The sequence below is a fragment of the Nocardia vinacea NBRC 16497 genome (genome assembly GCF_000308835.1).
GTDB lineage: Bacteria > Actinomycetota > Actinomycetes > Mycobacteriales > Mycobacteriaceae > Nocardia > Nocardia vinacea.
In genome coordinates this window covers 1-57144 of the sequence record NZ_BAGN01000411.1, presented here as the reverse complement: position 1 = coordinate 57144, position 57144 = coordinate 1, and the positions used below count along the sequence as shown (strand labels likewise).

Genomic DNA, 57144 nt, shown 5'->3' with positions numbered 1-57144 from the left:
ACCGCGTCCCATCACGACCGCGGCCAGCACGAGCACGATCCCCACCTCGCCGATCAGCAACAGCCCCAACACCTTCGAGCTGAGCTCGATATGCCGGTAACCGAGCACACCGACCGCGGCGACGACCAGCAATGCATATACGTACCAAGGCAGGTCGGGGCCGCCGATATCGACCACCGATCGTTCGAGCGCGGCGCCGAGATATCCGTAGACCGCCACCTGAATCATCGTGTAGGTCAACAGCGCCAGATACGCCGCGCCCAATCCCATCGGACGTCCGAGCCCGTAGCCGACATAGGTGAAGAAGGCCCCGGCCTTGGGCACATACCGGCTCATCGCCCCGAGCCCGACCGAAAAGAACAGCAGCACTATGGCGGACACCACGAACATGGTCGGATACCCGGCCCCGTCGCCGATCAGCATGCCGATCGGCGCCGCACCACCGATCACGGTGAGCGGCGCGGCCGCCGCCACGACCATGAAGACGATCGCCCCCGGGCCGAGCGAGCCGCGCAGACTGCCGGCCGGTGGGGATGCGGCCGTCGCGTCGAGTGGGGAATTGGCGACCATGGTGAACCTCCGAAACAGGCGAACGCTTTCGATGCACACACTGTTCGCGGGACGCTTTGCCGAAGAGTCACCCGGCGGTAAAGGTCAGCGGTGCGCCGAATGAGACCGCGAATCCGCTCGTCGCCTCGTTTGCCGATCACCCATACATGACGCGACAGCAACGCGTCCGAAACATCCGGTTCCTACATTCCGTCCGTATGAACCCTCACGTCAGCGCCCTGGACCGGGCCATTGCCGATCCCGAGCCGGTGACCGGTGTGGGTACGACATCGCCGATGTCCGGTCTGCACCGGCGCACCCTCGGCTTCGGCGATGTGCTGGCGCAGTCGGTGTCGGCTATCGCGCCGTGCGCCGCGGCCGCCACCGTCCCCGGGCTGTTGGCACTGTACAGCGGCAATGCCGGACTGTGGGCGGCGCTGATCGGGGTCCTGCTCACCCTGCTCGCGGCGGCGACGATCAATCAGTTCACCAAGCGCATCGCGACCGCGGGATCGCTGTACACCTTCACCGCCAAGGGGCTCGGCGCGACGGCGGGGTTCGCGAGCGGGGTGAGTCTGATCCTCGGCTACGGCTTCATTTCGATGTACGCCTTCGCCAATGTCGGCTTCCACGTATCGAATCTGCTCGGCTACTTCGGGGGCGGGCCGACACATGGCTCGAGCGTTCCGTTGCTGTGCGTCATCACGTGCGGAGTGCTGTGCACGGTCGTCATGGTGCGCGGCATCCGGCTGTCAGCGCGGGTCAGCCTACTGGTCGAGTCGGTCGCCGTGGCCGTGCTCATCGCACTGGTCGTGGTGCTGTTCATCGGACAGGGCAGTCAACCGATCTCCTGGGAGCTGATCGCGCCACGCCAGTTGAGCCTCGGTCAATTGGTCACCGGAGTAGTCATCGCGATCACGGCCTTCGTCGGGTTCGAGAGTGCCGCATCGCTTTCGGTCGAGGCCCGCCGCCCGTTCGCGACCGTACCGCGCGTACTGACCTGGTCGCCGATTGCCGCGGGCCTGCTCGTGGTGGCCGCGACCTCGGTGCAGACCACCGGATTTCGGGCGGCGAACGTCGCGCTCGGCGAGGATGTCACGCCGGTGTCCGCGCTCTCGGCCTATTACGGCGTCGGCTGGATCACTCCGATCCTCGACATCGGGGTCGCCGCCTCATTTTTCGCGTGCGCACTCGCGTCCTCGACGGCGCTCGTGCGCGTGCTGCTCGCACTTGCCATCGACGGCGTGATCCCGGCGACCGTCGGCCATACACATTCCCGGTTCAAGACACCACATATCGCGATCTACACCGCAATGCCGGTGCTCACCATCGGGCCCATCATCCTGTTACTCGCGGGCGCGACCTCGAAACAGGCCGTCGGTATTCTCCTGGCCGTCTCCGCGGGTGGATACGTCCTGGCCTACACCCTTGTGTGCTCGGCCGCCGTATTCTTCCTACGCCGGATCGGCGAGCTGACGATATGGCCCGCCATCGGAGCGGCGAGCGCCGCCTGCTGTCTCGGTGCCTGCCTTGCCGTATATCTGATCAGAGAGTCGAATAGTCCCCGTGCCGTGGGTGTTTGGCTCTTCGTGTGCAGTGTCGCGCTCGCCCTCGCGTGGTTCGCCCGCGCGCGACGGATGGTCGCTCGGATGGGCACCCATGACACCCCGATCCGAGACGAGGTGCTCGGAGGTGCACCAACCGGCTCCGACCGGCGGCCGCGGTGACCGCCTCCGGTGCGCTCGGCGGGCGACAACCCAAGGCCGTACTCAGCGCGCTGGTTGTGCTCGAGGAGGTCGCCGCCTGCGGACCGGGCGTCACCGCACGAGAGATCAGCCGTAACCTCGCCATGCCCAAGGCGACCATCTACCGATTGCTCAATCTCCTTGTCCAACAGGAATATCTGGTCCGCACCCCTGATCTCAGCGGCTTCGCGCTCGGCAGCAAGGTCACCGAACTCGCCGGAATGGCGGCTCCCCCAAGGATTCCAGCGGCTGCGGTGGATATTCTCGAGAGCCTGCGCGGGCGCATCCGAGGCGGCATCCACCTCGCGGGATACCACCGCACCGGCACTACGCGCCCACTTGTACGCATCCTCGACGCCGACCCCGAATACCCTATCGAGCACGAACAATTGGTCATCCGCGACCTGACCGCCTCCGCCATCGGCCGACTCGCCCTCGCCGAATCCGACCCGGGCACCGATATCCATCGCCATGGTTTCGCGATGCAACTCGATGAACTCCGCGCAGGCTCCGGCTGCCTCGCCGTCCCCATCCGCGACCGCACGGGCACCCTCGTCGCGGGACTCACTCTCTCGACCACCTCGGCCCGCCTACACCACCTCGAGTCCGTCCTCCCGCTACTGCTGCCGCAACGCCGAGAACTCGAAATCGCGTTGACCGAGCGGTGATCAGTCAACGGGGGTGCCGATGTGACGGCACCCCCGTCGCGCCGCTACGCGTCCAGGAAAACCGGCAACGTGCGGTGTCCGTTCGAAATGAAACTGCCGACCGGCGCCAATTCCGCCGGATCCACGGCCAAGCGCATATTCGGGAAGCGCTCGAAGATTGCCGGGAGAGCGATCGTCGCCTCCAGCCGAGCGAGCGGGGCGCCGATGCAGTGGTGCGCACCGTGCCCGAAGGACAGGTGTTCCTTGTTGACCCGGTGCAGGTCGAACGTCGCGGCGGTGGCACCGTGCAGATTCGGATCGCGTCCCGCGGCGGCATAGGACGCCAGAATCGCCTCGCCCTTGGGAATTCGGATCTCACCGAGCTCGATATCCTCGACCGCGTAGCGCAGCGGCAGGTGCGCGACCGGCGCCTCGTAGCGCAGTGTCTCCTCCACCAGATCCGACCACGGCACCCGGCCCTCGACCAGATCGGCGCGCTGCTCCGGATGGGTGAGCAGGATGTAGATCGCCTGATCGAGCAAATTCACCGTGGTCTCGTGACCGGCATTGATGACCAGCATCAGCGTATCGACGAGTTCCTTCTCGCTCAGCTGCGAGCCGTCGTCCTCGTCGCGGGTGGCGATGAGGACACTGGTGACATCGTCGCCAGGCGTCTCGCGCCGGTAGGCCACGAGTTCGCTGACGAGGCGGTACATCTCGAGGTAGTTGGCCTGCGCTTCCTCGGGGCCGAACGAGGTATCGAAGAAACCGTCGACACATTTGCGCAGACCGGGACCGAGATGTTCGGGCACACCCATCATTTCGGTGATGATCTCGATCGGCACCGGATAGGCGTAACCCTCCCGCAGATCGGCCACCTCGCCCTTCGGGGTGGCCGCGAGCGCGTTCAGCAGACCCTCGGTGATCGCCTCGATCCGCGGACGCAGCGCCGTGGTGCGACGGTGCGTGAACGCGGGCGAGACCAGTTTGCGCAGGCGGCGATGGTCCGTGCCGTACGCGGTGAACATATTGTCCACCGCGATCCACGGAAGCAGCGGCCACTCCTCGGTGATCTCGCCATTGATGAACGAAGACCAGTGCTGCCGTGCGTCTTTCGACACCCGCGGATCGGCGAGCAAACTCTTGAGCACGGCGGCATCGGTCACCGACCACGCGGGCACGCCGCCGGGCAGGGCGACCAGCGCGACCGGCCCGCGCTCCCGGATCCGCTCGTTCTCGCCTTGGATATCAGCGCCGGTCAGATCCAGGACCAGCGGTTCATGCTCCATCGTTATCTCCTTTTAGAAAACGGGCAGCGGAGGGGACTTGGGGAAGACGACCGGCAGCGCCGCCAATGCGCGGTGGAACGGTCCGGGCCGCCAAGCCAATTCGTCCGCGGGTATGGCCAGTTCCATCTCGGGCAGCGCGTCGAGCAGCTGATCGATGGCGTCCTGAACGACCAGGTAGGCGACGGATTTCGCGGGGCAGGCGTGTGGCCCGGCGCCCCACGCCAGATGCGAGCGGTTGCCGGTGCGGTCGCCGCCGCGGATCGCCGGATCGTTATTGCAGCCCGAAAGGCTGACCACGACCGGCTGATGGGCGGGTAGCCAGGTGTTGTCGATGAGGATCGGCTGGCGCGGGTAGGTGATGCTGAAGTTGGCCATCGGCGGGTCGTTGAACAACACCTCGTCGAGTGCGTCGCGGGTCGAGAGGCTACCGCCGAGCATCTCACCGCCGAACCGGTCGTCGGTGAGCATCAGCAGCAGGGTGTTCGTGATCAGATTCTGCATCGGTTCGATGCCCGCACCGTAGAAACTGATCAGCTGGCATAGCATTTCGGTATCGTCGAGCTTGGACGGGTGGTGGGCCATTCGCGAGGTGACGTCGTCACCGGGCTCGGCCCGGCGTAGCTGCACCAGCTCCAGCAGTGCCTCGCTGAGCATCGCCATACCAGCGGCCGCCTCGACGGTGTCGAAGAGCATCGCCATACCGGTCGCGACCCGCTGCCCCAGTTCCGGTGAGCAGCCGACCATCTGGTTGATGACCTCGAAGACGACCGGCAGCGCGTACTGGGTGACCAGGTCGACCTCGCCGGTCTCACAAAAGGTGTTGATCACCGGGATGGCGATCTTCTCGACCGTCGAATGCAGTTCGTGCAGATCGATTCCGTCGATGCTGCCGGTGTAAGCCTGCCGGTAGCGGGCATGCGCCGCCCCGGCGTTGCGTAGCGCGTTCGGGTACCACATCATCATCGGCTTGACGGGTGAGTCGTCGGGAACCGTCTGTTCCCAATGCCGCGGATCCGCCGGAAAGTGTTCCGGATCATTGAGGATTCGCACCGCGGTCTGATAACCGACCACCAGGGTGGCGGGCACACCCGGCGCCAACTCCATCGGCACCAGCGACCCGTACTGGCTGCGCGCCTCCCGATAGGCCCGATGCGGATCGGCGGCGAACTCCGGAGTATGCAACAGAACTCGAGGTTCGCCGGGATCGAGCGGTGAGCCGTGCAGCGCGGGGCAGACTCCGGTGGCGGTGGTGTGGGTTGCCGGTGGCGTGGTCAAAGGCGTGACTCCAGACGTTGGATCAGCAAGGAGGCCAGGATCAATGGAAGCACCGCGGCGATAACACAGCCTGCGGCCACAGCTCTCAGTTCAGCCCTCCTCGCGACGCCGACCGTATGTGACCCCGGCCATGAGGTCCGCGTCGAGAACTCGAACCCTGGCGAGGCAACCACAGTCGACTGCGGTCACCTCACAGCCCCTGCAGGACAGGCGATTTCGACGCACAATCACCGGACGCCCTACCAGCCGCCCAGAACTCGACGACCCGCCCACGTTATCAGCATCCGGAAGAAGTCTCTCCAGATCCGCCCGCAACGCCTGCGCACCCCACGCGAACGGCAAATATGTTGAGCTGCTATTGATCGCGTCACTCATCGAAGGTCGACCAGCAGTAGTTCCGCACCCACACTCTGTGCACGGCCGGTACTGGATGGGCATCCGAAGCGAGCTGCTCGACGGCGTGCTACTCAGTTGGCGCTGGGAAGTTCGGCTTCGCCTGCGGGCCGGCGGACTGCGGTTTCGATGAGTTCGGTGAGTTGGGGTATGGAGACGGAGATGCCGGGGGTTCGGTGGGTCCACTGGAGGAAGGCGTCGACGTCCATGGCTGGGATTTCGCCGAGGTAGGGGCGGATGTATGCCGGGGTGTTCGGTTCGGTGCGCCAACTGGCGGAGAGGGGGCCGATATCTACGGCGTCGTAGCCGAGGAGGTCGAGTAGGCGGCTGACCTCGGCTTTGGCTGCCGTGTTGTCGCCTGCGATGGGGAGGGCGCTCCGGTCCGGGGCATCAGTGGGGCGGGCGAGGGAGAGCAGCTGGTGTGGGGTGATCGTGTTGAATGCCTTGACCACGTGGGAATCCGCGAGGTGGCGCTGGATCAGAGCGCTGGAAGTCAGTGCGCCTGTGTCCAGTTCGGCCAGGTGACCGTCTCGTTCCGGGTAATAGTTCGCCGTGTCCAGGACCGTCTTTCCGGCCAGCGCTGCCGCGGGGAGCTTTTGATAGGCCAGCAACGGTATCGCTGCCACCACCAGGTCTGCGGCGCGCGCCGCTTCCGCTGGAGTCCCAGCTCGGGCCTGCCCGCCGAGTTCGGCGACGAGATCAGCGAGGGTCGCGGGGCCTCGCGAATTACTGGCGACGACATCGAGACCTGCCGAAATGGCTAGGCGGGCAATGGAAGTACCGATCATTCCGCTGCCGATCAGTCCGAGTGTTCCGTGCACGGCTTCTCCGTTCGTTGGCGTGGGTGCCGCCTGACAGCGTGGAGCTACCACGGCCGCGCAACCAGGCCCATGTGCTGCGTACTCACGGCGTGATCACCCGATTCGCCACGGCGGCAACGACATGGCGGCCGTGTGCCGCGCACTCACGGACGACCACCCAACGCGCCACCGCGGCTATGGAATGGTCGCCGCGACCCCTGCGTTGGCTTGTCGTGTGGACGACCGGACCGAGCTGAGCGGGTTCCTCAAATCGCGCCGAGCTCGGCTGCGCCCGCAGGATGTCGGGCTGCGCGACCACGGCGGAGTGCGCCGAGTCGCCGGCCTGCGGCGCGAGGAGTTGGCCCGGGTGGCGGGGGTGAGCATCGCCCACTACACGCGCCTGGAGCAGGGCAAGAGCGACGGCGTCTCGGACGAGGTCCTACAAGCCATCAGCGCGGCGCTGCGCCTGGACACGGACGAATCGACATATCTGCACCGGATCGCACGGCGTCCGCAACCGTGCGCACAGGAGACACCGTCGGCGGATATACCTGTGGGCCTGCGTTATCTGCTGGATTCGTTCGTGATGACACCGGCACTGGTAGTCGGTCGCCACACCCAGATCATCGGGTGGAACCGACTCGCTGTCGCGGTATTCGGTGACTTCCCCGCACTCCCCCACGACCGCCGTACCCTCTCACACCTCCTGTTCACCGAGCCTCACCTGCACGAACTACTCGGACCGGGTTGGGATCAGGCGGCACTCGCGCACGTGGCGCATCTGCGTGTTCTGCTCGGACGCTATCGCGGACACACCGAACTCACGGCGCACATCGAGAACATGAAAGAGCTGAGCCGGGACTTCGCACGAATGTGGGCCGAGCACCCGGTCGCACAGGTCCGGAACCGGACGTACGCGCTGCACCATCCGCTCGTCGGCGCACTGACCCTGCACGGCGAACTCATCGCACTCCCCGACGCACCGTCGTGCTGCGGCCTGGATCTGTTCGCCGCCGAGCCGGGTTCGGCATCCGAACAGGCGCTGCGGGAACTCGGGAATCACTAGCCCGCCTCGGTCCTTCGGTGGGTTCGTCGCGCATGAGATCGCGGCTCGGCTGCGCCCGACCAGCGAGCCCGCTGCCGACACGTGATCGCCTCGGTACACCGAACGCCCGAAGCGCGCGGCGCGGCGAGCCCGGCTCCCAGAACTGAACGCTGATCGATTGCTATGCCGGAAACTATGTGTTAGCTGTGAATCTGGGACCCGCGCTGGCCACGAGCGTCCGACCTGGCTATTGTCAGCGCCTGGCGGAAATGCCAGTGTAAATTTCCGCAGATCGTGAGGTTCCACCCGATGTTCATTGGTTTACTGCCGCTGCGCTCGACGGGCAGCTGGTCGCCGCCGACCGATAGCGGGTCCTCCCCACCGACCGGCATTCGGCCGCCACGGCACAACTGGTGAACGCGGAGTACACATGCTAGAACTCGATCATTTCAGTCACGGCTGGTTGACCCCGGTCATGGCCTACCTCGTCTCCATCATCGGATCCGGCCTCGCGCTCCGGTGTGTGACACACGCTCGGTCCTCCGATTGGCCGGCCGGGTGGCTGGCCACCGCCGCCGTCTCCCTCGGTGGGGCGGGCATTTGGGTCATGCATTTCACCGCCATGCTCGGCTTCTCCATCCACGGCGCCACCATTCGCTACGACGTTCCGATGACATTGCTCAGTGCGGTCATCGCGATCGTGGTCGTGTGGGTCGGGCTGTCGATCGTCGTACGCGGTCGAAACGAATTCGTGGCGCTGCCGATCGGCGGCACGATCACCGGACTCGGCGTGGCCGCCATGCACTACCTGGGCATGTACGCGATGAAGACCACCGCACACGTCGAATACGACCGCAACACGGTAGTGGTGTCGATCGTGATCGCGGTAGTCGCGGCCACCGCGGCACTGTGGTTCATGCTGCATGTCCGCGGCCTGTTCGCCACCATCGGCGCCGCGCTGATCATGGGTGTCGCAGTGTGCGGAATGCACTACGTCGGGATGACGTCCATGCACGCCAGCCATGCCGACCACCAGGTCGACAGCGGCGGCATCGATCCCCTCCAGCTGGTGTCACCACTGATCGTGACCGTCACGCTGGTCATCATGATGCTGATGGTCGTCGTCGGACTCGCCGAGATCGACGAACGCAGCACCCGCGAAGCGCTGCCGGAGCGGCGGCGCGAAGCGGTGCCGGTCCGGCGCGAACCGTCAGCCACGACGACCGGATCCTGGCCGGTGATCACCGACGTGCGTGCCGACTCACCCAGCTGGGCGCTGCGTACCAGCTCGCGCACCGAACACCGAAAACGCCATCGCCTCGACTCCGATCGGTAATCGGACCTATCCGCGGCAGTACCGCGCGATGAATCGACTCAGAATCGCACTGGGCACCGTGATCGATTCCCGATGACCGAGTTCGATCAGGTCCTCGGCCTCATGCGGTTCGAAGTAGCCCGCATGCCGGTAAACTTCGATGCGCAAAGCCAGTCCGTCGCTATCCAATTCCGGATGGAATTGGGTCGCGTACACGTGCTGCCCGACGCGAATCATCTGAACCGGGCAATCGGCCGAGCCGGCCAGCAGCACCGCACCGGGCGGCACCTCCTGACAGGCTTCCTTGTGTCCGACGAACGCTCGGAATGTCCGCGGAATGCCTGCCAGCAGCGGGTCCGTCCAGCCATGCTCGGTCAGATCGATGGTCTGCGCGCCGACCGGTTCACTGTATTGCCGGACGCTCACCTCGCCGCCGAGCACGTCGGCGAGGATGCCCAATCCGTAGCAGGCGCCCAGATACGGGAAATCCCGGCCGACGATCTCGGTCATCAGCTTCTTCAGCTTGGGTTCGAATGTCCGCTGGTACCCGTATTTCTCGACGTCCGGACTGCTGACATTGCTCGGCCCGCCACCGACGATCACCGCCGAGTAATCGTCGAGATCGATATCCGGGAATTCCTGATCCATCTGCACCCGGACCGTGTCACCCTCGGCGAGGTCGGCCATGCGCAGGACGGCGCGGTATTCGTCATCCGCGGCGGGTCGCTCCGGCCGCAACTGCAGGACTAGACACGGCTTGGTCATGCATCAGATTGTGGAAGATCGGCGGTCAGTTTTCATCCAAGACCGCCTTTAAGAATTCGCGAGTCCGATCCTGCCGGGGATCGGTGAAGATCCGTTCCGGATCACCGTCCTCGAGCACGCGCCCCGCGTCGAACATCATTACGCGATCGGAAACCTTGCGGGCGAACTGCATTTCGTGCGTCACGCAGAGAAACGTGATCTCGGTATCGGCCGCGATATCCGCCAGCAGATGCAGCACTCCGGTCACCAGCTCCGGATCGAGCGCCGAGGTCACCTCGTCGAGCAGCAGCACCTCCGGCTCCATGGCCAGCGCCCTGGCAATGGCGACTCGCTGCTGCTGGCCGCCGGACAGGTGCGCGGGACGGGCGTCGATTTTGTCGGTGAGCCCGACCAGTTCGAGCAATTTTCGCGCCCGCTCCTCGGCGGCGTCCTTGGACTGGCCGAGACCGCGGACCGGGCCCTCGGTGACATTGCGCAGCACGGTCATATTCGGGAACAGATTGAACTGCTGGAACACCATGCCGATCTTGCGGCGCATCCGACGTAGGTGAGCCGGACCGGCGGGCACCAGTTTGTCACCGCGGCGCTGATGGCTGAGCAATTCTCCGCCGACCTCGATGGTGCCCGCGTCTATCTGTTCGAGTCCCATGAGCAGGCGCAGAATTGTGGTCTTGCCCGAGCCGGACGGCCCGATCAAGGTGACGAATTCGCCTGGCGCAATGGCGAAATCGAGTTCGTCCAGGCACACCGTGGCGCCGTAGCGCTTTTCCACACCGGTGAACCGGATCATCGGTTCAGACACGTCGTTCCAACTTTCGTACCAGGATCGAGCACGGATAGCTCAGCGCGAGAAAGGTCAGACCGGCCGCGAACCAGGCCTCGGGTCCCGCGCCGCCGGTATCGGCCGCGTACTCGGTTTTGACCTGATACACCATGTCGAGGATGACGATCGAGGACAGCAGCGGCACCTCTTTGAACATGGCGATCGTGTAATTGCCCAGCGCGGGCAGCACCCGCGGCACCGCCTGCGGCAGAATCACATCGACCCAGGTGCGTGTGCGCGGCAGATTCAGCGCCGTGGCCGCCTCCCATTGCGCAGCGGGCACCGCGTCGATACCCGCGCGGAATACCTCCGAGGTATAGCAGGCGTAGTGCACACCGAGTGCCGTCACGCCGACCACCAGACGTTGGGTGTCGATGGACAGCCCACCGAGCAGATCCGGACGCACCACCCAATACAGGAAAAAGATCTGCACCAAAAGCGGTGTGCTGCGGATGAATTCGATGAATGCCCACAGCAGCTGATCGACCACCGGAATCCGCAGCCGCCGGATCACCGCGAAGATCAGACCGAGCACATACGCGACCAGCGATCCGAGCACGGTGTACTGGATCGTGACGAGCAGCCCGTCCCATATGAAGGGAAAGGCATCGAAGAAGCGGTCCCACCGCCATTTCTCCATCAGACCCCCACATGTGCCGAGAGTCGAATGCTCGAACGCTTCGGCCGCCGCCCGACCCGCCGGGCCGCCAACAGCTCGAGCACCCGCATGATCACCGTGACCACCACCGCGATCAGCAGGTACACGACCAGCTGGATCGCGTAGATCAGACCGAGTTCGCGAGAGAACGCAGGTACGGCACGCAGTTCATCGGCCTTCTTGAACACCTCGGGCACCGCGATAAAGCTCAGCAGCGCAGTGGCTTTCACGAGTTGGATGAACAGATTGTTGAACGACGGCAGCATCTCCACTACGGCCTGCGGCAGGATTACCCGCCACATGCGTTGCGCCGGTGACAGATTCAGCGCGATCGCCGCCTCGACCTGCGCCTGCGGCACGGATCCGATCGCACCCCTGACTATTTCGGCACCGTAGGCGCCGTGGTTGAGACCGAGCACGATAATGCCGATCACCAGCAGACCCTTCGCCGTCGCACCGAGCGATACTCCGAAAAAGATCGGTATCGCCACCGCGAAGAAGAACAGCTGCACCACCTCCGAGCTGCCCCGGAACCCCTCCACATAGATGCGGGTGACGAACCGCACCGGCAGATACGGCGACAGCATGGCGATTCCGGCGCCGAAGGACAGCACGACGGTCAGCGCGATGCCGCCGACCGCCGCCCACAGCGTGAAAGGAAGACCCTGGAGTACCCGCTCGAGGTAGGTCGAGAAATGTGACGACACGAGGTCAAGCCGTGCAGTACTGCTCGGCCGTGGCCGCCGGATCCGCCTCGTTCGCCTTGGTCAGGCCGAACGGCTCCACCAGCTTCAACCATTCACCGCTTTCGTGCAGTGCGCGCAGCTCGCGGTTGAAGTCCTCGCGGAACTTGTCGTCGCCGATGCGGAAGTTGAAGGTGCCGACATCCGGCTTATTGCCGAAACGGAAGGACGGGCCGACCGCCAGGTTGGCGTCCGGATTGTTCTTCACCAGCCATGCGGCCGTGACGTCGAGCATTGCCGCGCCGTAGACGTCCTTGTTGCGCACCGCGCGCAGGATGTCGTCCTGTTTGGCCATCGGCTCGACGAGTTGCGATGGCACGCCCGAGGATTGTGCGTAACCGTTCTCGACTGCGCCACCCAGCGTGGCTATCCGGACGTTCTCCCGGGTGATGTCCTCGAACTTGTTGATATTGCGTGGATTGCCTTCCGGCACCAGGAATGCCGAGCCGACTTGGTAGTCGGGAGTGGCGAATGCCGAACTCTCACATCGCTTCGGGTTGATGAACATGCCCGCCGCGACGAATGCGTAGTTCTTGGCCCGAACACCGTCGATCAGTCCGTCGAAATCGGTAACGACGCCTTCGATTTCGTTGATGCCGAGTCGTTTCAATACCGCGCGGGCGACGGTCGGCGCATATCCGGTCAGCTGGCCGTCGGCACCGAGGAAAGCCCACGGCGCCTCGTTGGCGAAGCCGACCTTGATCTTGCCCGAGGATTTCGCATCCTCGTAGGTCACCGCCGCCGCATCGTCGCCACCCAATCCGCAGCCCGCTACCACTACGAGGCTGGCCGCGGCCACCGCGGCGGCCATGGCGCGACGCAATCGCCTGCGCGCACCTTCGAATTCGAACTTCATGACCTCGTCCTTCCGCAGACACACGAGTCGACCCATGGTCGCGGATGAACTTTGCGATCAGCCTGCCGAATTCTTTGCGGTCACATGACGATGCTGATCTACGGTTGCGCGAATACCGAATCGGTCTCGATCAATTCGACCGCACGGTGCGCAATGGCACTGCCGAGTTCACCGGTCGTCGCGGTGCCGCCGAGATCCGGTGTGCGAATTCGACCTTCGCGCAGGACATCACAGACCGCGCGATCCACCGCGGTGGCGGCGGCATATTCGCCCAAGTGCTCCAGCAGCATTGCTCCGGCGAGAATCTGCGCGACCGGATTCGCAATGCCCTGGCCGGCGATATCGGGCGCGCTACCGTGTACCGCCTCGAACATCGACGGCGCCGTGCGCTCGGGATTGATATTGCCCGATGGGGCGAGGCCGAGGCCACCCGTTACCGCGGCGGCCAGGTCGGACAGGATATCGCCGAAGAGATTCGATCCGACGATGACATCGAGGCGATCCGGATGCAGCACGATTTCGGCTGCCAGCGCGTCGACATGCAGCTGTCGGGTCTCCACCTGCGGATATTCCGAGGCTATACGCTCGAAGATGCTGTCCCAGTACGGCATCGAGTGCAGCAGCCCATTCGATTTGGTGGCCGAGCACAGGCGTCCGTCGCGTTCGAGGGCCCGCTCGAAGGCGTAGCGGATGATCCGTTCGCAGCCCACCCGCGTGAAGATCGACTCCTGCCGGACGAATTCGTCGGTGCGGCCGGGATGGTGCATGCCGCCGATCGCGGAGTATTCGCCCTCGGAATTCTCCCGCACGATCAGGATGTCCAGGTCTTCGGCGGTACGGTCGCGCAAGGCCGATTCGGTGCCGGGCAGCAGCCGGACCGGACGCAGATTCACGTACTGGCCGAAGGCGCGACGCAGCGGAATCAGCAAACCCCACAGCGAAATATGATCGGGTACACCGGGAAAGCCGACCGCACCGAGCAGGATCGCGTCGAATCCGGCCAGTTGACCGGGCGCGTCGGCGGGCATCATCGCTCCGGTGCGCAGGTAATTCTCACAGGACCAGTCGAATTCGGTCCATTCGATACCGGGCAGCACCGCGTCTAGTACCGCTACCGCCTCGGCCGTGACATCGACACCGATGCCGTCGCCGGGAATGGTAGCTATCCGATACGTCCCCCGACCGCCACCCCTCGTGGAATCGCTTCGCGCTGCTGTACTCATAGTCGCACTCCGATGTATTTGGTCTCCAGGAATTCGTCTATGCCGGTGAGTCCGCCCTCACGGCCGAGCCCGGATTCTTTCACGCCGCCGAACGGTGCGGCGGGATTGGAGACTACTCCCTGATTCAGACCGACCATGCCGGTTTCCAGCGCCTCACACACCCGCAGGCCGCGCCGCAGATTCTCGGTGAAAACATAGCCCACCAATCCGTATGGCGTGTTATTTGCGCGCGCGACGACCTCGGCTTCGGTATCGAAGGCGGCAATCGCTGCGACCGGTCCGAAAATCTCGGTGTGGCACATCTCGGCGTCATCGGGCACATCGGTCAATACCGTTGCGGGATAGAAGTTTCCGAGTCCCTCCAACGCAGCGCCGCCGGTGCGCACGATGGCCCCGCGGCGGACCGCGTCGGCGACCAGACCGGTCACCTTCACCACGGCATCGGCGTCGATCAGCGGACCGACCACGACTCCCGGCTCGGTCCCGCGCCCCATCGGCAGCGCCTTCAGCCGGTCCGCAAGCCGAGTCGCGAATTCGTCAACGACACCGCGCTGCACGAAGATTCGGTTCGCGGCAGTACACGCCTGCCCGATATTGCGCATCTTCGCCGCGAGCGCGCCCTCGACGGCCTCATCCAGGTCAGCATCGTCGAATACGATGAACGGCGCATTGCCGCCGAGCTCCATCGAGGTGCGCATCACGGTCCGCGCGCACTGTTCGAGCAGTAGCTTCCCGACGGCGGTCGAACCGGTGAACGACAGCTTGCGCGAGCGACTGTCCAGAATCAGCGGCGTCATCACCGCCGCCGGATCGGATGTGGTGATCACATTGACGACACCCGCCGGGACACCGGCCCGATCCAGGATGTCGGCCAGTGCCAGCATCGAAAGTGGCGTCTGCTCAGCGGGTTTCACGACGCAGGTGCATCCCGCGGCCAGTGCCGGACCGATCTTGCGGGTCCCCATGGCCATCGGGAAGTTCCACGGCGTGATGAGCAGGCTCGGACCGACCGGCTGTCTGGTCACCAAGAAGCGCGAACCACCTGCCGGTGCGGGCATGTACCCGCCGTCCAGGCGGACGGCCTCCTCGGCGAACCATCGGAAAAACTCTGCCGCATAAGCGATTTCACCGCGCGCCTCGGCCAGTGGCTTACCCATTTCCAGCGTCGTGATCAGCGCGAGTCGTTCGGCATCGGCAAGCATTGCCCGGTGCGCGTCCATGAGGATGTCGCTGCGCTGTCTCGGCGTCGTTCGCGCCCACTCCGCCTGTGCCCGATCGGCCGCGACCAAGGCGTCGAGCCCATCGGTCGCATCGGCATCGGCCACCTCGCAGAGCAACCGGCCGGTTGCCGGGTCGGTGACCGGGAGCGTAGCGGCTGTTCCGCGCCACCCGCCGTCGATGAACAGTCCCGTCGGAACCGTGTCGATCGCGGCGCGTTCGGCTGCGGTCAGGGCGGTTTCGGTGAGCATGTGGGCTCCTTTTCATTCCCGACGCGGCCTTCGGCCATTGCTGTCAACCCCGCGCCCATGTTATGCATATTGTCAACAATCCGACAATAGACAATCAGCGGCGCCCGGGAGGCGGATCATGACCGAGTTATCCCCCGTTCTCAAGCAGGCCACCCCGGTAACCGTCGACCACGGATCGGGCTGCTACCTCTACGGCACCGACGGTCGCCGCTATCTCGACTTCACCGCGGGCATCGGCGTAACCAGCACCGGTCACTGCCACCCGCATGTGGTCGCGGCGGCCCAGGCCCAGGTCGCCAGCCTGATCCACGGCCAATACACCACCGTCATGCACCGGCCGCTACTCGAACTCATCGAGCGCCTCGGCACGGTGCTGCCCGAAGGTCTGGACACGCTGTTCTTCGCCAACTCCGGCAGCGAGGCGGTAGAGGCCGCGCTGCGCCTGGCACGCCAGGCGACCGGACGGCCGAATATCGTTGTCTTCCAAGGCGGATTCCACGGTCGCACCGTCGCGGCGGCGACCATGACGACCTCGGGCACCCGCTTCTCCGCGGGGTTCAGCCCGCTGATGTCCGGTGTGCACGTGGCGCCGTTCCCCACCGCCTACCGCTACGGCTGGACCGAGGCCGAGGCCACCGACTTCGCGCTGCGCGAACTCGATTACCTCTTCGCCACCGTCACCTCGCCCGCCGAAACCGCCGCATTCGTGGTCGAGCCGATGCTCGGTGAGGGCGGCTACATCCCCGGAAATGCCACGTTCTTCCGTGGGCTGCGCGAACGCGCGGACCGGCACGGCATTCTGCTCATCTTCGACGAGATCCAGACCGGCTTCGGCCGGACCGGAAAGTTCTTCGGACATCAGCACTTCGGCGTCCGCCCCGATGTCATCACCATCGCGAAGGGCCTGGCCAGCGGATTCCCGCTGTCCGGAATCGCCGCCCCGCGCGAGCTGATGGCCAAGGCCTGGCCCGGCTCGCAGGGCGGCACCTACGGCGGCAATGCGGTGGCCTGTGCGGCGGCAATCGCCACACTCGAGGTGATCGAATCGGAGGGCTTGGTGCATAATGCCGCCGCGCGCGGCACGCAACTGCTGACCGGACTGCGCGAGGGCGCCACCAAGGCGATCGGCGATGTGCGCGGCCTCGGACTGCTCTGTGGAACCGAATTCACCACCGCCACAGGCGAACCCGATACCGCGACCGCCGTCGCCGCCCAGCGGCTGGCGGTCGAGAAGGGGCTACTGTTGCTCACCTGCGGTGCGTATATGAATGTGGTGCGGATGATCCCGCCGCTGATCGTGACCGATACCCAGATCGACGATGCGCTCGCGATCTGGTCGTCCGTGCTCGCCGAACTCCCCGCGTGACCAGGAGGCAGAACCTATGGCCCGCTACATCTCGATCACACTGACCAAGGCGGGCGTGACCTGCCGAGCCCGACTGCTCGACGCGGAGGCACCGCGGACCTGCGCGGCGGTGTGGGATGCGCTGCCGCAAGAAGGAGACGCCTTCCACGCCAAATACGCCCGCAACGAGGTGTACACCCTGCTGCCCCGGATCGTTGCGGCACCGCATCGGGAGAACCCGACCGTCACCCCCATTCCCGGCGACGTATGCCTGTTCGATTTCGAAGCATGGGAGATCGGCAACCCGGCCTACGGCTACGAGCCCGGTACGGCGGCGCACCATGAGCAGGGCGCCACCGACCTCGCTTTGTTCTACGGCCGCAACAACTTACTCATCAATGGCGATCTGGGCTGGGTGCCCGGCAATGTCTTCGCCACCATCGAAGAGGGCCTCACCGATATCGCGACAGCCTGCAACTCGCTCTGGCTGCACGGTGTCCAAGGCGAAACCCTGGCATTCGCTCGCGGCTGATAATTCGTGACCGGCTGCTCAATCGGCGCGAGTCCCGACGGCGAGAAACATCGGGACGGCGACGAACAGCCGATCATTGCGTGCCCTGGCGACTTGGCCGTCGAGCCAAGCGCCTGCTCCCGCGATGTTGGCGAGCATCGGCAGGCACGCGGCGTCTGTCCACACGATCGTGTGGACCTCGACGGTAACGTCGACGAACCCGTTGTCCAGCAGGAGGTTCCGGTATCGGCGGGCGACCCGCGGGCTGGGCATACCGTCCGCGCGAGCGTGGACGAGCGTGCGGGTGAGTTCGGGATCGTCGGAGTCGATCACGAACGTGTCCCAGTCTTGGCCGATGAGCACCGCGCGGCCGTTTCCGGCCAGGACCCGGCGGGCCTCGGCGACGGCTCGCTCGGGCTCGGCGAGGGTGTGCAGGACTTTGTCGGCGCGGTAGCCGGTGACCGAGCCGTCGTCGAGTGGCAACGCGGTGAGGTCGGCGACATGGAACGTGCCGGTGGGCCAGCGCTCGATGGCGACCTCGATCATGGCGGGGTCCAGGTCGATGCCGATGGCCCGCGCCCCGCGGGCGGCCAATTCGCCGACGGCGCGCCCGCTTCCGCAGCCGACGTCGACAACGGTGTCGCCCAACCCTGCATACGTGTGTTCTCGCAGGTTGCGGACCTGGGGTAGATCGTCGAAGGCGTCGAGCATGGTGAGCAACGTGGACATGGCCGCAATTGTGCGACTTAATGTCGACATGAAGTCAATCGGCGAGGTGGCGGCTCGGTTCGGGTTGCCGACACACGTGCTGCGATATTGGGAGGCCGAAGGACTGCTGACACCGGCCCGCGTCGGTGACCGTCGCCGCTACACCGACGCCGACCTGCACCGGGTGGCGGCGATCCTGATCTCGAAGGAGGCGGGCTTCGGACTCGCCGACATCCGGACGATGCTGGCCGCCCGGTCCGCACCGGCCCGCCATGAGGTGACGGTCCGCCACCGCGAGCGGCTGTTGGCCCGGATCGCCCGGGCGCAGGCCGCACTCGACATGCTCGAGGGCGAATGCCCGTACGACGACATCATGACGTGCCCGCGTTTCCAGGGACTCCTGGCTGATCGACTGCAGCCCTCTTCCCTGACGGGTCCTGGCCCCGAGGACGCGCTTTAGCCCAGGACGTATTCGGCGTAGCGGGCGACCGCGAGGACCAGATCATCGGAGTGGCGCGGCCCGATGATCTGCAGTCCGACCGGCAGCCCCGCGGCGGTCTTGCCCGCGGGGATACTGATCGCGGGTTGCTGGGTCATATTGAACGGATAGGTGAACGGCGTCCACTGCGGCCAACCGTCGAGCCCGCTGCCGGGCGGGACATCGTGCCCCGCCTCGAATGCCGTGATCGGCATCGTCGGGGTGATCAGCAGGTCGTAGGTGTTATGGAAGGCACCCATGGTGATGCCCAGTTGGGCGGCAACCGCGCGGGCGTCGAGATAGTCGACGGCACTGACGGTTTCGCCGCGCTCCCAGACCGCGCGCAGTCCCCTGTCCACCTTCTCGCGCGCGCCATCCGGGAATTTCGCCAACATGGTGGCCGCACCGGCGGCCCACAGCACTTCGAATGCGTCGCGCGGGTCTTCGAAACCCGGATCTGTCGCGATGACCCGTAGCTCGGCATCGGCCAGCCGCCGCACCGCCGCATCCACGATCGCGGCGACCTCCGGATCGACCTTCGCATAACCGAGCGTCGGCGAGTAGGCGACGGTGAGTCCGCGCACCTCACGCGACATCTGGCCGCGGAAGGTCGTCACCGTGGGCGGCAGCGCGGTCGGATCGCGCGGGTCGGGCAGCGCCAGAATGTCCATGAGCAGCGCGGCATCCTCGACCGTCCTGGTCATCGGACCGGCGTGTGCCAGCGGACCGAACGGGCTCGCCGGATACAGCGGGACCCGGCCGTGCGTCGGCTTGAAGCCGACGATGCCGCAGAACGCGGCCGGAATGCGAATGCTCCCACCGCCGTCCGTGCCGACCGATACCGGACCCATACCCCCAGCCACCGCAGCCGCGCTGCCGCCGGAGGAGCCGCCCGAGGTTGTCGTGGGATCGACCGGGTTGCGGGTGATGCCGGTCAGCGGGCTGTCGGTGACCCCCTTCCAAGCGATTTCGGGCGTTGTCGTCTTCCCGAGGAACACCATGCCGTCCTCGCGCAGCCGCGCCGCGACCGGGCTGTCCACCTGCCAGGGACCACTCGGATCGACCGAGGTGCTGCCGCGCCGAGTCGGCCAGCCCTCGGTCAGGAAAATGTCCTTGATCGAAATCGGCACACCGTCGAGCAGCCCGCGGGCGTAACCCGAATTCCAGCGCGCCTCCGAATCTTTGGCCTGCACCAGTGCGCGATCCGGATCGACCAGACAGTAGGCATTCACCTCGCCGTCGCGTGCCGCGATGGCTTCCAGAATCGCCTCGGTCGCCTCGACCGGGGACAGGGTGCCGGCCGCGTAGGCCGAGACCAATTCGACGGCGGTCATCGCGGCCGGTTGCGTATTACTCTCCGGGTAGCTCATGCCTTCGCCTCGCTGACGCTCGGCTCCGGCATGCGCACAGCGCGCTGGCACATGATTCGCTCACTTCGTTCGCTCATGGCAGGGCTCCTTCAGCCGGGCACGTACCCCAGCTCTTTATCGACCACGTTGTCCAAAGGCCGGCCGGCGATCCAATTATCGAAATTGCGGGTGAACGCCGTGACGACCTCGGTTCGCCAGCCGCTGAAATCACCCGAATTGTGCGGAGTGATAAGCACATTCGGCAGATCCCACAGCGGATGCCGCGCCGGTAGCGGTTCCGGATCCACCACATCGAGTGCCGCCCCGGCTATCGATCCGGTGCTGAGTGCGGCGAGAAGGTCGTCGGTCACAACGAGTTCCCCACGGCCGACATTGACAAACCTCGCATGTGGTTTCATCGCGGCGAATGCCTTGGCATCGAACATTTCCCGGGTCTGCGGCGTCAGCGGCGCGACCGCGACGACGTAATCGGCAATGGGAAGTTCGGCGAGCAGGTCGGTGCTCACGGTGCCGAAATCCGGGTCGGTGGCCCGCGCGCGGCGGCCCACCGCCCGCACGGTCATCCCGGCCGCGCGCAATAACCGCGCGATGGCACGACCGATCGAGCCGGTTCCGACTATCAGTACGGAGGCCCCCGAAATACGTTCTGATTCGCGATGCCGCCATTCGTGCCGTTGCTGCAAACGCAGCGATCCGGACAGATCCTTGGCGAAACCGAGAATCTGCCCCAAGACGTATTCCGCGATGGCCGTATCGAATACGCCACGTGTATTGGTGACCACGACCTCGCTTTCCCGAAGTTCGGGGAACATCACCGGATCCACCCCGGTCGAACCCATATGCAGCCAGCGCAAACGATCGGCCGCGTGCCAGGCTCCGGGGATCGCGCGAGTCAGGAAGTCGTAGACGAACAACGCGTCGGCGCCGCGTAGTGCGTCGGCGAGTCCGGGCGCTTCCGTGTACCGCACTTCGGCTCGATCGGCCACCGGGGCCATGAGGTCCGCCTCGGGCACACTGTCACTGTGCAGGACGGTGACAATCGGGCCCTGTTCCACATTGACACACTAAAATCGCATCGTATGATTGTCAACAATCCGATCGTTCTCGGAGGTCTAACGGCTGAGCGCGAGAGGGGCCGCATTGGAACTCGGCTTTCCCGATATCGAAGGGCCCGTAGCACAACGGGGGATCGGGATCATCGCACCGTTCGACCTCGCACTCGAACGCGAACTCTGGCGCTGGGCGCCGCTCGACGTCAGCCTGCACCTGGCCCGCACGCCGTATGAACCGGTGCCGGTTTCGATGGCGATGGCCGAGCTGGTCTCCAACCCGGTACATCTGACGGCGGCGACGCGCGATGTGATGCATGTCGAGCCGGAAGTTGTTGCCTACCTGTGCACTTCGGGCAGTTTCATCAGGGGGCTGGACTATGAGAAGGCACTGCGCGACACCATCTGCCGGGCCGGTGCGCAGGACGCCGTCACCACCTCCGGCGCGCTCGTTGAGGCGATCCGGCATCTGGACATCAGCAGAGTCTCGGTGATCACCCCCTACGACGAAATCCTCACGCACAAACTGCACGACTTCCTCGCCGAGGCCGGCTGCTCCGTAATCCGTTCGGATCACCTGGGATTGGGCGGCGGCATCTGGAAGGTCAACTACCGCACCATCGCCGAACGCATTGTCCGCGCGGATGACCCGCAGGCCCAGGCGATCTTCGTCAGCTGTACCAACCTGCCCACCTACGACGTCATCGAGCCGCTCGAACAGGCGCTCGGCAAACCCGTACTCACCGCGAATCAGCTCACCATGTGGGCCTGCCTGGGCCGGATGAAGCTGCCGATGACGGGTCCGGGAAAGTGGCTACTCAACGTTTTCTGATTGGAAGAACATGCAGGCACCCACCGTCGGTTTCATCTACCCGGACCACGCGGCCGAGGACGACTACCCACTCGCCGCATCGCTGCTCGGCATGCGGTTGCCGGTGGCCCACATCTACGGCACCGATCTGCACGCCATCCCGGAACTGCTCGATCTGGGTAGTCCGGACAAGCTGCGCCACGGCGCCGAACTCCTCGCACCGGACAAGCCCGACGCGGTCGTCTGGGCATGCACCTCAGGAAGTTTCGTATACGGGCCGCAGGGTGCGCGGGAGCAGGTGCGCGAGCTGGCCGCGGCCGCCGGGGTACCCGCCTCGAGCACCAGCCTCGCCTTCGTCGCGGCAGCGCATGCGCTCGACGTGCGCCGCGTCGCGATCGCCGCGAGCTATCCGGACGAGGTCGCGCGGCTGTTCGTGGAGTTCCTGGCCGATGCCGGCATCGAAGTGGTCGCCTTCTCCAGCGCCGGTATCGACACCGCCGCGGAAGTCGGCACCTTGACCGCCGAGCAGGTGCGCGAGCTGGCGGCCGCCAACGATCATCCCGACGCGCAGGCGCTGCTGATTCCGGATACCGCCATGCACACCCTCGGGGTATTGCCTGAACTCGAGGCCCGCTTGGGCAAGATCGTGTTGACGGCCAATCAGGTGACCATCTGGGAAGGCCTGCGGCTGACCGGCAGCACGGTGGCATCCGCGGTGCTCGGCTCCCTCTTCTCGGAAAGGCATATCCATGTCGGTCGTTGATTTCGAGCCGGTGAACCGGCAGTCGACGGCGGAAATGATCGCCGACCGGCTCCGCGAGGCGATCATGCGCGGCAATCTCGCCCCCGGCGCCCAACTCGGCGAAGCCGACCTCGCAACCCGATTCGGCGTATCGCGCGGCCCGGTCCGCGAAGCATTGCAGCGCCTGCTCACCGAGGGCCTGCTGTACAGTATCCGCAACCGCGGCATCTTCGTCATCGAACTGGCCATCGACGATGTCGTCGACATCTACCGCGCCCGCACTGCCATCGAAGGCGGCGCCCTAGCCCTCATCCTCGACGGGCGCCGCGCCATTGCCCATGCGGCTTTGGAGCCCAGCGTCACCGCCATGTGCGCCCACGCCGAAAATGGCGACGCCGCAGGCGTTTCCGACGCCGACCAAGCCTTCCACGAGGCCTTGGTCGACAGCGCAGGCAGCCCCCGCCTCGTCCGCGCCGCCCGCACCCTTTTGATCGAAACCCGAATGTGCTTGGGGGCGTTGCAGACAACGTATCCGGACCTGCGTGAGCAAGCACGAGAGCACGTCGAACTGCGCGACGCAATCGGCTCTGGTCCGGCGCACCGAGCGCGCACGTTACTCATCGAGCACATGGACGACGCGGTCCATCGCCTACATCACCAATACAGCCTCGGTGAGCAGGCGACATGACGCAACGCACGCCGCCTCGAGCAAACAAGGCGACGCTGCGGGTCACTTATGGGCCAACCACTCCGACAGGGTCGTCTGCCCGAGCCGCGCACCTTCGCCGGGCAGCAGGCTCCCATGCTCCAGCACGGCCCCGAAATACCGTGCCTGCGGATCGGTGACGACCTCACGCGGATCCGAACGCGCCGTCAGCACCGTGCTGATCCACTGGTCGAGGCCGAATACCTCAGGACCCGCGACCTCGACGATGCCGTTCACCGGTGTGCCCGTCGCGGTGTTGCCGACGGCGGTCGCGACATCGTCGGCGGCCATCGGTTGCACACCGGCACCCGGCAGCCGCACCGTGCCATCCTCGGTCGCCGAGTCGGCGATGCCACTCGCGAACTCGAAGAATTGCGTCGCGTGCACGAGCGAATACGCCAGGCCCGACCCCTTGATCAGTTCCTCCTGTACCACCTTCGCCCGGAAATACCCGGCCTCCGGCAGCCGCTCCGTGCCCACCACCGACAAGGCGACGTAGTGGCCGACACCTGCCTCGTCGGCAGCAGCGAGCAGGTTCTCGGTGGAGGTTCGGAAAAACTTCATGACATCGTCGTCGACGAACGACGGCGAATTGGAAACATCGACCAGAACGTCGGCCCCCTGCAGCACCTCCTTCACTCCTGCCCCGGTGAGCGTGTTCACCCCCGTGCTCGGCGCGGCAGGCACCGCTTGGTGGCCGTGCTCACCCAGCCGAGCGACAAGCTTGGAGCCGATCAGCCCGGTTCCGCCGATGACGACGATCTTCATGCTGATTCCTTCCGTTGCAGTTGCGTTACGGGGCCTGCGCGATTCCCCTGTATCGAGGACAGCATGGACGGCGATTGCAGGTGGCGGCGAAGATCGTCCAACGTTTCGATGGCATGAGCGCCACAGCTGGCGAGGGTGGTGCGATGTCCCTGGCCCTCGTCAGCTGTTTCGATCAGCGCCGAACCGGCCGATGATGCTCGGCGATAATCCGGTCCCCTGGCGCATCGCGGGGATCAAGAAAACTGGAGATCAGGACCGCCTGCTGCGCGGTCCGCGACGACATTCAGGCGTTCTCGACCGTGATGTCCTCGTAGACGATCGTCACCGCTTCGGTCGCCGGACTGTTCGCTCCGGCATCCAGCGACGGCGCCTGCCAGTCCGACGCCCGAGCGCGCGACAAATGCACCCGCTTGACCGGCTTCTTATTCGGGTCCAGCACAGTCAACGTGATGTCTTGGCGAGCATCATCCACATCTCGCATGGTCATGGTCGTATGGATCCATTCGGTGAACACTTTGCTCTGGTCCAACCCGCGAGTAATCGTGATCTCACCACTGCGAGCGGAGCCCGGCTGTTTCCTGATGAGCACCTCGCCATCAGGAGTCACCTGTTTGATTTCGACCGTGTCCTCCCCGAGCGATAGCCCACTGATCTGCTCAACCGTTTCCACCTGAAACTTTCCCAGATCGATAACGAAGGTGGAGCCGCTGATTGTGTCGCCGATAGCCATGAAAATCTCCTTGCCTGTCGGGGCGCGGCACAGCCCTCGCTATACGCGAGATCTGCACATACTGTCGCGCCATCGTCTACGTCATGGAGAGCACAACGAACTCGGCTGGAACCCGTGGGGCTATACCCCACATGACCCATCATGCGGCGATCTGTGGCGGATCCGCAGCAGATCGGACCTATCCGCCCCGATAAAGCAGGGTGCCATTGCGACGGTGCCGCTACCTCGAGAAACCCCTGACCGGCGCACGATCGCAACCCGGAGATACAACACCCAGATCGGGCGATACACGGGTGATTTTGGACGATCATACAAAGACAACCGGACAAACCGGATCAGACTTTGGATTTCTTGTTACTGGCCACCCAGTCGGCCAACCGATGTACTTACCACCTGTCGGAGGTTTCCTCCGTCGGACCAGCAGGTCCGAACAAACCAGTCAGCGCGATATGCAGCTGGCACGGGTAAATCCCACCGAATACCCGCAACCGGACCACGAGTCCGACCCGATGCGACGCCCAAGCGAACATTCCTATGCGACTACAGACCTCGGACCGCGCACCGCACGTCCACCACATATCCGAGTAACGCAATGCAATGCCATGTGACAGTTAAGTTTCCGGGTTGGCCATCCCTGCACTACTGGGCAGACTCCATAGCAGCCCACACTTTCGCCAAGGCAGTGCATGCCATGCAACTGGCAACAATTCTGATCGACCAAGATATGCGAGAAGCCCTGCAGCCCCTGCCTTGTCAGCGACTCTGGCAATAACCGGAAGTCGCCTCATCCACAAGACTTGCACCCGACCCCGGTGACCACGTTGCTCGCCGGGATGGGTGCGTGGATGGCTTCAGACATGCAAGGTAGGCCGGTAGATGAGTTCTTGGATGTTGTCGTCGAGTGTCCGGCTCCCGAGCAGTTCGAGGTCGAAGTCGGCCGCACCTTGGAAGATCGGGTGATCACCGGTCTGACCGGTGATGACAGGGAAGAGGGTCACCTGGACGCGGTCGACCAGGCCGGCGGCCATCAGTGCCCGGTTCAGCGACATGCTGCCGTGCGAACGCAACGGCACCTCGGACTCCTGCTTGAGCCGGGTGACGACGTCGACGGCGTCACCGCTGACGACGGTCGCGTCCGGCCAGTCGAGAGGTCCATCCAGGGTGGTCGACACCACCGTCGCGGGCAGGTTCCTCATGCGGGTGACCCATGGGTCATGCTCGATGCCGGCCGGTATCTGCGCGAACATCCGATAGGTGTTGGCCCCGAAGACCATCCGCTGCTCGGCCTCGTACAGGGAGAGGCGGTAGTCGAGCAGTTCGGGGCCTTGCTTGCCCCAGTAGCCGCCCCAGTCGCGGCTGCTGGGGCGGCCGTAGCCGTCGAGGGTGGAAAAGACGTCGAAAGTGTAAGTGGCAGTCATGATGCTCTCTCTTCTGTGCGTGCGGACCCTAGGAATGCCGAGGCCGGACCAGCCCGACGTCGTAGGCGAGCACCACCGCCTGCACTCGATCCCGCAGGCCGAGTTTGCGCAGAATCGCCGAGACATGGCTCTTTACAGTGCCTTCGGTGACAACCAGTTTCGCCGCTATCTCGGCGTTGGAGGCCGCTTGTGCGATGAGCGTGAGGACCTCCACCTCTCGATTCGTGAGATCCGCGAGATCCGGCATTGCCGCCGTCTCGGGGCGTAGATCGGCGACGAACCGATCCAACAGCCGGCGCGTCACCCGCGGCGCGAGCAGTGCCTCACCGCCGGCCACCACCCGTATCGCCTCGACCAGTTCGGCCGGCCGGGTGTCCTTCAGCAGAAACCCGCCCGCACCGGCACGCAGGGCCGCGTAGAGCAATTCGTCCTCGTCGAAGGTGGTGAGGATGATGACCGAGGGCCTGCGCTGGAATGTGGAAAGTCGTTGCGTCGCCTGCACACCGTCGACACCAGGCATCCGCAGATCCATCAACACGATATCCGGCAGCGTCCGAGCGGCAAGACGCACCGCTTCCTCCCCGTCCCCGGCCTCACCGACGACCCGGATATCCGCACGGGCCTCCAGGATCATCCGAAGCCCTGTGCGGACCAACGCCTGATCATCGGCGACCAGCACGCTGACAGTCATCCCCGCCTCCGTGTGATATGCCGGGTGCACGCACGTCGCGGCGGCCGGTCCATGGCGAGCATCCAACAATCCGAGTGCGAAGATCCGGACCTGCGGGCATATCAGTCCTGCACCGGATCGGCTCCCACGTGCTTGGTCACCGAATCACCGGCTTCCACCGTATTCCACAGTTCCCGGTTCACCCGGACCTTCACCGTACTGCCATCCGCTAGCCGGACGATCAAGCGCCGGTACAGATTTGCCCCATCGAACAACCCACGCGACTTCTTGACAACCGTCCCCCGCCATTCCTGCTGTACCACCGATCGACTCCTTACTCACCGAGTGTTCACACCGCCCAACGGCGTAACTTCAGTGTTTCTTGTCGCCGAGCCGGGAACATCAACCTGCAGGCGTGTATTCGCCTCTGTCGAAAGTTGGAGACAGCCATCGGAAGGCTGCCGACTACCGGACCGGAAGCCATGCCGCGACGCGGAAGCCACCAGCAGTGGAAGGGCCCGCCTCGAATCGCCCGCCTAGTTCTGTGGCGCGTCGTCGCATGCCGTCCAGGCCTCGACCACTACCGTGACCGAGTCGGCTACCGCCGCCGTTATCGGTGATCGCCACCATGAGTTGCCCCGCGGCAATCCGAACCTCGACCTCGGCTCGATCGGCTCTCGCGTGGCGCAAGACGTTGGTCAGGGACTCCTGCACGATCCGATAAGCAGATTCCGCAACCCTCGGCGCGACCACGGCGCCGTCTGTCCCGTGCCGATTCACGACCACCTCGACCCCGGCCTGCGACATCGACTCCACCAGCCGGTCCAGATCCTCCATTCCAGGGGAAACGCTCGGGTCACGGTCGATCACCTCGAGCAGTCGGCGTACTTCGCCGAGGGCTTGTCGACCGACGGACTCCAGTGTGGCGACGGCCTCCCTGGCCTTGTCCGGGTGAGTGTCGAAAACATCGTTGGCCGCTGCGGCTTGCAGCACCATCAGCGACACCGTGTGCGCGAGCACATCGTGTAGTTCGCGCGTGATACGGGCACGTTCTTGCTGGACCATACGCCGGGCTTCGGAGTCACGCTGTGCGGATCTCGCGCGTCCCAATGCGCCCCAGCTCCAGGCCAGCAGGGCGGCACCAGACCACAGCAAGGCTTGCAACCCTCGCCCGGTCGTTCCCAGCGCGAGCACGAAGAACAACACCGCCGCGGCAAGACCCAACAACGACGTGCGCGCGGGACGCATCCAGGAAAAGGTCGTCAACACGATCAACGCGACGCCCGACCCCACCGGAACGCGCAGCAGTTCCAACGTTGCACCCACGAACAGGGAGACAATCGTGACGAAAACAGTCCGACGGTCCATCCACCAAACAGCGACCGCCTGGCACACCACCAGCCCGATCACGACGACGCGGCCCGCGGCCGTGGGCATCGCCTGAGGAACGAACAGCACTGCCGGCAACAACGTCGCAATGGTGCAGGCGACCAGCAGTACCCTCCAACGCCGCGACAGCCCCATCTCGAACTGATCCTGCACGTTACCGACGCTACCGGCTCCGGCACCGAGACCGCCGCATCTCCAACCGGATCGTCGGCTACTCCATCGACTCGAGCATGACGTCGGGAAAGCGGAAACGCCTTGCGGCAGTTGACACCCCACACAGCGGCGAGAAGCCGGTGGTGGGTGGCGCCCAATTGGTGGTGCAGGTTTGGCAGATGCAGCGTCCACTGTGACCCGAAGCGCGATGGCGAACGAGTTCACCGCCGAGGTTCCATCCGGCGGTCGGCCTGAAGCGCAGTGACTTCTGCCCGAGTGAGCTGCCGCTGTCCTGACCAGGCGAAATCCTGGCCAGGACAGAGCATTCGAACGAAATACATTGGGGTCGAGCCGCTCATCCAGCGATCTCGACGAGCCTCGAGATTACCTAGCTATAGACCCATCAGCTCAGCAACCCAGGCCTGGCAGTGGTCAGGCGCAGACGCGATTGAGCTCGTCGGTGTAGGGGTCGAGGTTGGCGACGTTCTCATCTACCAGCGCGTAGGCGTAGGCGGTGATGACATCCTTCTCCGCACCCTGGGCCATATCGGCCAGGCCGCTCAGCCTGTCGGACAGCGCTGTCGCCGTCGCATCGTCCAGGGTGCCGCCGCTCGTGTCGATCGCGATATTGATCAGCTCAATGGCCTTGGCGCAGTGGGGGGACTGGGCGTGCGCGGGTGCGGCGGGCAGGAAGAGTAGAGCGGCAGCGGCCGCAGAGAGCACAGCGGCGAAGGCCGTCGACTTGGTCATGATTTCCTCTCAGAACGTTGGCGCGATCGTAGCGCCGCAGCGCGAGACCCTGATCGCCTGCCTACCCAAACGGCCCTCTTCAGCCAGGGCGTCGATGGTGTCTTGCTGCGCCAGAACGGTTCTCCCTATTTCTTCGAGGTGGTCACCCTGGTTGGTGATCGTGTTGTGCCATAGGGACATGGCGATCCCTTCTGTAGGGAGTACTGGGTGGGCAACCGGGATCTCGTTGTGTCCGAGCCGATTCCAGAGATCCGCCCCTCGGCACAGCTTTGCTACGAGACTTCGTCGCCTAGCAGGTAGGCATTTAAGATGCATCGATGACTGATCGGGAGCCGAGCCGAGTCGACGTCCCTGGGGGCTCTCCGGCGGGACAACCGGACGACCTGCCCGTCACCTTCTCGTGGCCACGCGATGTCGCATACGTCAGTCCAGGCGCGAATATGGTGGTGCGGGCTGTCGGGTCGGACGTGGGGCATGCGCTGCTGATAGAAGTCGACTTCGGCGAGTTTCCCGACCTGCGAGAAGTGTCCGAGACACAGAGGGTCGTGCGGGCGCTACTGCTCGCTCTCGTCGACTACGAGGTATCCAAACTTCCTGAGCGACGGCCAGATCCGGACTCGGAGACCGCGGAAAAGCTGACGCAGATCATCAACGAGGCTGCCGAGGATCACACCGAAGTCGGCGACTTGGTCCGGGAAATCCTGAAAACTCGAGACGCCGATGCACTGGCCACGGTCGTCTCCGCTCTAGCGGGGCGACTTCCCGCGCGGATCGAAGCGTCGTTATCGATCTCCAGCAGTGTGACGGTCAACCCGTGGCAGGAGGTTGTTCAAGTTACCGTCCCTGCCGTCACAACGGGTGGATTGATGGCCGCCGCTGCACGCGCGGGGTGGGTCGCACTGCGCAACGTACCGGCGATTCTCGATGTCATCGTGCGGGCAACCACAATCAAGGCGGAGCGAGCGGCCCGGATCGCAGCCTTGGAAGCGGAAGCGTCCATCCACCAGAACGAGGCGCTGCTGGAGATAATCCGAACCTCGACAGAGGCCGCAGCCGCTCGCCGCTCGCTCGAGGCGATCTTGGACGTATCACCTGATACCGCCAGACGTATTCACGTTCAATCGATTTCCGATGAAGAGGCGAACGAACGACGGCACCGCCTGCTACGAGCTGTCAGACCAGAGGCGGAGCCCTCTGATAGTCCCTCTTGAACACCATGGCTGGTGCAATCGGAAAGGGTGATCTCTAGGGCATCAGCGTTGTCGGGCACGGTCGACTCGGCCGACGAGGTCGTCGGTGCTGGCCTAGACGAGCATCACGCCGCCGCTGTGGGGGTGCTCCGATTCTTGCAGCGCAGCTCGGCTGCGAAGTCCTCCACAATGTCGTCCAGATCCAGCCCCATGACCGAACTCCACCCGCAAAATCTACTGCTGACGCAGCACTGTTCTGGCCGAACTCGGCTGCCTGTCTCAGCATTTCTGCTGGTAGAGCGGCATTTGTGGGGCGGGCGGGGCTCGAACCCGCGACCAATGGATTATGAGTCCACGGCTCTAACCGACTGAGCTACCGCCCCGTGTGCGGTGGATATCGACAGCGTTGGGGATGGTACCGGGTGGGGTGGGGCTGGCACCACTCGGATGGGGCGGCGTGGTGACGGACGGTGGGGGTGTGGGGTGGATAGGGTGGGGGCGTAATCGGAGAACAGGCTGGAGGGTGGGCTGTGGCTGGTTTGTTTGCGAATGTGCTGAAGGTGCATCAGTGGGTTTATGAGAAGAGTGGCGGGGTGGTGGGGCATCGGGTGCTGTTCGGGAATCCGACGTTGTTGTTGCGGACGGTGGGGCGCAAGACGGGGCAGGCGCGGACGTCGGCGCTGACGTATGGGCGGGATGGGGCGGATTATTTGGTGACCGCGTCGAATGGCGGGTCGCCGCGGCCACCGGGGTGGTTGGCGAATGTGAAGGCGAGGCCGGAGTGTGAGATTCGGGTCGGGCGTCGCAAGGTAGCGGTGACCGCGCGGGCGACGCTGCCCGACGATCCGGAGTATGCGCGGCACTGGGCGATCGTCGACAAGGTCAATAAGGGGCGCTACAGCGAGTACCAGAAGATGACCAAGCGGCCGATCGCGGTGGTGGTGCTGACTCCGGTCGGCTGAGTTCAGTCGGTCTCCCAGGCCTCGTAGTCGTCGTCGACATCACCACGGTCCCAATGGGACTCGCTCCGCGGCGGGCGGCTGGCCCACTGCACGATGAGAGCGACGAGACCGAGCACGGCGAGGACGACGACAACGACAATCAGCGTTTCCACGCGGGGCACCCTAGCGCCCCGGAGAGGTACCCGCACGTACGTGAGACAAGTTGTCCCGGAAGGCCGTTCAGACCGTAAGAAGTGTGCGTCCGACGGCGGTTCGCGATTCTATTGCCACATGCGCACGATCGGCTTGTTCGAGCGGAAAGGACTGGCCGATAACGACTTCCAGCCGTCCGGCCGCCGCCTCGGCAAGCGAGCGTGCCGCCAAGGCGGGCCAATCGATATCGCCATTTCCGGTCACGTCGAACAGTCCCAGAACCTCGATTCCGCGCGCTGCCACCGCTTCTCGATCGAACTCGGCGAATTGTCCTGCGGCAGCGCCATATCCGATGACGCGCCCGCCGTCGGCTGCGGCTTCGATAGCGCCCGCACCCAATGCACCACCCGCACCGTCCAATACAACGTTCGGACCGGCTCCACCGGTCGCGGCGCGCGCCTTCGCAGACCAGTCGGACTCGGAGTAGTCGATGACCGCATTCGCGCCGAGTCGTGCCGCAAGCTCCAGTTTGACGCTGCCACGTGCCGCGGCAACGACATTCGCTCCGGCCGCGCGGGCCAGCTGAATCAGCAAGGTGCCCAATCCCCCACCCGCGGCGGTGATGAGCACCCACTCACCGGGCTGGATCGCGGCTCGATCGAAAACGGCGAGCGCGGTCCTGCCGTCGTGCGCGAGCGCCACCGCCGCCGACAGGCTCAGCCCCTCGGGCACAGCGACAAGGGTTTCCGCCTTGGCGAGTGCCCGCTCCGCATAGCCACCGATCGGCTGACCGCCCCCGATGCCGCTCGCGGCGGTATCGGTGACAACGCGCTTACCGACCCAGCTCGGGTCGACATCGGCACCGACCGAAGTGACCACTCCGGCGACCGCACCGCCTGGCACATACGGCGGTTCGAGCTGGAAAAACTCGGTGCCCCAACCACTTCGGAGCTGGACATCGAGGAACATGACATCGGCGGCCGCGACATCGACGACCACCTGTCCCTGTCCGGCAACCGGCTCCGGCACTTCACGCACCGAAAGAACTTCGGGCCCACCGAATTCCGCAGCGTGTACAGCGCGCATGACAACCTCCATCAATTCCTGACTTGATCCGACATGGACCAGCCTGGAACCTCGAGCAGGGTTGAGGTCAAGTCGAGCGCCCAGATTACGCTGAGCGCGGAACTCGGAATCGAATCCACCCGCAATGCCAACCGCCCGCCGGGCCCGAGGTCCGCACCGGTTCTGTTGCGCGGACGCAGTGACGCGCGCCCGCCTCACCTTCCGCGAAATGCAGGGCGCTGCCATCGAAGCGCGCCGCTACTCCGAATCCGCACCGCTTCGCCGGCCCACCAGGGATGAATCCGACACAGCATGCGGCGAACCTGTCGAGTCAGGAACTGCCCCCGCCGCCGCCACATCCGCCACTGCCGCCCCCGCCGCAACCGCTACTGCCTCCCCCGCAACCGCTCGAACCCCCGGAGTCACCGCCGCCGGAATCTCCCGCATCCCACGACGACGAACCGGGCCCCCCGATCCACCCGAACCCGCGCCGCGCCGGCCGCCTCGGCAGGTTGGTCACCAACAGCACGAACCCGGCGATCCCACCCATGATGAGGACCGTAATCAGCAAGACCAGCAGCAGAGCCAACATTCAGGACCCGCCACCGCCACAGCTGCTCCCACCGCCACCACAACTGCTACCGCCCCCGCCGCAACTACTACTGCTCCCACCGCCACCACAGCTACTTCCCCCGCCACAACTACTGCCGCCATGGTCGTGCCCATGACCATGACCATGACCGTGCCCGCCACCACTGCCCGGATCGAAACCCATCCCCGAATCGAACCCGGCGGCCCCGTAAACCCACGGCGAGTCTCCAGAGCCCCCATATCCCATCTGCCCACGCCGCACTGCCGTGTTGGTCGCCCGCGTGATCAGAAATACGACCAGTGCCGTGATGCCACCACCGACCAGGAGGATGACCAGCAGCAGTACAACGAAGAAAACCGCCATTCCGAAATGGTATAGGCACACTCCCCCACACTGAACCCACGAAAAGCGACGGCTGGCCGAACAATCCCCCTTTCGCCGTAGAGTGAATCGTGGCCTTCTTACGAAACCGTCCCCGGCGCCGAATCGACCTGGGCGATGTCGACCGGGCGGTAGCCGCACTCGAATTTCCCGACGCGGTTTTCAAAACCAGCCCTTGGCAACCGCGCGAACTGGTGGAAACCGGACTGCGCCAGTGGCTGCGCTGTTGTGGCGCGGCCATGCGCGACGGTCAGGTCATCGGTATGCCGTCCCATGCCGTGGACGAGGCCTGGCACGGATTCATTCTGTGCACGGAGATGTACGCCGCATTCTGCACCGCGGCATACGGACGTTTCCTCCATCACTTTCCGGAAGGCGTTGCAACGAAGGGCATTTCGCACGGGTCCATGGGCGAGCAACTCGGCCGCACGGTCGTCGCGTGGTCGATGGTCGCAAAGCACGGCGAGACGTGCGTGCTCTGGGACCTCGACAGCAGGGTGGGCGTCGAGCACCCGTGGGGCATCGGCGCCGAGCGAGTTGCGGCCATCGAGGCCGAACTCGCAGCCACACCCTAGAAGCTCACGTGAGCTTCACCCGTGCGGCGAAGAACCGCACCACCGCCGGGGCGAACTTGTTGAACTGGTACTGCAGCCGCGCCTCCGGGGTGACCGGCACGATGCTGCGATCCCGTTCGACCGCGCGCACGATCTGCGCGGCCACCTTCTCCGGACCGTAGCGCCGCGCCTGGTACAGCTTGTCGTACCGCTCCTGCTTGCGCTGCTCCTCCTCCGCGCTGACACCCGAAAACCTGGTGGTGGCAACGATATTGGTGTGCACGATGCCGGGGCAGATGGTGTGCACGGAGATGCCGCGCCCCGCCAGTTCCGCACGCAGGCAGTCGGAGAACATGAATACCGCCGACTTACTGGTGGAGTATGCGCTGAACCCCTGCTGCGGACTGTAGGCCGCCATGCTGGACAGGTTGACGATGTGTCCGCCGAGTCCGCGCTCGGCCATCACCGAACCGAAGGCACGGCATCCATTGACCACCCCGCCGAGATTGATCCGCATGACCCGATCGAACTCCGCCGACGGCGTATCGAAGAACCCACCTGCCTGCCCGATTCCGGCATTGTTGATCAGAATGTCGGGCACGCCGTGCGCGGCGAGCACCTCGACCGCGTGCAGGTGCACCGCTTCCTCATCGGAAACATCGAGCTGATAGGCATGCGCCACAGCGCCTTCGGCGGCAATCAGCTCCCGCGTTTCCTTGGCCGCGTCCAGATTGATATCCGACAGCACGATTTCCGCACCGAGCCGCGCGAATGCCAGGCCCGTCTCGCGACCGATACCGCTGCCGCCGCCGGTGATCACCACGAGCTGATCCTCGAATGGTTTTCGGCTGCGTCCGATTTCGGCACGGCGCAGGCCGCGCGGCGCCACACCACTATTGACCGCGTCGATGAGCTCGGTGGTCGCGGTGGCAAGCAATTCGGGATGGGAGAACGGCATCCAATGTCCGGCGGGCACATCGCGGCGCCACAGCCGCGAAACCCATTTGTGCCCGTCGTCATAGCCCGCGGGCCGGACCGCGATATCGCGACCGGCGACGATCAACTGCACCGGTACCTCGGTGCGGCGCTCTCGCGGCGCGAGCATTCGCGGCAGGATATTGGCACGGTAGATGAGCAGACCTTCTACGGCGTCGCGACGGAACGTCGGGCCGAGAACGATATTCGACGGCGCGGTGTCGTTCATGATCGAAACGATGCGCTGCCAACGCTTTTCGTGCGCGACAACCCGGAAGACCTGATTGAGCCCCGGTGTCATGGAGAACACCGTGTATCCCGATGACAGCGCCTGGGTGAGTGGCTGCCACAGATTGCGCAGCGTCGGCCGGGACAGCCTGGCGCGCACCCACTTCGCGAGATGGTCCAGGTTCGGCCCGGAGACCGAGGTGAACGAGGCGACCCGGGCCGCGGCCTGCGGTTCGCACACCGCCTCCCACACCTGCACCGAACCCCAGTCGTGCGCCAGGACGTGCACCGGCCGATCCGGGCTGACCGCGTCGGCGACGGCGAAGAAATCACCGGCCAGCGCATCCAGGCGGAAGTCTTGGGCGCGCCGAGTGCGGGTGGACTCCCCGTGGCCGCGGGTGTCGTAGGTGACGACGTGGAAGCGGTCGGTCAGCAGTGGCACCACCGCATGCCAGAGAGGGTGGGTGTCCGGCCAACCATGCACCAGCACAATGGTTTCCGCGCTCGGATCGCCGTATTCGAAGACGGCGATATCGAATTCGCCGCTGCGCACGGTCCGCCGCGTCGCGGCCGAGTCCAGGTCGGTCGTCGTCATTGACGTATCTCCTCGAGGTTCCTACTCACAGGTCCAAAACCAATCGCCCACCCCGCGAACGCGAGACGCAGACGAGCATCTCCCCCGCTTCGTGATCGGCGGCGGTGAGCACGCTCTCGCGATGCTCCGGTTCACCGGAGAGCACCCGCACTTTGCAGGTCCGGCAGAAGCCCTGGCGACACGAATACGGCCGATCCGGGCGACTCCGGAGAATCGTCTCCAGCGCCGACTCATCCGCAGGCACCTCCACGACCTCACCGGTGGAGGCGAATTCGATCTCGAATGCGACACCGTCGACGATCGGCGGTGGCGAAAATCGCTCGGAATGCAGTTCGACGCCGGGCATTTCGCGCACCGCATCCGCGACGGCGGTCGTCATCGGGACCGGGCCGCAGCAGTACACCGCGGTATCAGAGGTGACCCCAGCGAGTAGCGTTGCGGCGTCGGGTAATCCGTGTTCGTCATCGGTGCGCACGGTGACCCGATCCCCGAATCCGGCGATCTCGTCGAGAAACGGAATCGTGTCGCGATTGCGCCCGGTGTACACCATCGACCAGTCGATCCCGAGCCGCATCGCCAACCGCGCCATCGGCAGAATCGGCGTGATCCCGATCCCGCCCGCGATGAAATGCAAACGGGTGGCCGGCGATCCGCGACCGGGTACCGCGAACGGGAACGCATTGCGCGGACCACGAACCACAATGCGCGATCCGACCGGCAGCTCGTCGTGCACCTCCACCGAACCGCCGCCGCCATCGGGAATGCGGCGCACCGCAATCCGATACGCCCGGGTATCGGCCGGATCACCGCACAGCGAGTACTGCCGCAACCGACCCGAAGGCAACTCCAGATCGAGATGCGCGCCCGGTCGCCACGGCGGAAGTTCACGCGCGTCCGGCGATTCCAGCCGCAGGCTCACCACATCCTGATCGTGCGCCTCGATGCGTCGACCGGTCACCACCAGCGAAAGCCGGTGATCATCGGCGCGCGGTGACAGATCCCGGCGGTTGATGATCGTGGTCCACCGCAGCCGCGCCGAGGCGACCGCGTCGAGCACCCGCACCGCCCGATCCTGCTCCCGCTTACCGAACAGATCGGCCGGCCGCTGCTGCGGCATCGGTCGCCAGTTCAAGAAGCAACCGCCTGGGCCGCGGGCGATTTGGCCAGATACGCCACCGCCTGCGCGGTCGAACCGACGGATTCCGGGTTGTAGCCGGGCTTGAACGTCGTCAGCGCACTCCACAGCAGCGAGGGCACACCGGGCAGCGCGCCGCGCCACATCGAGCCGAAGACCCGTGTGATCAGCCGTCGATAGCCGAGGTCGGGCAGCGCGGGATCCTGGTGCACCATGAATTTGGTGCCACGTACCACCAGCGTGATGAAGATCGGGAAGACGATCATCATGATCGCCGCCCGGCGCACGTAGCCGGCGCCGAAGTAGACGGCCACATCATGGGCGACGTGCCGGTGTTCGACCTCCTCGGCTCCGTGCCAGCGGAACAGGTCGGCCACTCGCGGGTCGGCGCCGAACTTTTCCAGATCGGCATTGAGCACCCAATCGCCGAGGTAGGCGAAGAAATGCTCCAGGCAGGCGATGAATGCCAGTCGCTCCACCATGACCTGCCGCTGCGCCACGCCGTCGACATCCTTGGGCCCGAGCGACTTGCGGAACAGGTATTCCGCCTGCCGCACATAGGGTTCCGGATCGATGCCGTTCGCTGCGAGCACCTCGTGCAGCACCTTGTCATGTGTCTCGGCGTGCATGGATTCCTGACCGATGAAGCCGAGCATGGCCTCGCGCAGTTTCTCGTCCTTGACGTAGGGCAGCGCCTCGGAATACGCGGCGCAGAACATCCGCTCCCCCTCGGGCAGCAACAGGTTCAGCGCATTGATGAGATGCGAGGCGATGGGTTCCGCGGGCATCCAGTGCAAGGGAGTATCCGCCCAGTCGAACCGCACATTGCGCGCGTTGAGGGCGACCTCACCGGGATCGACGTCCACCCGCCGCTGCACCCTACGAAGTAGCTTCATCGATACTCCTCGATCTCATCCGCCGCGCCTCAGCCCGAAAGACCGCGGCAGTGCGTACCTTCCTTCATGGCCGTAGCAATGATCATACACATATATGAAACCCTCGGTTACATACATGTCTGGCCAGCGCGAATACAGCAGGAAAAGCCCGCTTGACAATAGAGTGGTCCACTGTGACCGAGATCCCCGCGATCCAGCAGTAAACTAGAACACGTTCTAGTAGGCTTTGGCTATGGAGCGCTTAACCGGATTGGATGCCAGCTTCCTGTACCTCGAGACCGGGACCCAGCACCTGCATGTGTGTGCACTGCTGATCCTGGATCCCACCGCAGGGGGCACGCACTACACCTTCGAAAAATTCAAAGCAGAACTCGGCCGCAGACTGCCGCTGATCCCGCAGATGCGGCGGCGGATCCACGAGGTGCCGTTCAATCTCGACCATCCGGTCTGGGTGGAAGACCCGGATTTCGATCTGGACCACCACATCCGACGCATCGAAACGCCGCGCCCGCTGGAACGCCGGGAACTCGCGGACCTGGTCGGCGAGATCGCCAGCGTGCCGATGGATCGCAGCCGTCCACTGTGGGAGATGAGTGTGGTGGAGCACCTGGCGGACGGCAAATTGGCGGTGATCTGCAAGTACCACCACGCCGCCGTCGACGGCATCACCGGCGCCAACATGATGATGCATCTGTGCGACCTGGAACCCGGGCTCAGCGAGCCCGAACCGGCCGAGGAGTGGAAGCCCGAAGCCCAGCCGAGCGATTTGAAGCTGGCGGCCGAGGCCGTGCTCAACCTGCCGAACAAGCTCGGCTTGGTCGGCATGGTGCCGAAAACTCTTGGCATGGTTGCCGGTTTTGCGCAGCGGCGCCGAAACAACGAGGGGGGCATGGCTTTACCGTTGACCGCACCACGAACCCCGTTCAACGGCGCGATCAGCCCGGACCGTGTGGTGGCCTGCGCCGAGACCGAGCTCGGCGCGATCAGGGAGATCAAGACCGCCTTCGATGTGAAGGTCAACGATGTCGTCCTGACCATCGTGGCGGGCGTGCTGCGCACCTACCTGGAGAAGCACGACGAGCTGCCCGACAAATCCCTGATCGCCTCGGTGCCGGTGTCGGTGCACGACGCTTCCCGGCACACGGCGGGCATCAATAAGGTCTCCTCGCTGTTCTCCCAGCTCGGCACCGATATCGCCGATCCGGTGGAGCGACTGCGGCAGGTGGCCGAGGCCAACCGTGAGGCCAAGCAGGAACATGAATTCGTCGGCGCGGATTTCTTGATGGACTGGTCGAAGTACGCTCCGCCGAACACCTTTCAGTTGACCGCGCGCGTCTACTCGTCGCTGAAGCTGGCCGAGCTGCATCCGGTGGTGCACAACCTGGTGGTATCGAATGTGCCGGGCCCGCCGATGCCGTTGTATTTCCTCGGCCTTCAGGTCGAGGCCATGTATCCGTTCGGGCCGGTGTTCCACGGCGCGGGACTGACTGTGACCGTGCTGTCCAACAACGGTGATCTGGACTTCGGATTCATCGCCTGCCGGGAACTGGTGCCCGACCTACAGGCGATCGCCGATGCGGTCCCCGGCGTTGTCGATGAATTGCTGACCGCGGCACGCGATCTGGGCTAATGTCCACCGCTGCCCTGTTCGCCATCGCCGCCGGACAGGGCCGGATTCGAAGTCTCTTACTGCTTTGCGGCAACGGCGGCGCAGGCCTCCAGCAGTACCGGCACGAAGCGGTCGGCCTCGAGCACGCAGGATGCGTGACCGGCCTTGACCAGATGAATGCTCGCACCGGGAATCATGGTCGCCATCTCCAATTGCCGATAGACCGGAATCGCACGGTCCCGCGTCGTGATCACCACAGCGGTCGGCATCCTCAGCGTGGAAAGCCAAGCGGTCGCATCGAATCGGCCGACCTCGGCGATGACCTGCGCCATGGCCCAACCACTGTTGCTGCGGAATTCGGTGAGCGCCCAGCGATTCAGCTTTCCCGGGGCCCAGGTGTGCTCCGGTAGTTCGGGTAACCGATCCACGTACTCTGCGGCACGGCGGTACGAATAGGGGCCGATGGCTCCGGCCAATGCGCCGAAGGTCAGATGAAATGCGCGCTCGCGCAACTTCTCCTGGAACCGATACGGCGTCGCGCACAGCACCAGACCACTCACCCGATCCGAATGCCGGTGTGCGGCAAGCAATGCCACGACACCGCCGAGGGAGTATCCGGCCAGGATCGCCCGCTCGATGCCGAGCGCGTCCGCCACGGCGACCACGTCGTCGGCACAGTCCTGTACCGAGAACCGCTCCGAGCGGATACCGCGGCCGTGCCAGCGCTGATCGAAGACGATCACCCGATAACGCTCGGCCAGCGCGTCGAGCGCCGGAAACCAGGTCAGGTAGCCCGTGCAGGCGGTGGCGTGCAGCAAGATCAGGGTCGGTGCGCCCTCGGGGCCCGGAATATCGACGACGTAGGTGCGCCCACGCCCCGGCAGCTCGACAAGCCGTCCGCCGGGCACCTCCGCGATATCGGGCACCCCCGAACGCCGGGAGAACCGCCGCATGGCCACCACCGCGGGATTCGGATTCGTCATCGTCGGCCTCCTCGCGCGGCAATATTAGAACGCGTTCTACATCGATGATGCCATAGGACCCGGTTCAGGCGAGAGCGCGGACGATGTATTCGGCGATGCAGGCGGGAGTTCCACTGGTCGATACCGAGGCGAGATTCGACCGGCAATTATCTGTAACGTGTTTCAGTAAGTCGACGGGATCGAGAGGAGGCCGCGATGGGGCGGTTGACCGGCAAGGTGGCACTGATCAGCGGCGGTGCGCGGGGCATGGGCGCCGCGCACGCGCGCGCACTGGTGGCCGAGGACGCACGGGTGGTGCTGGGTGACATCCTCGACGAGGAGGGCGCGGCCCTGGCCAAGGAAATCGGCGACAATGCCGCGTACGTCCACCTCGACGTGCGCGAAAAGCAGCAGTGGCAGGATGCGGTAGCCGAGGCCGTACAGCGCTTCGGTGCGCTGAATGTCCTGGTGAACAATGCCGGGATCGTCAATGGCAACCTGCTCGTCGACTTCGAATTGTCCGAGTGGCAGAAGATCATCGATATCAATCTGACCGGCACCTTCCTCGGCATGCAGGCCGCCACACCGGCGATGATCGAGGCGGGCGGCGGTTCGGTCATCAATATTTCCTCGGTCGAGGGCATGCGCGGCAGCCCCGGCCTGCACGGGTACACCGCCACCAAATTCGCGGTCCGCGGACTCACCAAATCGACCGCACTCGAGTTGGCGCAGTACGGAATTCGGGTGAATTCGATCCATCCAGGCCTGATCCGCACCCCCATGACCGAGGGTATTCCGGAGGATTTCCTGCAGATCCCGCTGGGACGCGCCGCTGATCCGTCCGAGGTGTCGGCACTGGTGACCTATCTGGCCAGCGACGAGTCGTCCTATTCGACGGGCGCCGAATTCGTCATCGATGGCGGTCTGACCGTGGGAGTGCCACACAAGACGTTCTCCTGATCGATACCGCTGGGCGCGCGCCAGTCGGTATCCGAGAAGCGGCCCGAGCCTCGAGGAAACGCACTCACGTAGTAATCGAATCCCGTTGCGGTGTCGCGTGATCGCTCTGGTTCACTCGAGTACAGCACTGGATGAGAACGCAAACGCGAGAACTGCTCAGGCGGTGGGATGCCTTCACAGCCGGCATCACCACTGGTAGGCGACAACCTGGGTTCCTCCGGCCAATCGGTCGTGAATTCCCTGGCGCCTAGGACTTTTCGAGATCGTGTATCCGATGGTCAGTACTACGGCGAAGGAAATCAGCGCGAACAAATCCGTGTCGGGGGTAGCGATGAGCACTAGCAGGTAGCAGTTGCGGATCAGGGCCGCCGCGAAGCTCGGTTTGCTCGCGTTCCCGGCCCCCCGTACCCGCAGACCCAGCACCCGCATGCCGGGACTCCAACCCACCCAAGCCTGGAACCCCACAAAGTAGAGCAACATCAGGGCCGCAACGATAAGACGTGCGGTGAGCTCGCTCAATCCATTGGTCAGTCCGGTAGCTCCAACCGCGAAGGCGACGGGCAGCAGGAGGACAGTCGCGGCGACAAAATCGATGAACAACGCCCCGAACCGGATCCATGCCCCCGGCAGTGTTTGCTGTGGTAACGATTCCAACGGTCGTTGGTCGGCAGCCATGTTTCTGCTCCTCTGGGCTTCGTGCTTGCGGGGGGACCCCGTGCGCGGCTCGAATCCCGCCGTCGGGTTGTTCACCATCTTGTGCCCGATCCACCGACGCGAATACCCAACCTAGGGCTTAGCTCATTGACACTGCACAACCGAAACCGTTGGGGTGGTCGAACCCGACCCCGAGGTGCCTATCGGCGTCCGGCCGCAGGTCGAGCACGCTTCTGCCGCCGACCGCAGCGGCAATAGCCCTTGCCGCCACTCCGATGTTACGGAAGTCATATCTCATGACACTCCAGGTAATCTAATATGAGATTCATACGATATGATTCTCGAATAGATGGGAACGTCATGATTGTTGTCACCGGGGCCACCGGCACCGTCGGCCGTCCGCTCGTCGAACTACTTGTCGCACAAGGGCTTCGGGTACGAGCCGTCACCAGATCTCCCGAAAGTGCCGCGCTGCCCGCCGGTGTCGAGGTGGTGGCCGGAGATCCGGCCCGGCCGGACACCCTTGCCGATGCTCTCGACGGTGCGTCCGCGGCATTCCTGCATCCGCGCGCCGCGGGTGATGCTGCCTTCGAGTTCGCGGAACTGGCAGGTAGGTGTGGCGTGCGCCGGCTCGTCGCCCTTTCGGCCATCAATATCGACGACCCGCTCGCCGCACAGCCGTCCCGCTTCCGCGGCGACCGGAACAGGGAGGCTGAGCAGGCGGTGGTCGACAGCGGTCTGCAGTGGGTGAGCCTGCGCGCCAGCAGCTTTGCGGTCAATGTGCTGCAGAGCGGCTGGAATGCCCAGATCCGAGCGGGTGATGTGGTACACGGGCCCTTTGCCGAATTCGCCGAGAGTCCGCTGCACGAAGGCGATATCGCGGCCGTCGCGGCGCATGCCTTCCTCACCGACGATCTGCTGGGCGAACGAGTGGAACTGACCGGACCCCAATCACTTACCCATGCGGATATGGTTCGGATAATCGGCGAAGTCATCGGTAGGCCGCTGCGCTACGAGGAAGTCCCCGCCGCCGTGGTGCGGCAAGGCATGGTGGCACGCGGCTTTCCGGAGGCTTTCGTCGACTCGCTGCTGACCCGCTACGCCGATGGTGTCGGCCAGCCCGCACCTCTCACCAACCAGGTCGAGAAAATCCTCGGCCGCACAAGAACTTTCGCCGAGTGGGCTGCCGATAACGCTGCCGCCTTTCGGAATTGAGTGCGAACCATGCGCACAATCGCCCATTTCGCCGCCCAGGTGTTCAGCGGTATCTTCGCCGGATTCCTGATCGCCGTCCTCGTCCTCGAACTATCGATGCGAGACGCAACCGCAGCCGTCTATACCCAGGTCAGGCAGATCGAACTGGAATGGCTCGACGTCCTCGCCTCCGTCACCCTGTTACCGGCCCTGATCGCCACGGCTCTCATCATCGCGGCCCGTTTCCGCGACCGCGGCCCGACCCGCTGGCTCCCGATCATCGCGTTCGCACTGCTCGCGGGCGTCCTGATCCTGACGGTCATCGTCAACCTGCCGATCAATGCCGACCAGCGCGACTGGATCGTCACCATGCCGCCCGACGACTGGGCAACCGTCCGCGACCATTGGCAGCTCTCCCATGCGGTGCGCACGGTAGCCGCCACCCTCGCCTTCGCGGCGCTGAGCGCGGCACCAATGTCGCGGTTAGCGTTGCCGGCGCCTTCGTCGCCGAAATGGCAAAGGGCGAAAAACAGAGGTGGCGGCGGACGATAGAACGCAATGGTTTCCAGCCAGCGTATTTACACGGTGATCGAAGAATGTGAGGACAAGTGGACGGCGGAAGTTCCCGGCTCAATTCGGCACTGATGTCGGGTGATCCTGATCGGCAGGTCGATGCGTTGATCGAATTGATCAAGCTGGGTGACGGTAGTGCCATTGCCGACATCTTGCCGCTCGTCGAATCGGGTGATGTCGCCGTTCGAAGTGAAGCTGCGCGCGCGATCGGATTTCTGGGGGCGGCGCAGGATTCGGTTGTCGGGCCAGTGTTGTTGCGGATGCTGTCGGACTCGGACGAGATGGTTCGCAACGAAGCGGCGGAGTCGCTCGGCCTCGTTCGGTACAGTCCCGCGGTCGGCGTCCTCGTGGACCTGCTGCGCGCCGACCCGTCGTGGTTGGTGCGCGCTTCCGTGGCCGAGGCATTGGGGAGCTACCCAGGACATGGGGCCGCTGCTCTGGTCGAGTGCGTGCGCGATACCGACGAGTATGGCGCGGTGCGGAGGTATGCGATCGATTCGCTGGGCCGTAGGGGTGAACTCACGCGCTCCGAAATATCTGCTCTGACTGAGGAATTCGGCCGGGATGAGGAGATCGGACCGAAAGTTCGGATCGTCGCCTATCGAATGGGGGATCAATCACAGCTGGCCGAGATCAGCCGCGAGGCGGCTCAAATGGACCAAGAGGACTCGGCCCGATTGCTCAACGATATCGAATATCTGTTGAGCCCCCCTGTACCACCCACGTTGTCGGAGGACTCCGCGCGCATCAAGTCGATCCTCGATGTGGTCGCGATGCGCTGGCCGCTGTCTGAGCGACATGTCCGGAATATCCGCGACAAACCTGCCGAAGTGATCGCTGATCGAAGCCTGCGTCAGCTCGGACGCCGGTTCGCCACCGCCCACGCGGCGACGGCGTCGGGGGACATGTCTTCGCCGAGCACGTTGTCGATGACGACCCGCCCGACGCAGATCGAGCGCAGTACGCGATCGGTGAACGCCTCCGCATCTCCCCACGGCAGATAGGGTTTGGCGATCAGCAGCGAGGCGATGCCGTGCACGCTCGACCACAGTTCCAAGACGACCGGCACCGGGTCACCCGGGGTGACCACGCCGAGGTTCATGCACTCGGTGACGGTCGCCGCGAGATGGGCGAAGGCACTGCTGGTCAGCACCTGGTCGACCGCGCCTGCCGTCTCACCGGGCGTCATGGCCAAGCGGTACTGCTCCGGATGTTCCCTGGCGAACCGGACATACGCATGCCCCTGCTGACGCAGACGCTCCACCGGCGAATCGTTCGGATCGGATGCGGCCAGCATTTCCGCGTCCAGATCTTCGAATACCTGGGCCACCACCGACTCGATCAGCTGATCCTTATCCGCGAAATGGCGGTAGATCGACGGCGGGGTGACGCCGACGATCTTGGCGATCTCCCGGATGGAAACCGCGTCGACGTGACCGGCATCAGCCAGCAGTTTCTTTGTGGCGTCGAGGATCTCGGCGCGTAGCTCCGCACCGGAGCCACGTGCCGAACGCTTCCTGCGAGTAAAAGTCACGTTCGTCCGGCTAATAGGTGTTTATCGGATTCGGTTGCGCCCGACACGGATTCGCCCTCGCTCAAGCCGATCTTGGCGTGCAGCCGGGCGAGTGGCGCGGGCGCCCACCAGTTCGCGGTGCCGAGCAGCCGCATGAGTGCGGGCGCGAGCAGACCGCGGATCAGCGTTGCGTCCGCGAGCACTGTCAAAGTCAGTCCCAGGCCCGTCATCTGGATGAACGATACCTTCGAGGTGACCATGGCGGCCATCACGATGGCCATCAATAGTGCGGCCGCGGTGAAGATCCGGCCGGTGCGCGCGACTCCCAGCGCCACCGCGCGAGTGTTGTCCGCGGCGGTGCGTCCCGAGGCCAGCCACTCCTCGCGGATGCGCGAGAGCAGGAATACCTCGTAGTCCATGGACATTCCGAAGGCGAGACAGAACATCAGGATCGGCATGGTCGGAACCAGATATCCGGTCGCGTTATTGCCGAAAACGCTGGACAAGTGTCCGTCCTGGAAGATCCAGACCATCGCACCGAACGCGGCGGTCAGCGAAAGCGTGTTGAGGGCAAGAGCTTTCACCGGCAGCAGCACGCTGCCGGTGAACAGGAACAGCACCACGAAGGAGGTGAGCACGATCAGCCCTCCGGCCAGTGGCAGTCGCGCACCCAGTGCGTCGAGGGAGTCGCGGTTGATCGCGGCACTGCCACCGAAGAGCGCCGGTCCCGGGCTCGGGACATCGCGAAGCCGGTCCAGTTGCGTCTTACCCGCGGAAGTGAAGGGATCGACTGTCGTTGCGACAGTGAGGAATGCACCGGTGTCATTGGTCATCTGCGGCGATCCCGCCGCCACCTTCAGGCCGCCCGCATACAGGCCAGGACCCGAGAGCACTCCGGACACGCCTTCCACCTTCGACAGCGCGGCGGCGTAATCACCGATGGCGGCCGGATTTCCGTGGTAGTCGTCGAGCACCACGGAGACACTGGTCGCTGCATTGGATTGGAAGTCCGAACGCAGTGCATCGCCGACCGTGCTGCTGGTGGTGGAGGCGCCCGTATTGAGCACTCGATCGTCCGGATAGCCGAATTTCACGCCGAGGAACGGGGATCCGATCGCCAGCATCAGCACGATGATCGCGATGGCAACCGGTGCGGCATGGCGCATCACCCACTGGACTGTGCGGTACCAGAAGGTCTGCTCGGGTGCGCGCTGGACGTGCAGGTCCCGGCCGAGCAAACGCCCCAACGGCTTTCGCAGGTCCATCGCATTGACTCGGTGTCCGAGCATCATCAATACCGCGGGCAGGACCAGGATCGATGCCGCGGCGGCCGCGGCGACCACCGCAACGCCCGCGTAGGCAAAGGATTTCAGGAAGTACAGATTGAAGACGCCCAGCGCGGCCACCGACAGCGCGACGGTCAGCGCGGAGTACAGCACCGTGCGTCCCGCGGTCTGCACCGCGCGCACCACCGCCGCCTCGACATCGAGTCCATTGCCGAGTTCCTCACGGTAGCGACTGACAATGAACAGGCTGTAGTCGATCGCGAGGGCGAGACCGAGTGCCGTGGTCAAGTTCAGCGCGTAGATCGACACATCGGTGAAGACCGTGAGGGTGCGCAGGATCGCCAGAGTGGTCAAGATCGCGAAGATGCCGACGGCCAGCGGCAGGAAGGCCGCGACCAGGCTGCCGAACACCAGAATCAACACGATGAACGACAGTGGGATGGCCACGCCCTCGGCGACCGCGAGATCGTGGGTGATCTGCTCGTTCGAGTCGTGGTAGATGGAGCTGAGGCCGCCCTGATAGACGCTGACGCCGTCGCTGGTGCCGGTGACCTCTTCGGCGATCGCACCGGCGGCCTTTTGGGCCACGGACTCCTCGCCGGTGATGTAGCCGAACACCAGCGCGCTCTTACCGTCCTTGCTGCGCAACACCGACGACATCGACTGCGGAGCGTTCCAATAGGACTGGATGCCGATCACATCGCCGCGCGAGCGCAAGGTATCGACCACCTTCGCGCCCGCGGCCTTGGCAGCCGGGCTGTCCGCACCGGCATCATCACGAACCAGCAGGATGAGGTTGGGTTCCGCGCCACCGAAGTTATCGGCGATCAACTTGGCGGCCTGCGACGATTCAGCATCGGCCGGGGTGAAACCGCCGGTCTTCATATGCGAGATCACTGTGGCGCCGAATGCGCCGCAGAGCACGGCCAATAGTGCGGCGGCGAGCAGGATCGTCCGCGGATGCCTGGTGGCCAGATGTGCGATCCGTACGAGCATGAGCGACTCCCCTAGTTCGACTGCCCCTGGGTAACGGCGTTAGCGTAACGCCGTTAACTCAATGGCGATAGGGAGGCATAGCTAACAAATAGTGATCCCGATCACGATGGAGGCGACTAGCCGAGGAAGGCGACGATCGCATTGGCGATGGCGTCCGCGTACCTCGCCCGACCGTCGGGCGATTCGATCAGCGCGGCGTCACCCGGATCGCGCATATTTCCACACTCGACCAATGCGACCGGACGTTCGGACAGGTTGAGACCCGCCAGATCCGCGCGCGGGTTCATGCCGTCGGAGCCGACATAGGTCGACGGCACGAAGCCGGACCCGATCATGGTGTCGCGCAAGGTCGTTGCCAGTCGCTGCGACGGCTCGTTCTGCGCCGGGTTCAGTGGCGGCGACGAGTACGCGACGTGGAAGCCGTGTGCGCCCGCGGCGGCGCCGTCGGCGTGGATCGAGACGACAGCCGCTGCGCCACTGCGGTTTCCGATGGCCGCGCGTTCGTCGACGCACGGGCCGACGCCCGCATCGTCGTCGCGGGTCAGCACGACGCGAATTCCGCGGGCAGCCAAGGCATCCCGGACACGGATTGCTACGTCCCAGGTGAATTCGTGCTCGGTGTAGCCGTCGTTGGCTGACGTGCCGGTGGTGTTGCACGCTTTGGTTTTTCCGCGACCGTCCGGCACCTGACGGTTGATCTCGCCGGACTGTGCGGCATTGCCGCCATTGTGTCCGGGGTCGATCACAACGACGCGGTCTTCGGCGATGAAACGCGGCGGGGATGGCGCCGGTTCGTCGCCGATCTGCGGCGCGGTGGTGCGCGCCGGTGAACCCGATGCGTCGTGCGCGCATCCGCCGAGCAACATGCCCCACGCGCAGATCGCGGCGGTCGTCTTCCAGCTTCGCAATCGCATGACATCGACCCTGCCACAGGCTTGCGGCCGATTCATCGACACGGTGCCGGCTATCGGAAGGCCAGCGCGCCGAGCGTATCCGCGTGCCGGTACTGCAGATACTTCTTGACCGTGTTCGCGGCAACGGCAGCGTTCGCGGTGGCCACCGTGACCACGACGAACTCCTTCTCGGTCCCGTCGCGCCATTTGCCGGTGACGAAATTGTCGATGTAGGTGCCCGGTCGCAGGTGCAGGTCCTCGTCGGTGAATTTGCCGAGCGCGGTGGTGGCCTGGCCCTCACTCGACATGGCGATAACGAATTGGGTGATCTTCAGCCCGCCGCCCTCGGCCCGGTACACCATTTCGGCGGCGTACTCGCAACCCAGGCCACTGAGCTTGCCGTTCACCTCGAAATCGCGGCAGTTGGCGTGGTCGCGACCCTCGACCCAGTCGGCGTGCAGTTCCACGCTGTCATATTTGAAATTCCAGTTACCGGCGAAGTCGCTGTAGGTGAGCTTGCCCGAGGACGGCCGGCCCGGGCGAGGCGTTGTCGTGGTCGTTCGCGGGGTGCTCGTGCGCGGCGCGCTCGTAGCCGGGACGACGGTGGCGGTGGCATCCGACGTCTGTGGTTGGCCCTTATCTCGCCCGGTGATGACGACCAGGCCGACGCCGACCACGGCGAGTACCGCGACCAGCCCGAGCACCGTCGCGACGATCACACCGGTCTTCGATTTCGGCGGCGGGCCCGGCGCCGGCGCGCTGGGATACCCCATCGGGTAGCCCGTCTGCGCCCAGCCGTGCTGCGCCGGATAGTCCACCGGCTGTCCCCACGACGCCGGATCTTGCCGAGGCTGCTCCCCGTAGCCATACGGATAATTCACTGCCTGCCCACCTCTCCCGCCGGGGCGGCGACCCCCACCCTGCTTCGGCCGAACCAGTCGGATACTGATCGCGAGCCGATCCCCCGGCGTTGCAGTTATGCCGGCTTAGCCGGTCAGTAAAAGGCCCAGCGCAAGGCAGAACATCACGGCCGCGATCACCGAATCGAGCACGCGCCAGGCGATCGGGCGGGCGAACAGCGGACCGAGTTTGCCGGCGCCGTAGCCGAGCGAGGCGAACCAGATGATGCTGGCGACCATCGCGCCCGCGCCGAGAAACCAGCGGTCCGGACTGGTGTAGGTATTGGCGAAGGAGCCGAGCAGCAGCACCGTGTCCAGGTAGACGTGCGGGTTGAGCCAGGTCAGGGCCAGGCTGGTGAGGACGGTCGCGCCGAGTGCGACGCCGGGGCCGGGGGACTCGGCGGTCAGGCTCGATGACGCGAAGGCGCGGCGGGCGGCGAGAATGCCGTAGCCGAGTAGAAATGCGGCTCCGGCGTAGCGGATCACCGTCAGCAGCAAGGGTGCGGATTCGACCACGACGCCCAACCCGCCGACTCCCGCGGCGATCAGCACGATGTCCGACACGGTGCAGACCGCGACCACCGCGAGCACATGCTGACCGCGCAGACCTTGTCGCAGGACGAAAGCGTTCTGCGCGCCGATCGCCACGATCAAGGAGAGTCCGAAGCCGAGTCCCGAGATGGCCGCCAGGGCCGCCGATGATGCCGTCACATGCATCGACGCTAGATCCGCAGCTCTGACCAGACCAGCTAAAGATTCTGAAGTACCTTTACGATTTCTTAATGGACCTGCAGCTCGATCAGCTCCGCGCGCTCAACGCGGCGGTCACCGAGGGCACCTTCGATGCGGCCGCCCGCAGTCTGCGCGTGACGCCGTCGGCGGTCAGCCAACGCATCAAAGCGCTCGAGGATGCCGCCGGTCGCATACTGCTGCAACGCACAAAACCGGTGCGGCCCACCGAATCCGGGCTCGCGGTGCTGCGTTTGGCGCGACAGATCGAGTTGCTCGCCGGGGATGCCGCACGCGAACTCGGCGATGTCGATCGGCCCGCGGGTCGGCCGATCCGGGTGCCGATCGCGGTCAATGCCGACTCGCTGGAAACGTGGGTGATGCCCGCGTTGCGGCAGGCGCCCGCCGGTGTGTGTTTCGAGATACATCGCGAGGATGAGGAACATACGACTCGATTGCTGCGCGACGGGACGGTGATGGCGGCCATCACCGCCACCTCGTCGGCAGTACAGGGGTGTCGGGTAAAGCGGCTGGGTGCCATGCGTTATCGGCCCATGGCGAATCCGCGGTTCGCGCGGACCTGGTTCGCGGATGGGCCGACCGCCGAGGCGTATTCCATTGCGCCCGTTGTACTTTTCGATCGCAAAGATGATCTGCAGGATCGGCATCTGCGGCGACGATGTGGGCAGCCGGTGGATCCGCCGCGGCATTATGTGCCGTCGTCGGCCGGATTCGCGGAGGCGATTCGGATCGGGCTGGGGTGGGGGATGTTGCCGGATCTGCAGACTCGGGGTGGTCGGGACCTCGTGCCCATCGATGGGGATTCGTATATCGATGTGCCGCTCTATTGGCAGCAGTGGAAGGTCGACTCGCCTGCGCTCAGTGGCGTTGCGGGTGCCATTGCGGCTGCTGCGGCCGAGGCGCTGTCAGATGGTCCACGGCGGTGACTTGGGGAATGTCACGGGAAGGGCGGTCAGTGCGCGGTGGAATGGGCCCGGTCGCCAGGTGAGCTCGGCCGCCGGGGTGGCGAGTCCGAGTTCCGGTATCGCGTCGAGTAATTGGTCGATGGCGTCCTGAGCTATCAAGTACGCCATGGACTTGGCGGTGCAGGCGTGCGGGCCCGCGCTCCATGCCAGATGTGAGCGATTGCCAGTGTGCTCGCCGACGATTTCGGGGTCGTTATTGCAGGCCGCCATGCTGATGAGGACGGGTTGGTGTGGGGGCAGCCACATTTCGTCGATCAGGATCGGCTGTCGCGGATAGGTGATGCAGTAATTCGCCAGCGGAGGGTCGGTGAACAGCACTCGGTCCAGTGCGTCGCGGGTGGACAGGCTGCCGCCGAGGATACTGTCGGCGACGCGATCGTCGGTGAGCATCAGCAGCAAGGTGTTGGCGATCAGATTCTGGGCCGGTTCGATGCCCGCGCCGTAGAGGAGCATCACATGTTCGAGCACCTCGAGATCGTCCAGGCCGACCGGGTGTTGTAGTAGTCGGGTCGTGATGTCGTCGCCGGGTTCGGCCTTCTTGAGTGCGATCAGCTCGGTCAATGCCTCGTGCACGAGCTCATTTCCCTTGGCGGCGTTGACCGTATCCAACATCGCCGCCAGGCCGAGCGCGGTGCGGCCGCCGATTTCGGGCGGACAGCCGAGGACGGCATTGATCGCGGTGAAAGCGAGTGGGAGTGCGTACTGGCCGATCAAGTCGGCCGAGCCGGTCGCGCAGAACGCATTGATCAGCGGGATGGCGATCTCGGCGACCGTGGTGTGCAGTGCGTGCAGGTCGACCGCCTCGATGGCCGCGTTCACAGCCTCCCGATAGCGGGCGTGCACCGCGCCGTTGCTATGCAAAACGCTTGGGCGCCAATCCATCATCGGTAAGACCGGACAGTCCGGTGGGACGTTCTGCTGCCAGGTGCGCGGATCGCGCGGGAAGTGCTCGGGATCGTGCAGAATTCGCACCGCGGCGCGATAGCCGACCACCAGGGTCGCGGGGGTGTCGGGAGCCAGATCCACCGGCACCAGCGAACCGTACTTGCGGCGCATCTCCCGATATGCGCGATGTGGGTCGGCGGCGAACTCCGAGGTATAGAGCGAAGCACGTTCACCATCGGTATCGAAGGGCGAGCCGTGCGGAACGGAAGACTGCTGGGTGGTCACGAATCCAACTCCAAACGGTAGAACAATCGACGCGCATGCCGCCTACGTCGAAAACCGCGGAGGTAGAGCCGAATTCGCCGCCCCACCCCTGCGGCGTACTGAATGCCGAATCAGCTCGGCTGTTTTCCCCGGTACGGCACGTAGCCGCCACTGGGATCGATATATCGGGCCTCGTCGACCGATTGCAGCAGACCTGCCATCCCCTGCAGGAGCTGCTCCAACATGGCAATGGCCGCGTTCTCCTCGGCAGAGGCGGGCCAAGTACTCATGGCAATACCTTTCGGCTCAGCGTGGGTGTCAGGCGGTGGTGATCGGTTCGGCGCTGGAAGGCGTCGCCGGCGCGCAGCACCGTTGCCTCGTCGAAGTGCTTGCCGCTGATCGACATCGACAGGGGGACACCGTCGGCCGTGAGTCCGATCGGGACCGCGATCGTGGGGTTGCCGAGCGAATTCCAGTACGGCGTATGCAATCCGGCCAGGACGCTCACCGGGTTCAGCTGCTCCATGGCGTCGATGCGGGGCGCGCCGAGGTGGCCGGTCGGGGTCACCACCAGGTCGACCTCGGTGCACAGTTCTGCCATCTTTCGCTGTGCGACGTGCCGAACCCTTTGGGCCTGAATGTAATCCGCGCCGGATACCGTGGTGCCCGCGGCGAAGACGACGCGACTGCCGCGGGCGTAATCGTCGTATCGGGAGCGCAGGGTCGGTCGGTGGTATGCGGCCGACTCGGCGGCCAAGACGATCAAGGTCGTAGCCGTTGTCTCGACGTACATCGGCACCTCGACCGGGACTATGGTCGCGCCGGCGGCGCGCAGGGCATCGATGGCGGCCGAGAATCGTTGTGGCTGTCGCGGATCATGTCCGTCGCCGACGAAGCGGTCGAGATTGTCCACTCCGATGGTGATTCCGTGCAGGTCACCGGTGAGCGCGGCCGTGTAGTCGGCGACAGGTTCGGTTGAACTATAGGGATCTTCGGGATCGTGGCCGGCCAATACCTCCAGTAGCAATGCGCAGTCTGCGGCCGTGCGAGCCAATGGACCCGCATGGTCGAGGGTGTAGGCCAGTGGCACTACGCCGGATTTCGACACCCGGCCGAATGTCGGCTTGAAACCGGTGATGCCGCAGAAGGCTGCCGGAATGCGCAGGCTGCCGCTCGTATCGGTGCCGACCGCACCCAGAAATGCCCCGGTCAAAAGCCCACTGGCCGAACCAGAGCTGGACCCGCCCGCCCATCGCTGTGCGTCCCAGGGATTCCGCGGTATCGGAAAGGGCTTCTCCGGATCCGGGACACCGATGGCGAATTCCATCGTGGTGGTCTTTCCGACCACGATGCCACCGGCCAGCTCGAGCCGCCGCACGACCGCGGCGTCCCCGACCGACTTCGCCCATGCCGGATCGAGCACCGAACTCTGTGCCGTGGTCGGCCCGGCCGAGTGCGCGAAAATATCTTTGACGCCCAGGGGAATCCCATCCAGTGGCGCGAGCGCCTCCCCCGCCGCGATCTTGCGATCCACCTCGGCGGCCTGCGTCCGCGCGCGCTCCTCGAACCGAGCCAGGAACACCCCGAATGTCTCGTCGTGCGTATCCGCGGCCGCGAGCGCCCCTTCCACCAGCTCGGCCGCACTGACTTCCCCGCGTCTCAGCCCCGCCCGCGCGTCTGCGATCGTGGTGAATACCGTTGCTGTCGAATCAGTTTCAGTCATCCCATCCCCATCGGTAGCACCCCGATCCTGCCACGCGGATCCCGTCGGCGGGCGAATTCGGAACACTTCCCCTTCACAGTCACAATCGATCGCGGCCCCCGCCGTATTCCTGGTCGGTGGACGGGATTTCGTCGCGCTGAGCGGTTGGGGCGTCGGCTGCGAGCCAGGGCATGCGGTCGAGCAGCCGGTCCCGCAGTTCCGTCAACCGAGTGATGCGCTCGTTCAACTCGGCAACTCGCGGCGGCCCGACGGCCGCGTATCCGGTGGCGCAGCGCGGTTCGCGATCGCGTCGCCGAACATCGTGGTGCCAACAGCGAACGGCGGCATGGGAATTCCCGGATAGGCGCCGATCTGCATGAGCATCCCGGGATCGATCGACATGTACAGATTCCGCACCAGCACCTGCCCCGGCGCCGGATCGGACACCGGCTGCTCGACCAATCGGAAGTCGGACAGTTCCGGAAATCCGTCCGGTCGGGCGGAAAGCTGGACAGCCCGTGCGGTTCGCGTCATCACAGTCATGGGAGCGACGCTAAGGATTGACGTATACGTGAAGGTCAAGCCGCGCCCGTGGGTTGGCCTCGGCGGTTGCGGCAGGTGTGGTCCCGGTCACAGGTCGAGCCTGTGCGGCCACCCGATGCGCCGTGTCACCGTTCCATGCGGATTTGTCGGCTTGATGCGAGGGGCTTTGGGGCGGGGGTGGTTTCGCCTTGGCGGACGGTGATTACTCCGATGAGGATCAGGGTGCCGCCGAGGAGTTGGAGCGGGCGGGGCGATTCGCCGAGGAGGACCCAGGCGAAGGCCAGGGCGGCCAGGACCTCGAAGAGGGCTACGAAGGAGGCGAGGCGGGAGCCGAGGAGGCGGGTGGCGGCGATGCCGGAGACGTAGGCGAGGGCGGCGGTTATCGTGCCGAGTGCGAGGACGGGGAGCCACCAGGAGACGGTGAGGTGTTGGAAGACAACGGGATCGGTGGTGGCACGGAGGGGGACGATCCCGATCGCGCCCGCTGCAAGGAGGGCGAGGCCGCCGAGGAGGAGACCTCCGGCGGCGAGTACGGTGCCCGGCAGAGTGCCGTCGCCGTGGGCGGAGAGCAGGAAGTAGGCGGCGGCTCCGATCATGGCGGCGAGTGCCCAGGCGATGCCGATGCCGCTTGCGGCCAGGCCGGAGCGCAGATCGATAACGAGGACCAGGCCGGTCATTCCGAGTAGTGCGCCGAGAATCGTTGCCGCGCTGGGTCGTTGGCTATGACGCAGCCACAGCCAACCCACCACGGCGACCGGTGCGGTGTATTCGATGAGCAGTGCCACGCCGACCTGCATATGGGCGACGGCGTTGAAGTAGGCGAGCTGGGTGCCCGCCACGGCGAGCAGCCCGTACGCGGTGATCAAAGATACGTTGCGGCGCAACAGATCCCAGTCACCGCGCAATTGGACCAACGCGATCGGCACCAGAACCGCGGCGGCGACCAGCACGCGGACCGCCACCACGGATGCGGAGCTCCAGCCCGCATTCATCAAGCCGCGAGCCAGTGATCCCGATAGCCCGAACGAGGACGCGGACACCACCGCGCAGAGCAGTCCGGTCCGCAGCCGCTGCGCAGTGTTGTCATGAGTCATCGCAACCATGACCAATGACGCTAAGGTCGATCGGGTAATATGTCAACATGGCCTTTGCTCATGACACCGAGGCCGCGCTGGTTGCTGCGGTGGAGCTGGTGAATTCGGCGGAGGAGCCGGATACGTTGACCGAGATCGGCCAGCTCGACGAGTTTTTCGTCAAGCACGTCTACACCGGCGAACACTCCGGCGACGCCGCCGAGCTCGCGGCGGTACGCGCCTTACGCGCGCCGCTACGCCGCATGCTGACCAGCGATCGCGATACGACGGTAAGGCTGATCAACGAGACGCTGTCGAAGCATCGAGCCCTGCCGCAATTGGTCCGGCACGGCGATGTCGACTACCACATCCACGCGGTGCCCGCGCAGGCTCCGCTCCCCGTTCGTATCGCCGTCGAGACCGCTATGGCAATGATCGATCTGGTTCGCTCCGACGAGCTGAGTCGGCTATCCCGCTGCGCCGACGAGGACTGCGAGGGCCTGGTTCTCGACCTGTCCCGCAATCGATCGCGCCGCTACTGCAGCACGGCCTGTGGAAATCGCAACGCTGTCGCCGCCTACCGCGCCAGGAAGAAGTGAATCCCGGTCAGTGGAAGCGCAATCGTAGGCGCGAGAGTCTCGCACTACCTTGCTGGCACTGAATCCTCTCCCAGAGAAGGTGTGTCATGCGGTTTCTGGTGCTCATCGTCGGGACCATCTGCGCACTCGCGGGCTCGCCAACGGTGCATGCGGAACCAGACACATCCGAATCGACTGCCACCCAGCAGGACTCGTTCTACCAGGCGCCCGCGTCGCTGTCGGCATTCACACCCGGCGCGATCGTGGCAGCCAGGCCGGTAGCACTCGCCATTCCCGACTTACCGGTAGACACCCGGATATGGCAGATCTCCTTCCGCAGCAACGACTCTCACGACCAGCCGATGCTTGGGGTCACCACCCTTCTCGTTCCCACAACGCCATGGCCGGGCCCGGAGCCGAGGCCTGCGGTCTCGGTCCAGTTCGCCGAGGACGCGGTATCCGAGCAATGCGCGCCCTCACGCACTATGCAGCGTGGCTCCGGAATCGGTTTGCAAGCCAACGAAACCTCGGTTCCCGTGGCGTTGTTGCGCCGGGGCTGGGCGGTCGCGGTGCCGGACCACGAGGGACCGAGGTCGGCATTCTCGGCGGGCTTCTCCGGCGGTCACATCGTGCTCGACGGCATTCGGGCCGCCCGGCAATTCGAGCCCGGAGGTCTCACCGCGGCAACTGCCTGGGGACTGACCGGCTATTCCGGTGGTGCGGCCATCTCTGGGTGGGCGGCCCAGTTGCAGCCGTCCTATGCACCCGAACTCCCCATCGTCGGAGCAGCCCTGGGCGGCATACCGTCGGACCTGACGCTGCTCAGCCGATTCAACGGTGAAGGCCCGGCGAGTCCCATGGTGATCGCGACACTGGCGGGTATCGACGCCGAGTATCCCGAGGCGGGCATCGCGGAATTGCTCAACCCCCAAGGCACACAGGGGATA

Annotated in this window: 60 protein-coding genes, 1 tRNA gene and 1 pseudogene; 22 read left to right on the top strand and 40 right to left on the bottom strand. The window is 65.0% G+C overall.

The genetic code is table 11. The annotated features are described in order from the left end of the window. Positions 1–570: amino acid transporter (locus ON44_RS39965; protein WP_040700025.1), on the bottom strand; the 570-nt coding region annotated here is incomplete at its 3' end. 197 nt (positions 571–767) lie between these two features. Between ON44_RS39965 and ON44_RS39960 the strand changes: the two genes are divergently transcribed. Further along, positions 768–2276, top strand: a complete 1509-nt coding sequence (locus ON44_RS39960; RefSeq protein ID WP_040700040.1) for an APC family permease — start codon at positions 768–770, stop codon at positions 2274–2276. After that, a complete protein-coding gene (locus ON44_RS39955) occupies positions 2273–2962 on the top strand; it encodes a helix-turn-helix domain-containing protein (RefSeq protein ID WP_040700024.1) in 690 nt (229 codons plus the stop codon). Before ON44_RS39960 ends, ON44_RS39955 begins: the two co-directional genes overlap by 4 nt. 44 nt (positions 2963–3006) lie before the next feature. Here ON44_RS39955 and ON44_RS39950 read toward each other — a convergent pair whose 3' ends face one another. The 3 genes from ON44_RS39950 to ON44_RS39940 form a co-directional block, all read right to left on the bottom strand. Continuing rightward, positions 3007–4230: a cytochrome P450 family protein gene (locus ON44_RS39950; protein WP_040700022.1), complete on the bottom strand. Its 1224-nt coding sequence runs from the start codon at positions 4228–4230 to the stop codon at positions 3007–3009. Between the two features lie 12 nt (positions 4231–4242). After that, entirely contained in the window at positions 4243–5505 is a 1263-nt protein-coding gene (locus tag ON44_RS39945; protein ID WP_040700021.1) for a cytochrome P450 family protein, read from the bottom strand. A 467-nt stretch (positions 5506–5972) separates the two neighbouring features. Further along, positions 5973–6719, bottom strand: a complete 747-nt coding sequence (locus ON44_RS39940) for an NADPH-dependent F420 reductase (protein ID WP_040700020.1) — start codon at positions 6717–6719, stop codon at positions 5973–5975. Positions 6720–6933: 214 nt separating this feature from the next. Here ON44_RS39940 and ON44_RS39935 point away from each other — a divergent pair, with 214 nt between their 5' ends. Both ON44_RS39935 and ON44_RS39930 read left to right on the top strand, forming a co-directional pair. Further along, positions 6934–7764, top strand: coding sequence for a helix-turn-helix domain-containing protein (locus tag ON44_RS39935; RefSeq protein WP_051183074.1), 831 nt, complete (start codon positions 6934–6936; stop codon positions 7762–7764). A 409-nt stretch (positions 7765–8173) separates the two neighbouring features. Then, the gene (locus ON44_RS39930; RefSeq protein WP_063721710.1) at positions 8174–9079 is read left to right on the top strand and encodes an MHYT domain-containing protein; all 906 of its coding nucleotides are present in this window, start codon (positions 8174–8176) and stop codon (positions 9077–9079) included. A gap of 6 nt (positions 9080–9085) precedes the next feature. Here ON44_RS39930 and ON44_RS39925 read toward each other — a convergent pair whose 3' ends face one another. The 7 genes from ON44_RS39925 to ON44_RS39895 form a co-directional block, all read right to left on the bottom strand. Then, a complete protein-coding gene (locus tag ON44_RS39925; RefSeq protein ID WP_040700019.1) occupies positions 9086–9823 on the bottom strand; it encodes a glutamine amidotransferase in 738 nt (245 codons plus the stop codon). Positions 9824–9848: 25 nt separating this feature from the next. Beyond that, complete coding sequence (ehuA, locus tag ON44_RS39920; protein WP_040700018.1) at positions 9849–10613, bottom strand: ectoine/hydroxyectoine ABC transporter ATP-binding protein EhuA; 765 nt, start codon at positions 10611–10613, stop codon at positions 9849–9851. A gap of 4 nt (positions 10614–10617) precedes the next feature. Beyond that, complete coding sequence (gene ehuD, locus ON44_RS39915; protein ID WP_040700017.1) at positions 10618–11286, bottom strand: ectoine/hydroxyectoine ABC transporter permease subunit EhuD; 669 nt, start codon at positions 11284–11286, stop codon at positions 10618–10620. Then, entirely contained in the window at positions 11286–12011 is a 726-nt protein-coding gene (locus ON44_RS39910; RefSeq protein ID WP_040700016.1) for an amino acid ABC transporter permease, read from the bottom strand. The genes ehuD and ON44_RS39910 overlap by 1 nt, the downstream gene beginning before the upstream one ends. A 4-nt stretch (positions 12012–12015) precedes the next feature. Next, positions 12016–12903, bottom strand: coding sequence for an ectoine/hydroxyectoine ABC transporter substrate-binding protein EhuB (ehuB, locus tag ON44_RS39905; protein WP_157187553.1), 888 nt, complete (start codon positions 12901–12903; stop codon positions 12016–12018). Positions 12904–13001: 98 nt separating this feature from the next. Then, entirely contained in the window at positions 13002–14126 is a 1125-nt protein-coding gene (locus ON44_RS39900; RefSeq protein WP_051183069.1) for a tartrate dehydrogenase, read from the bottom strand. Next, complete coding sequence (locus ON44_RS39895) at positions 14123–15595, bottom strand: NAD-dependent succinate-semialdehyde dehydrogenase (RefSeq protein ID WP_040700015.1); 1473 nt, start codon at positions 15593–15595, stop codon at positions 14123–14125. Before ON44_RS39895 ends, ON44_RS39900 begins: the two co-directional genes overlap by 4 nt. Before the next feature lie 118 nt (positions 15596–15713). Between ON44_RS39895 and ON44_RS39890 the strand changes: the two genes are divergently transcribed. Both ON44_RS39890 and ON44_RS39885 read left to right on the top strand, forming a co-directional pair. Beyond that, the gene (locus tag ON44_RS39890; protein ID WP_040700014.1) at positions 15714–16961 is read left to right on the top strand and encodes an aspartate aminotransferase family protein; all 1248 of its coding nucleotides are present in this window, start codon (positions 15714–15716) and stop codon (positions 16959–16961) included. Positions 16962–16977: 16 nt separating this feature from the next. Further along, the gene (locus ON44_RS39885; RefSeq protein WP_040700013.1) at positions 16978–17472 is read left to right on the top strand and encodes a DUF3830 family protein; all 495 of its coding nucleotides are present in this window, start codon (positions 16978–16980) and stop codon (positions 17470–17472) included. A gap of 18 nt (positions 17473–17490) precedes the next feature. On the opposite strand, the gene ON44_RS39880 is transcribed toward ON44_RS39885, so the two are convergent. Next, the gene (locus ON44_RS39880) at positions 17491–18180 is read right to left on the bottom strand and encodes a methyltransferase domain-containing protein (protein WP_040700012.1); all 690 of its coding nucleotides are present in this window, start codon (positions 18178–18180) and stop codon (positions 17491–17493) included. A gap of 28 nt (positions 18181–18208) precedes the next feature. Between ON44_RS39880 and ON44_RS39875 the strand changes: the two genes are divergently transcribed. Further along, on the top strand, positions 18209–18619 hold the full coding sequence (locus tag ON44_RS39875; protein ID WP_040700034.1) for a helix-turn-helix domain-containing protein: 411 nt from the start codon (positions 18209–18211) through the stop codon (positions 18617–18619). Here the strand turns inward: ON44_RS39875 and ON44_RS39870 are convergent. Next, positions 18616–20007: an amidase gene (locus ON44_RS39870; RefSeq protein WP_083898448.1), complete on the bottom strand. Its 1392-nt coding sequence runs from the start codon at positions 20005–20007 to the stop codon at positions 18616–18618. The genes ON44_RS39875 and ON44_RS39870 overlap by 4 nt on opposite strands. Before the next feature lie 89 nt (positions 20008–20096). Next, positions 20097–21062, bottom strand: coding sequence for a D-2-hydroxyacid dehydrogenase (locus tag ON44_RS39865; RefSeq protein WP_040700011.1), 966 nt, complete (start codon positions 21060–21062; stop codon positions 20097–20099). Positions 21063–21147: 85 nt separating this feature from the next. Here ON44_RS39865 and ON44_RS39860 point away from each other — a divergent pair, with 85 nt between their 5' ends. The 3 genes from ON44_RS39860 to ON44_RS39850 are packed head-to-tail and all read left to right on the top strand — an operon-like array spanning position 21148 to position 23297. Then, positions 21148–21888 (top strand): maleate cis-trans isomerase family protein, encoded by a 741-nt coding sequence (locus ON44_RS39860; RefSeq protein WP_040700010.1) that lies wholly within the window; start codon positions 21148–21150, stop codon positions 21886–21888. A 10-nt stretch (positions 21889–21898) separates the two neighbouring features. Further along, positions 21899–22630: a maleate cis-trans isomerase family protein gene (locus tag ON44_RS39855; RefSeq protein ID WP_040700008.1), complete on the top strand. Its 732-nt coding sequence runs from the start codon at positions 21899–21901 to the stop codon at positions 22628–22630. Beyond that, positions 22617–23297: a GntR family transcriptional regulator gene (locus ON44_RS39850; RefSeq protein WP_040700007.1), complete on the top strand. Its 681-nt coding sequence runs from the start codon at positions 22617–22619 to the stop codon at positions 23295–23297. The genes ON44_RS39855 and ON44_RS39850 overlap by 14 nt, the downstream gene beginning before the upstream one ends. A 42-nt stretch (positions 23298–23339) precedes the next feature. Here ON44_RS39850 and ON44_RS39845 read toward each other — a convergent pair whose 3' ends face one another. The 7 genes from ON44_RS39845 to ON44_RS39815 all read right to left on the bottom strand — a co-directional run bounded on the left by ON44_RS39845 (position 23340) and on the right by ON44_RS39815 (position 29193). After that, the gene (locus tag ON44_RS39845; RefSeq protein ID WP_040700006.1) at positions 23340–24083 is read right to left on the bottom strand and encodes an SDR family oxidoreductase; all 744 of its coding nucleotides are present in this window, start codon (positions 24081–24083) and stop codon (positions 23340–23342) included. A gap of 283 nt (positions 24084–24366) precedes the next feature. Continuing rightward, positions 24367–24813: a phage tail protein gene (locus ON44_RS39840; protein ID WP_040700005.1), complete on the bottom strand. Its 447-nt coding sequence runs from the start codon at positions 24811–24813 to the stop codon at positions 24367–24369. Positions 24814–25664: 851 nt separating this feature from the next. After that, complete coding sequence (locus ON44_RS39835; protein ID WP_040700004.1) at positions 25665–26231, bottom strand: dihydrofolate reductase family protein; 567 nt, start codon at positions 26229–26231, stop codon at positions 25665–25667. Between the two features lie 28 nt (positions 26232–26259). Further along, positions 26260–26922: a response regulator gene (locus ON44_RS39830; RefSeq protein ID WP_040700003.1), complete on the bottom strand. Its 663-nt coding sequence runs from the start codon at positions 26920–26922 to the stop codon at positions 26260–26262. Between the two features lie 101 nt (positions 26923–27023). Further along, positions 27024–27224, bottom strand: coding sequence for a DUF7489 domain-containing protein (locus ON44_RS39825; RefSeq protein ID WP_040700002.1), 201 nt, complete (start codon positions 27222–27224; stop codon positions 27024–27026). Between the two features lie 142 nt (positions 27225–27366). Next, entirely contained in the window at positions 27367–28443 is a 1077-nt protein-coding gene (locus ON44_RS39820) for a sensor histidine kinase (protein ID WP_083898447.1), read from the bottom strand. Between the two features lie 432 nt (positions 28444–28875). Next, entirely contained in the window at positions 28876–29193 is a 318-nt protein-coding gene (locus ON44_RS39815) for a hypothetical protein (RefSeq protein WP_040700001.1), read from the bottom strand. A gap of 440 nt (positions 29194–29633) precedes the next feature. On the opposite strand from ON44_RS39815, the gene ON44_RS39810 reads away from it, so the two are divergent. Continuing rightward, positions 29634–30404, top strand: a complete 771-nt coding sequence (locus ON44_RS39810; RefSeq protein ID WP_040699999.1) for a hypothetical protein — start codon at positions 29634–29636, stop codon at positions 30402–30404. Between the two features lie 288 nt (positions 30405–30692). On the opposite strand, the gene ON44_RS39805 is transcribed toward ON44_RS39810, so the two are convergent. After that, positions 30693–30766 (bottom strand) — tRNA-Ile (locus ON44_RS39805). A gap of 147 nt (positions 30767–30913) precedes the next feature. Between ON44_RS39805 and ON44_RS39800 the strand changes: the two genes are divergently transcribed. After that, positions 30914–31345 (top strand): nitroreductase family deazaflavin-dependent oxidoreductase, encoded by a 432-nt coding sequence (locus tag ON44_RS39800; RefSeq protein ID WP_040699998.1) that lies wholly within the window; start codon positions 30914–30916, stop codon positions 31343–31345. 2 nt (positions 31346–31347) lie between these two features. On the opposite strand, the gene ON44_RS51070 is transcribed toward ON44_RS39800, so the two are convergent. Continuing rightward, entirely contained in the window at positions 31348–31497 is a 150-nt protein-coding gene (locus ON44_RS51070; RefSeq protein ID WP_157187552.1) for a hypothetical protein, read from the bottom strand. 67 nt (positions 31498–31564) lie between these two features. Beyond that, positions 31565–32563 (bottom strand): zinc-binding dehydrogenase, encoded by a 999-nt coding sequence (locus ON44_RS39795; protein WP_040700031.1) that lies wholly within the window; start codon positions 32561–32563, stop codon positions 31565–31567. Between the two features lie 703 nt (positions 32564–33266). Here ON44_RS39795 and ON44_RS51535 point away from each other — a divergent pair. After that, positions 33267–33512 (top strand): hypothetical protein, encoded by a 246-nt coding sequence (locus ON44_RS51535; RefSeq protein WP_169338153.1) that lies wholly within the window; start codon positions 33267–33269, stop codon positions 33510–33512. 71 nt (positions 33513–33583) lie between these two features. Beyond that, entirely contained in the window at positions 33584–34090 is a 507-nt protein-coding gene (locus ON44_RS39785) for a UCP032817 domain-containing protein (protein ID WP_040699994.1), read from the top strand. Between the two features lie 4 nt (positions 34091–34094). On the opposite strand, the gene ON44_RS39780 is transcribed toward ON44_RS39785, so the two are convergent. The 3 genes from ON44_RS39780 to ON44_RS39770 are packed head-to-tail and all read right to left on the bottom strand — an operon-like array spanning position 34095 to position 37898. After that, the gene (locus tag ON44_RS39780) at positions 34095–35867 is read right to left on the bottom strand and encodes an SDR family oxidoreductase (RefSeq protein WP_040699993.1); all 1773 of its coding nucleotides are present in this window, start codon (positions 35865–35867) and stop codon (positions 34095–34097) included. Positions 35868–35892: 25 nt separating this feature from the next. Further along, entirely contained in the window at positions 35893–36984 is a 1092-nt protein-coding gene (locus ON44_RS39775; protein WP_040700029.1) for a PDR/VanB family oxidoreductase, read from the bottom strand. Positions 36985–36995: 11 nt separating this feature from the next. Then, on the bottom strand, positions 36996–37898 hold the full coding sequence (locus ON44_RS39770) for a metal-dependent hydrolase (protein WP_040699992.1): 903 nt from the start codon (positions 37896–37898) through the stop codon (positions 36996–36998). Between the two features lie 232 nt (positions 37899–38130). Here ON44_RS39770 and ON44_RS39765 point away from each other — a divergent pair, with 232 nt between their 5' ends. Further along, complete coding sequence (locus ON44_RS39765) at positions 38131–39528, top strand: WS/DGAT/MGAT family O-acyltransferase (protein WP_040699991.1); 1398 nt, start codon at positions 38131–38133, stop codon at positions 39526–39528. Positions 39529–39584: 56 nt separating this feature from the next. Here ON44_RS39765 and ON44_RS39760 read toward each other — a convergent pair whose 3' ends face one another. Then, positions 39585–40490 (bottom strand): alpha/beta fold hydrolase, encoded by a 906-nt coding sequence (locus tag ON44_RS39760; protein ID WP_085998714.1) that lies wholly within the window; start codon positions 40488–40490, stop codon positions 39585–39587. Positions 40491–40685: 195 nt separating this feature from the next. On the opposite strand from ON44_RS39760, the gene ON44_RS39755 reads away from it, so the two are divergent. Next, complete coding sequence (locus ON44_RS39755; RefSeq protein WP_040699990.1) at positions 40686–41429, top strand: glucose 1-dehydrogenase; 744 nt, start codon at positions 40686–40688, stop codon at positions 41427–41429. A 186-nt stretch (positions 41430–41615) separates the two neighbouring features. Here the strand turns inward: ON44_RS39755 and ON44_RS47495 are convergent, their stop codons facing one another. After that, positions 41616–42104, bottom strand: a complete 489-nt coding sequence (locus tag ON44_RS47495; RefSeq protein WP_157187551.1) for an RDD family protein — start codon at positions 42102–42104, stop codon at positions 41616–41618. Between the two features lie 339 nt (positions 42105–42443). On the opposite strand from ON44_RS47495, the gene ON44_RS39745 reads away from it, so the two are divergent. The 3 genes and pseudogenes from ON44_RS39745 to ON44_RS54290 all read left to right on the top strand — a co-directional run. Further along, positions 42444–43298 carry an SDR family oxidoreductase gene (locus ON44_RS39745; protein ID WP_040699988.1) on the top strand — a complete coding sequence of 285 codons (855 nt, stop codon included), beginning with the start codon at positions 42444–42446 and terminating at the stop codon, positions 43296–43298. Positions 43299–43307: 9 nt separating this feature from the next. After that, positions 43308–43829: an anthrone oxygenase family protein gene (locus ON44_RS39740; RefSeq protein ID WP_040699987.1), complete on the top strand. Its 522-nt coding sequence runs from the start codon at positions 43308–43310 to the stop codon at positions 43827–43829. A 92-nt stretch (positions 43830–43921) separates the two neighbouring features. Beyond that, positions 43922–44407: pseudogene (locus ON44_RS54290) on the top strand (HEAT repeat domain-containing protein); the annotation flags it as partial. 296 nt (positions 44408–44703) lie between these two features. On the opposite strand, the gene ON44_RS53145 reads toward ON44_RS54290, so the two are convergent. From ON44_RS53145 to ON44_RS39705, 5 genes are all read right to left on the bottom strand, one after another. Next, positions 44704–45384, bottom strand: a complete 681-nt coding sequence (locus ON44_RS53145) for a TetR/AcrR family transcriptional regulator (RefSeq protein WP_085998713.1) — start codon at positions 45382–45384, stop codon at positions 44704–44706. Continuing rightward, entirely contained in the window at positions 45381–47645 is a 2265-nt protein-coding gene (locus ON44_RS39720) for an MMPL family transporter (protein WP_040699982.1), read from the bottom strand. The genes ON44_RS53145 and ON44_RS39720 overlap by 4 nt, the downstream gene beginning before the upstream one ends. A 116-nt stretch (positions 47646–47761) precedes the next feature. Further along, positions 47762–48559 (bottom strand): N-acetylmuramoyl-L-alanine amidase, encoded by a 798-nt coding sequence (locus ON44_RS39715; RefSeq protein ID WP_040699981.1) that lies wholly within the window; start codon positions 48557–48559, stop codon positions 47762–47764. Between the two features lie 50 nt (positions 48560–48609). Next, the gene (locus tag ON44_RS39710) at positions 48610–49419 is read right to left on the bottom strand and encodes a hypothetical protein (RefSeq protein ID WP_157187550.1); all 810 of its coding nucleotides are present in this window, start codon (positions 49417–49419) and stop codon (positions 48610–48612) included. A 105-nt stretch (positions 49420–49524) separates the two neighbouring features. After that, positions 49525–50154, bottom strand: a complete 630-nt coding sequence (locus tag ON44_RS39705) for a LysE/ArgO family amino acid transporter (protein ID WP_040699978.1) — start codon at positions 50152–50154, stop codon at positions 49525–49527. Positions 50155–50219: 65 nt separating this feature from the next. Here ON44_RS39705 and ON44_RS39700 point away from each other — a divergent pair, with 65 nt between their 5' ends. Then, positions 50220–51113 (top strand): LysR family transcriptional regulator ArgP, encoded by an 894-nt coding sequence (locus ON44_RS39700; RefSeq protein WP_040699977.1) that lies wholly within the window; start codon positions 50220–50222, stop codon positions 51111–51113. On the opposite strand, the gene ON44_RS39695 is transcribed toward ON44_RS39700, so the two are convergent. From ON44_RS39695 to ON44_RS39680, 6 genes are all read right to left on the bottom strand, one after another. Continuing rightward, positions 51093–52322 (bottom strand): cytochrome P450, encoded by a 1230-nt coding sequence (locus tag ON44_RS39695; RefSeq protein ID WP_040699976.1) that lies wholly within the window; start codon positions 52320–52322, stop codon positions 51093–51095. The two genes, ON44_RS39700 and ON44_RS39695, sit on opposite strands and share 21 nt — an antisense overlap. Before the next feature lie 110 nt (positions 52323–52432). Next, positions 52433–52591, bottom strand: a complete 159-nt coding sequence (locus tag ON44_RS51065) for a hypothetical protein (protein ID WP_157187549.1) — start codon at positions 52589–52591, stop codon at positions 52433–52435. Continuing rightward, on the bottom strand, positions 52588–54024 hold the full coding sequence (locus ON44_RS39690) for an amidase (protein WP_051183065.1): 1437 nt from the start codon (positions 54022–54024) through the stop codon (positions 52588–52590). The genes ON44_RS51065 and ON44_RS39690 overlap by 4 nt, the downstream gene beginning before the upstream one ends. Before the next feature lie 79 nt (positions 54025–54103). Further along, the gene (locus ON44_RS51765) at positions 54104–54250 is read right to left on the bottom strand and encodes a hypothetical protein (protein WP_174415247.1); all 147 of its coding nucleotides are present in this window, start codon (positions 54248–54250) and stop codon (positions 54104–54106) included. After that, positions 54247–54546: an MDR/zinc-dependent alcohol dehydrogenase-like family protein gene (locus ON44_RS39685; protein ID WP_040699975.1), complete on the bottom strand. Its 300-nt coding sequence runs from the start codon at positions 54544–54546 to the stop codon at positions 54247–54249. Before ON44_RS39685 ends, ON44_RS51765 begins: the two co-directional genes overlap by 4 nt. Before the next feature lie 125 nt (positions 54547–54671). Continuing rightward, the gene (locus ON44_RS39680; protein ID WP_040699973.1) at positions 54672–55649 is read right to left on the bottom strand and encodes an EamA family transporter; all 978 of its coding nucleotides are present in this window, start codon (positions 55647–55649) and stop codon (positions 54672–54674) included. A gap of 38 nt (positions 55650–55687) precedes the next feature. Here ON44_RS39680 and ON44_RS39675 point away from each other — a divergent pair, with 38 nt between their 5' ends. Next, positions 55688–56218 carry a CGNR zinc finger domain-containing protein gene (locus ON44_RS39675; RefSeq protein WP_040699971.1) on the top strand — a complete coding sequence of 177 codons (531 nt, stop codon included), beginning with the start codon at positions 55688–55690 and terminating at the stop codon, positions 56216–56218. 86 nt (positions 56219–56304) lie between these two features. Next, positions 56305–57144 (top strand): lipase family protein (locus ON44_RS39670; RefSeq protein WP_040699970.1); only part of this gene is annotated, 840 nt, incomplete at its 3' end.

Bases quoted from the DNA above. Each gene is read 5' to 3' on its own strand.
- ON44_RS39875 (WP_040700034.1), top strand. From the start codon at position 18,209: ATGAAGTCAATCGGCGAGGTGGCGGCTCGGTTCGGGTTGCCGACACAC.
- ON44_RS39690 (WP_051183065.1), bottom strand. From the start codon at position 54,024: ATGACTGAAACTGATTCGACAGCAACGGTATTCACCACGATCGCAGAC.
- ON44_RS39745 (WP_040699988.1), top strand. From the start codon at position 42,444: ATGATTGTTGTCACCGGGGCCACCGGCACCGTCGGCCGTCCGCTCGTC.
- ON44_RS51535 (WP_169338153.1), top strand. From the start codon at position 33,267: ATGACCATGACCATGACCGTGCCCGCCACCACTGCCCGGATCGAAACC.
- ON44_RS39885 (WP_040700013.1), top strand. From the start codon at position 16,978: ATGGCCCGCTACATCTCGATCACACTGACCAAGGCGGGCGTGACCTGC.
- ON44_RS39895 (WP_040700015.1), bottom strand. From the start codon at position 15,595: ATGCTCACCGAAACCGCCCTGACCGCAGCCGAACGCGCCGCGATCGAC.
- ON44_RS51065 (WP_157187549.1), bottom strand. From the start codon at position 52,591: ATGAGTACTTGGCCCGCCTCTGCCGAGGAGAACGCGGCCATTGCCATG.
- ON44_RS39700 (WP_040699977.1), top strand. From the start codon at position 50,220: ATGGACCTGCAGCTCGATCAGCTCCGCGCGCTCAACGCGGCGGTCACC.
- ON44_RS39930 (WP_063721710.1), top strand. From the start codon at position 8,174: ATGCTAGAACTCGATCATTTCAGTCACGGCTGGTTGACCCCGGTCATG.
- ON44_RS39740 (WP_040699987.1), top strand. From the start codon at position 43,308: ATGCGCACAATCGCCCATTTCGCCGCCCAGGTGTTCAGCGGTATCTTC.
- ON44_RS47495 (WP_157187551.1), bottom strand. From the start codon at position 42,104: ATGGCTGCCGACCAACGACCGTTGGAATCGTTACCACAGCAAACACTG.
- ON44_RS39680 (WP_040699973.1), bottom strand. From the start codon at position 55,649: ATGGTTGCGATGACTCATGACAACACTGCGCAGCGGCTGCGGACCGGA.
- ON44_RS39845 (WP_040700006.1), bottom strand. From the start codon at position 24,083: ATGAAGATCGTCGTCATCGGCGGAACCGGGCTGATCGGCTCCAAGCTT.
- ON44_RS39765 (WP_040699991.1), top strand. From the start codon at position 38,131: ATGGAGCGCTTAACCGGATTGGATGCCAGCTTCCTGTACCTCGAGACC.
- ON44_RS39850 (WP_040700007.1), top strand. From the start codon at position 22,617: ATGTCGGTCGTTGATTTCGAGCCGGTGAACCGGCAGTCGACGGCGGAA.
- ON44_RS39780 (WP_040699993.1), bottom strand. From the start codon at position 35,867: ATGACGACGACCGACCTGGACTCGGCCGCGACGCGGCGGACCGTGCGC.
- ON44_RS39810 (WP_040699999.1), top strand. From the start codon at position 29,634: ATGGTGGTGCGGGCTGTCGGGTCGGACGTGGGGCATGCGCTGCTGATA.
- ON44_RS39890 (WP_040700014.1), top strand. From the start codon at position 15,714: ATGACCGAGTTATCCCCCGTTCTCAAGCAGGCCACCCCGGTAACCGTC.
- ON44_RS39960 (WP_040700040.1), top strand. From the start codon at position 768: ATGAACCCTCACGTCAGCGCCCTGGACCGGGCCATTGCCGATCCCGAG.
- ON44_RS39870 (WP_083898448.1), bottom strand. From the start codon at position 20,007: ATGAGCTACCCGGAGAGTAATACGCAACCGGCCGCGATGACCGCCGTC.
- ON44_RS39775 (WP_040700029.1), bottom strand. From the start codon at position 36,984: ATGCCGCAGCAGCGGCCGGCCGATCTGTTCGGTAAGCGGGAGCAGGAT.
- ON44_RS39770 (WP_040699992.1), bottom strand. From the start codon at position 37,898: ATGAAGCTACTTCGTAGGGTGCAGCGGCGGGTGGACGTCGATCCCGGT.
- ON44_RS39950 (WP_040700022.1), bottom strand. From the start codon at position 4,230: ATGGAGCATGAACCGCTGGTCCTGGATCTGACCGGCGCTGATATCCAA.
- ON44_RS39840 (WP_040700005.1), bottom strand. From the start codon at position 24,813: ATGGCTATCGGCGACACAATCAGCGGCTCCACCTTCGTTATCGATCTG.
- ehuD (WP_040700017.1), bottom strand. From the start codon at position 11,286: ATGGAGAAATGGCGGTGGGACCGCTTCTTCGATGCCTTTCCCTTCATA.
- ON44_RS39855 (WP_040700008.1), top strand. From the start codon at position 21,899: ATGCAGGCACCCACCGTCGGTTTCATCTACCCGGACCACGCGGCCGAG.
- ON44_RS39880 (WP_040700012.1), bottom strand. From the start codon at position 18,180: ATGTCCACGTTGCTCACCATGCTCGACGCCTTCGACGATCTACCCCAG.
- ON44_RS39900 (WP_051183069.1), bottom strand. From the start codon at position 14,126: ATGAGTACAGCAGCGCGAAGCGATTCCACGAGGGGTGGCGGTCGGGGG.
- ON44_RS39835 (WP_040700004.1), bottom strand. From the start codon at position 26,231: ATGACTGCCACTTACACTTTCGACGTCTTTTCCACCCTCGACGGCTAC.
- ON44_RS39705 (WP_040699978.1), bottom strand. From the start codon at position 50,154: ATGCATGTGACGGCATCATCGGCGGCCCTGGCGGCCATCTCGGGACTC.
- ehuB (WP_157187553.1), bottom strand. From the start codon at position 12,903: ATGAAGTTCGAATTCGAAGGTGCGCGCAGGCGATTGCGTCGCGCCATG.
- ON44_RS39720 (WP_040699982.1), bottom strand. From the start codon at position 47,645: ATGCTCGTACGGATCGCACATCTGGCCACCAGGCATCCGCGGACGATC.
- ON44_RS39795 (WP_040700031.1), bottom strand. From the start codon at position 32,563: ATGCGCGCTGTACACGCTGCGGAATTCGGTGGGCCCGAAGTTCTTTCG.
- ON44_RS39715 (WP_040699981.1), bottom strand. From the start codon at position 48,559: ATGCGATTGCGAAGCTGGAAGACGACCGCCGCGATCTGCGCGTGGGGC.
- ON44_RS39755 (WP_040699990.1), top strand. From the start codon at position 40,686: ATGGGGCGGTTGACCGGCAAGGTGGCACTGATCAGCGGCGGTGCGCGG.
- ehuA (WP_040700018.1), bottom strand. From the start codon at position 10,613: ATGATCCGGTTCACCGGTGTGGAAAAGCGCTACGGCGCCACGGTGTGC.
- ON44_RS39830 (WP_040700003.1), bottom strand. From the start codon at position 26,922: ATGACTGTCAGCGTGCTGGTCGCCGATGATCAGGCGTTGGTCCGCACA.
- ON44_RS39815 (WP_040700001.1), bottom strand. From the start codon at position 29,193: ATGACCAAGTCGACGGCCTTCGCCGCTGTGCTCTCTGCGGCCGCTGCC.
- ON44_RS39675 (WP_040699971.1), top strand. From the start codon at position 55,688: ATGGCCTTTGCTCATGACACCGAGGCCGCGCTGGTTGCTGCGGTGGAG.
- ON44_RS39685 (WP_040699975.1), bottom strand. From the start codon at position 54,546: ATGACTGTGATGACGCGAACCGCACGGGCTGTCCAGCTTTCCGCCCGA.
- ON44_RS39925 (WP_040700019.1), bottom strand. From the start codon at position 9,823: ATGACCAAGCCGTGTCTAGTCCTGCAGTTGCGGCCGGAGCGACCCGCC.
- ON44_RS39760 (WP_085998714.1), bottom strand. From the start codon at position 40,490: ATGACGAATCCGAATCCCGCGGTGGTGGCCATGCGGCGGTTCTCCCGG.